This window comes from Achromobacter sp. 1011791174 (assembly GCF_059760925.1).
Window position 1 is genome coordinate 1 of the sequence record NZ_JCBANH010000034.1, and the last position, 57671, is coordinate 57671.

The 57671-nt window shown below is 70.2% G+C and carries 43 protein-coding genes (1 of these 43 running past the window's edge); 11 read left to right on the top strand and 32 right to left on the bottom strand.

Annotation, left to right across the window (positions count from 1 at the left end; genetic code table 11):
* A partial coding sequence (locus AC6LJ5_RS13985; RefSeq protein ID WP_498140768.1) for a YeeE/YedE family protein occupies window positions 1-1100 on the bottom strand: 1100 nt, incomplete at its 3' end.
* Window positions 1100-2026, bottom strand: coding sequence for a sulfurtransferase (locus AC6LJ5_RS13990; RefSeq protein WP_498140769.1), 927 nt, complete (start codon window positions 2024-2026; stop codon window positions 1100-1102). The genes AC6LJ5_RS13985 and AC6LJ5_RS13990, both read right to left, overlap by 1 nt.
* A gap of 250 nt (window positions 2027-2276) precedes the next feature.
* On the opposite strand from AC6LJ5_RS13990, the gene AC6LJ5_RS13995 reads away from it, so the two are divergent.
* Window positions 2277-3242 carry a bifunctional helix-turn-helix transcriptional regulator/GNAT family N-acetyltransferase gene (locus AC6LJ5_RS13995; protein WP_103274316.1) on the top strand — a complete coding sequence of 322 codons (966 nt, stop codon included), beginning with the start codon at window positions 2277-2279 and terminating at the stop codon, window positions 3240-3242.
* 106 nt (window positions 3243-3348) lie between these two features.
* Window positions 3349-5445, top strand: coding sequence for a PhoX family protein (locus AC6LJ5_RS14000; RefSeq protein ID WP_103274315.1), 2097 nt, complete (start codon window positions 3349-3351; stop codon window positions 5443-5445).
* A 102-nt stretch (window positions 5446-5547) separates the two neighbouring features.
* Here the strand turns inward: AC6LJ5_RS14000 and AC6LJ5_RS14005 are convergent, their stop codons facing one another.
* Window positions 5548-6441: an alpha/beta fold hydrolase gene (locus AC6LJ5_RS14005; RefSeq protein ID WP_103274314.1), complete on the bottom strand. Its 894-nt coding sequence runs from the start codon at window positions 6439-6441 to the stop codon at window positions 5548-5550.
* Window positions 6442-6452: 11 nt separating this feature from the next.
* On the bottom strand, window positions 6453-7100 hold the full coding sequence (gene pcp / locus AC6LJ5_RS14010) for a pyroglutamyl-peptidase I (protein WP_498140770.1): 648 nt from the start codon (window positions 7098-7100) through the stop codon (window positions 6453-6455).
* 138 nt (window positions 7101-7238) lie between these two features.
* On the opposite strand from pcp, the gene AC6LJ5_RS14015 reads away from it, so the two are divergent.
* Window positions 7239-8165: a LysR family transcriptional regulator gene (locus AC6LJ5_RS14015; protein ID WP_103274312.1), complete on the top strand. Its 927-nt coding sequence runs from the start codon at window positions 7239-7241 to the stop codon at window positions 8163-8165.
* Window positions 8166-8187: 22 nt separating this feature from the next.
* On the opposite strand, the gene AC6LJ5_RS14020 is transcribed toward AC6LJ5_RS14015, so the two are convergent.
* Window positions 8188-9066 (bottom strand): PA3715 family protein, encoded by an 879-nt coding sequence (locus tag AC6LJ5_RS14020; RefSeq protein ID WP_498140771.1) that lies wholly within the window; start codon window positions 9064-9066, stop codon window positions 8188-8190.
* A 60-nt stretch (window positions 9067-9126) separates the two neighbouring features.
* The gene (locus AC6LJ5_RS14025; protein WP_498140772.1) at window positions 9127-9975 is read right to left on the bottom strand and encodes a PA3715 family protein; all 849 of its coding nucleotides are present in this window, start codon (window positions 9973-9975) and stop codon (window positions 9127-9129) included.
* Window positions 9976-10123: 148 nt separating this feature from the next.
* Here AC6LJ5_RS14025 and AC6LJ5_RS14030 point away from each other — a divergent pair, with 148 nt between their 5' ends.
* Window positions 10124-10537, top strand: a complete 414-nt coding sequence (locus AC6LJ5_RS14030) for a hypothetical protein (protein WP_103274309.1) — start codon at window positions 10124-10126, stop codon at window positions 10535-10537.
* A gap of 27 nt (window positions 10538-10564) precedes the next feature.
* On the opposite strand, the gene AC6LJ5_RS14035 is transcribed toward AC6LJ5_RS14030, so the two are convergent.
* From AC6LJ5_RS14035 to AC6LJ5_RS14070, 8 genes are all read right to left on the bottom strand, one after another.
* On the bottom strand, window positions 10565-11344 hold the full coding sequence (locus tag AC6LJ5_RS14035; protein WP_498140773.1) for an SRPBCC family protein: 780 nt from the start codon (window positions 11342-11344) through the stop codon (window positions 10565-10567).
* On the bottom strand, window positions 11344-13713 hold the full coding sequence (locus AC6LJ5_RS14040) for a xanthine dehydrogenase family protein molybdopterin-binding subunit (protein WP_498140774.1): 2370 nt from the start codon (window positions 13711-13713) through the stop codon (window positions 11344-11346). Before AC6LJ5_RS14040 ends, AC6LJ5_RS14035 begins: the two co-directional genes overlap by 1 nt.
* Window positions 13710-14213 (bottom strand): (2Fe-2S)-binding protein, encoded by a 504-nt coding sequence (locus AC6LJ5_RS14045; RefSeq protein ID WP_103274308.1) that lies wholly within the window; start codon window positions 14211-14213, stop codon window positions 13710-13712. Before AC6LJ5_RS14045 ends, AC6LJ5_RS14040 begins: the two co-directional genes overlap by 4 nt.
* The gene (locus AC6LJ5_RS14050; RefSeq protein ID WP_498140775.1) at window positions 14210-15091 is read right to left on the bottom strand and encodes an FAD binding domain-containing protein; all 882 of its coding nucleotides are present in this window, start codon (window positions 15089-15091) and stop codon (window positions 14210-14212) included. The genes AC6LJ5_RS14045 and AC6LJ5_RS14050 overlap by 4 nt, the downstream gene beginning before the upstream one ends.
* A 6-nt stretch (window positions 15092-15097) precedes the next feature.
* On the bottom strand, window positions 15098-16093 hold the full coding sequence (locus AC6LJ5_RS14055) for a substrate-binding domain-containing protein (RefSeq protein WP_498140776.1): 996 nt from the start codon (window positions 16091-16093) through the stop codon (window positions 15098-15100).
* Window positions 16094-16207: 114 nt separating this feature from the next.
* Window positions 16208-17536 carry an MFS transporter gene (locus tag AC6LJ5_RS14060; RefSeq protein ID WP_103274305.1) on the bottom strand — a complete coding sequence of 443 codons (1329 nt, stop codon included), beginning with the start codon at window positions 17534-17536 and terminating at the stop codon, window positions 16208-16210.
* Window positions 17537-17629: 93 nt separating this feature from the next.
* Window positions 17630-18193 (bottom strand): aromatic-ring-hydroxylating dioxygenase subunit beta, encoded by a 564-nt coding sequence (locus AC6LJ5_RS14065; protein WP_103274304.1) that lies wholly within the window; start codon window positions 18191-18193, stop codon window positions 17630-17632.
* The gene (locus AC6LJ5_RS14070) at window positions 18178-19521 is read right to left on the bottom strand and encodes an aromatic ring-hydroxylating oxygenase subunit alpha (RefSeq protein WP_498140777.1); all 1344 of its coding nucleotides are present in this window, start codon (window positions 19519-19521) and stop codon (window positions 18178-18180) included. The genes AC6LJ5_RS14065 and AC6LJ5_RS14070 overlap by 16 nt, the downstream gene beginning before the upstream one ends.
* A 324-nt stretch (window positions 19522-19845) precedes the next feature.
* Between AC6LJ5_RS14070 and AC6LJ5_RS14075 the strand changes: the two genes are divergently transcribed.
* From AC6LJ5_RS14075 to AC6LJ5_RS14085, 3 genes are read left to right on the top strand one after another with little or no spacing between them, the layout of a single operon-like run.
* A complete protein-coding gene (locus tag AC6LJ5_RS14075; RefSeq protein WP_498140778.1) occupies window positions 19846-20799 on the top strand; it encodes a PDR/VanB family oxidoreductase in 954 nt (317 codons plus the stop codon).
* Between the two features lie 39 nt (window positions 20800-20838).
* Window positions 20839-21729, top strand: coding sequence for an alpha/beta fold hydrolase (locus AC6LJ5_RS14080; RefSeq protein ID WP_498140779.1), 891 nt, complete (start codon window positions 20839-20841; stop codon window positions 21727-21729).
* Window positions 21730-21743: 14 nt separating this feature from the next.
* Window positions 21744-22739, top strand: a complete 996-nt coding sequence (locus AC6LJ5_RS14085) for a VOC family protein (protein ID WP_103274300.1) — start codon at window positions 21744-21746, stop codon at window positions 22737-22739.
* Window positions 22740-22787: 48 nt separating this feature from the next.
* Here the strand turns inward: AC6LJ5_RS14085 and hcaB are convergent, their stop codons facing one another.
* From hcaB to AC6LJ5_RS14105, 4 genes are all read right to left on the bottom strand, one after another.
* Complete coding sequence (gene hcaB / locus AC6LJ5_RS14090) at window positions 22788-23612, bottom strand: 3-(cis-5,6-dihydroxycyclohexa-1,3-dien-1-yl)propanoate dehydrogenase (RefSeq protein WP_498140780.1); 825 nt, start codon at window positions 23610-23612, stop codon at window positions 22788-22790.
* 172 nt (window positions 23613-23784) lie between these two features.
* Window positions 23785-24699, bottom strand: a complete 915-nt coding sequence (locus AC6LJ5_RS14095; RefSeq protein WP_103274299.1) for a LysR family transcriptional regulator — start codon at window positions 24697-24699, stop codon at window positions 23785-23787.
* 145 nt (window positions 24700-24844) lie between these two features.
* On the bottom strand, window positions 24845-25657 hold the full coding sequence (locus AC6LJ5_RS14100) for a 2-keto-4-pentenoate hydratase (RefSeq protein ID WP_392409296.1): 813 nt from the start codon (window positions 25655-25657) through the stop codon (window positions 24845-24847).
* A gap of 150 nt (window positions 25658-25807) precedes the next feature.
* The gene (locus AC6LJ5_RS14105) at window positions 25808-27907 is read right to left on the bottom strand and encodes a TonB-dependent siderophore receptor (RefSeq protein WP_498140781.1); all 2100 of its coding nucleotides are present in this window, start codon (window positions 27905-27907) and stop codon (window positions 25808-25810) included.
* A gap of 431 nt (window positions 27908-28338) precedes the next feature.
* Between AC6LJ5_RS14105 and AC6LJ5_RS14110 the strand changes: the two genes are divergently transcribed.
* Entirely contained in the window at window positions 28339-29514 is a 1176-nt protein-coding gene (locus AC6LJ5_RS14110) for a TGL-type protein-glutamine gamma-glutamyltransferase (protein ID WP_498140782.1), read from the top strand.
* Between the two features lie 111 nt (window positions 29515-29625).
* Here the strand turns inward: AC6LJ5_RS14110 and AC6LJ5_RS14115 are convergent, their stop codons facing one another.
* The 7 genes from AC6LJ5_RS14115 to AC6LJ5_RS14145 form a co-directional block, all read right to left on the bottom strand.
* A complete protein-coding gene (locus AC6LJ5_RS14115; protein WP_498140783.1) occupies window positions 29626-30324 on the bottom strand; it encodes a class I SAM-dependent methyltransferase in 699 nt (232 codons plus the stop codon).
* A gap of 558 nt (window positions 30325-30882) precedes the next feature.
* Window positions 30883-39609: a filamentous hemagglutinin family protein gene (locus tag AC6LJ5_RS14120; RefSeq protein ID WP_498140794.1), complete on the bottom strand. Its 8727-nt coding sequence runs from the start codon at window positions 39607-39609 to the stop codon at window positions 30883-30885.
* 32 nt (window positions 39610-39641) lie between these two features.
* Window positions 39642-43307, bottom strand: a complete 3666-nt coding sequence (locus tag AC6LJ5_RS14125) for a two-partner secretion domain-containing protein (RefSeq protein WP_498140784.1) — start codon at window positions 43305-43307, stop codon at window positions 39642-39644.
* A 209-nt stretch (window positions 43308-43516) separates the two neighbouring features.
* A complete protein-coding gene (locus tag AC6LJ5_RS14130; RefSeq protein WP_498140785.1) occupies window positions 43517-44467 on the bottom strand; it encodes a FecR family protein in 951 nt (316 codons plus the stop codon).
* A 2-nt stretch (window positions 44468-44469) separates the two neighbouring features.
* Entirely contained in the window at window positions 44470-44964 is a 495-nt protein-coding gene (locus AC6LJ5_RS14135; protein WP_498140786.1) for an RNA polymerase sigma factor, read from the bottom strand.
* A gap of 46 nt (window positions 44965-45010) precedes the next feature.
* On the bottom strand, window positions 45011-45658 hold the full coding sequence (locus tag AC6LJ5_RS14140) for an STN domain-containing protein (RefSeq protein ID WP_498140787.1): 648 nt from the start codon (window positions 45656-45658) through the stop codon (window positions 45011-45013).
* Between the two features lie 169 nt (window positions 45659-45827).
* The gene (locus AC6LJ5_RS14145) at window positions 45828-47231 is read right to left on the bottom strand and encodes a hypothetical protein (RefSeq protein ID WP_392409302.1); all 1404 of its coding nucleotides are present in this window, start codon (window positions 47229-47231) and stop codon (window positions 45828-45830) included.
* A gap of 181 nt (window positions 47232-47412) precedes the next feature.
* Between AC6LJ5_RS14145 and AC6LJ5_RS14150 the strand changes: the two genes are divergently transcribed.
* Entirely contained in the window at window positions 47413-47889 is a 477-nt protein-coding gene (locus AC6LJ5_RS14150) for a DUF2946 family protein (RefSeq protein WP_498140788.1), read from the top strand.
* A 135-nt stretch (window positions 47890-48024) separates the two neighbouring features.
* Window positions 48025-50082 carry a TonB-dependent copper receptor gene (locus AC6LJ5_RS14155; protein WP_498140789.1) on the top strand — a complete coding sequence of 686 codons (2058 nt, stop codon included), beginning with the start codon at window positions 48025-48027 and terminating at the stop codon, window positions 50080-50082.
* 196 nt (window positions 50083-50278) lie between these two features.
* On the opposite strand, the gene AC6LJ5_RS14160 is transcribed toward AC6LJ5_RS14155, so the two are convergent.
* The 6 genes from AC6LJ5_RS14160 to AC6LJ5_RS14185 form a co-directional block, all read right to left on the bottom strand.
* Window positions 50279-51808: a hypothetical protein gene (locus AC6LJ5_RS14160; RefSeq protein ID WP_498140790.1), complete on the bottom strand. Its 1530-nt coding sequence runs from the start codon at window positions 51806-51808 to the stop codon at window positions 50279-50281.
* A gap of 108 nt (window positions 51809-51916) precedes the next feature.
* The gene (locus AC6LJ5_RS14165) at window positions 51917-52765 is read right to left on the bottom strand and encodes an ABC transporter permease (RefSeq protein WP_199770854.1); all 849 of its coding nucleotides are present in this window, start codon (window positions 52763-52765) and stop codon (window positions 51917-51919) included.
* Entirely contained in the window at window positions 52762-53952 is a 1191-nt protein-coding gene (locus AC6LJ5_RS14170) for an ABC transporter substrate-binding protein (RefSeq protein ID WP_498140791.1), read from the bottom strand. The genes AC6LJ5_RS14165 and AC6LJ5_RS14170 overlap by 4 nt, the downstream gene beginning before the upstream one ends.
* Window positions 53953-53986: 34 nt before the next feature.
* Window positions 53987-54802 (bottom strand): ABC transporter ATP-binding protein, encoded by an 816-nt coding sequence (locus AC6LJ5_RS14175; RefSeq protein WP_233772423.1) that lies wholly within the window; start codon window positions 54800-54802, stop codon window positions 53987-53989.
* Window positions 54799-55929 (bottom strand): acyl-CoA dehydrogenase family protein, encoded by a 1131-nt coding sequence (locus AC6LJ5_RS14180; RefSeq protein WP_103274284.1) that lies wholly within the window; start codon window positions 55927-55929, stop codon window positions 54799-54801. Before AC6LJ5_RS14180 ends, AC6LJ5_RS14175 begins: the two co-directional genes overlap by 4 nt.
* Window positions 55926-56483 (bottom strand): carboxymuconolactone decarboxylase family protein, encoded by a 558-nt coding sequence (locus AC6LJ5_RS14185; RefSeq protein ID WP_103274283.1) that lies wholly within the window; start codon window positions 56481-56483, stop codon window positions 55926-55928. Before AC6LJ5_RS14185 ends, AC6LJ5_RS14180 begins: the two co-directional genes overlap by 4 nt.
* A gap of 198 nt (window positions 56484-56681) precedes the next feature.
* Between AC6LJ5_RS14185 and AC6LJ5_RS14190 the strand changes: the two genes are divergently transcribed.
* The gene (locus tag AC6LJ5_RS14190) at window positions 56682-57590 is read left to right on the top strand and encodes a cupin domain-containing protein (protein ID WP_498140792.1); all 909 of its coding nucleotides are present in this window, start codon (window positions 56682-56684) and stop codon (window positions 57588-57590) included.
* Window positions 57591-57614: 24 nt separating this feature from the next.
* On the opposite strand, the gene AC6LJ5_RS14195 is transcribed toward AC6LJ5_RS14190, so the two are convergent.
* Window positions 57615-57671 carry part of the coding region annotated (locus AC6LJ5_RS14195; RefSeq protein ID WP_498140793.1) for an alpha/beta fold hydrolase on the bottom strand (this coding region is incomplete at its 5' end). The annotated region continues 701 nt past the right edge of the window, so 57 of the 758 annotated nt are shown.

Genomic DNA, 57671 nt, shown 5'->3' on the forward strand with positions numbered 1-57671 from the left:
CACCCCGACAAGGCCCCCGCCATCACGCCCGACAGCAGCGTCCCCACGGTGCAGCCCAGCGCGGTCATGCCGCCCCAGCCCATCAGCACGCCGCCGGCGAAGTTTCGGCCGATCTGCGCCGCCGACGGCAGCCTGGGCTTGAACGCCCCCGCCGCCAGCGCGGCGGCCCAGGCGCCCGCCACCAGCGACAGCACGAACACGCCGTTGTTCGACAGCAGCGCCTGCTTGACCACCGTGGCGCAACCGGCGAAACCATCCAACCCCGCCAGCCGCGCCGGCAGCCAGCCGGCATCGAAGGCCGCCGTGCGCGCCAGGCTGCCCAGCTCGGCGGTCACGCCCAGCGGCGCGACGCGCAGATAGGCGATCACGGCGATGAAGGCCACGGCCAGCCCGCCTGCGGCGGCGGGCCAGCGCAGCCGCAGCGCGACCTGCCACGCATCGGCCGTGGCGTCGCCGGCATCGCGCGCGGCGACGTCCGGCCGCGACAGGCGCGCGACCCCCCACGCCAGCGCCGCCAGCGCCGCGCATTGCAGCAGCGCCGAGCCGCCATAGCCCAGATGACGCGGCAGCCAGATCACCGGCGCCTGCTGGATCAGCGACAGGTACAGCGTGTTCCAGGAGGCAAAGCCCAGCGCGAAGCCGACCGCCGCCCCCAGCAGCGCGAAGGGCGAGCCCGGCGCGCCCTCGCCGATGCGGTAGAAGTGCGCGCTGATGCAGGATCCCGAGATCCGCATGCCCAGTCCGAACACAAACGCCCCGACCGCCAGCGCCACGCTCACCGGCCCGATATGCGCGCCCGGCGGGAGGCGATCGGCGCCCGGCACCGGCAGAAAGGCGCCGAACACCGCGTGATAGCCCAGCGTGCCGGCGGCCAGCGCGATCAGCACCGCGTACAGCCCCGAGGCCTCGCGCCGCTGGATGAAGTCGCGCGCGATGCAATAGAAGCAGAAGCGCGAGCGCTGCAAGACCACGCCGAAGGCCGCGCCCATCAGCGCCGACAGGGACAGCGCCCGCCCGACCTCGGGCAGGCCCGACAGCCAGCCTGCCCACAACAAGACGGCCGCCAGCACGCCGGCGGCCGCCGTCAGGCCTGCGCGCATCAGGTCTTGCCCCAGACCGTGCCGGCCGGGTTGCTGATGGGCGAGCCCACGCTGTTGCCATACTCGGTCCACGAGCCGTCATAGTTGCGCGTCTCATAGCCCAGCAGCTTGCTCAGCGCGAACCAGGAATGGCTGGAGCGCTCGCCAATGCGGCAGTAGGTGATGACCGGCTTGCTGCCGTCCACCCCGGCGGCCTGGTAGATGGCCTTCAGTTCCTCGGCGGACTTGAAGGTGCCGTCCTCGGCCACCAGCTTGCTCCAGGTCACGTTGACCGCGCCCGGCACATGGCCGGCGCGCACCGCCAGCTCGGGCACGCCGTTGGGCGCGAAGATCTTGCCGTTGTATTCGTCGGCCGAGCGGATATCGACCAGCACGCCGGGCTTTTCCTTGCGCGCCACGGCCAGCACGTCCTGCAGCCGCGCGCGCAGCGCCGGGTTGGCGTCCTTGACGCGGGCGTTGCCCGGCGCGTGCACGGTGGCGCTGTTGGCCAGCGGCCGGCCCTCGGCCTCCCATTTCTTGCGGCCGCCGTCCAGCAGCTTCACGTTCTGGATGCCGTAGATGTCGAACACCCAGGCTCCCCAGGCCGCGAACCAGTTGTTGTTGTCGCCGTACAGGATCGTGGTGGTATCGGCGTCGATGCCGGCGCGCGCCAGCAGCGCCTGGAACTGCGCGGGCGGCGCGATGTCGCGGCTGACGGTGTCGACCAGGTCGGTATGCCAGCTGACGTTGGCCGCGCCCGGGATATGGCCGCGCTCGTACAGGCCGGGATTCACGCTGACCTCGACCACGCGCACCTTGGGGTTCTTCAGGTTCTGTTCCAGCCAGTCGGTGCTGACCAGGAACTTGGCGTGTTGCGCCGTCGCGGACGCGGCGGCCAGCAAGGCCAGCGCCGCGAACGCGCCGGCCAGCAGATTGCGTAGGGACATCGGGTTCTCCTTGTCATGTCGGGAAGGCTTCCCTCTCGAACCGCGACGATATCGGCGGCGCGGGCGCGCGCGAACGACAGAGTTTTCATATCCTGATTACCTGTTCAGCAGGTTGTCAGCAAGCTCATGACGGGCGCGCCGCTGCGTCACGCACCGCGCGTGCGATCTCCCATCCGCTATTTCCATGGACAGCTTTTCCAATTAGTTGTACGATACAACCAAATTGCAGCCGGCCGGAGGAGCCAACGCCATGAGCACCGACCCATCCCTCGTCGAAGACATCCGCGCCGCGTCCCGCAGCATGGTCCGCGAACTCGGCTTCATGCAGTCCACGCTGGCGGCCAGCGGCCATTCCGCCTCGGCGGTGCACACGCTGCTGGAGATCGACGCGCGCGGCGCCATGACGGCGGCGCAGCTCGCGCCCTTCCTGGGCCTGGACAAGTCCAGCATCAGCCGCATGCTGGCCAAGCTGATCGAGGCCGGCGAGCTGGAGGAAGCCGTGGCCGGCGACGACGCCCGCGTCAAGCAGCTGTCGCTGACCCGGGCCGGCAAGCGCAAGGTGGACCAGATCCACGCCTATGGCCGGATGCAGGTCAACACCGCGATGGCGCGGCTCAATCCCTCGCAGCGCCAGGCCGTGGCCCAGGGTCTGGGCGCCTATGCCCAGGCCTTGCAGGCCTGCCGCGAAAACGACGAGGCGTTCCGGCCCGGCGCATCCAATCCGATCACGATCCACGCCGGCTACCAGCCCGGCATGATCGGCCGCATCACCGAGATGCACGCCGCGTTCTACGCGCGCCACGCGGGCTTCGGCCAGTTCTTCGAAAGCCAGGTCGCGACCGGCGTGGCCGAATTCGCCGGCCGGCTCAACCAGACCGGCAACCATGTCTGGCTGGCGCTGCTGAACGACCGCATCGTCGGCTCGGTCGCCATCGACGGCCAGGACCTGGGCAACAACCACGCGCACCTGCGCTGGTTCATCCTGGACGACGGCTGTCGCGGCAGCGGCGTGGGCCGCCAGCTGTTGGCCGAGGCCGTGGCCTACTGCGACCGGCTCGGCTTCGCCGCCACCCGGCTCTGGACCTTCAAGGGACTCGATGCGGCCCGCAAGCTGTATGAATCGGTCGGCTTCCAGCTGGTGCGCGAGGAAGCCGGAGAGCAATGGGGTTCGACGGTCACAGAACAGCAGTTCATCCGCCCGGCCCCGCTGTCCTAACGCTTTCAGTTTGCTGTCATTCCCGGGCAATGTTCCCGAACGATGATGCTCGCAGGCAGCGCCGAGGTGGCGTCTGTCACACGAATGACACATCACGGGAACACTGATGAGCACTCCGGATCTGGACGACATCCCGTCCAACGCGTCCACCGCACCCCATTTCAACGACGTGGTGAGCCGCGTGCTGTCGCGCCGCGGCTTCCTGAAGGCCGGTCTGGGCGCCGGCGCGGTCGGCTTCATGGGCGCGGGCCTGACCGCCTGTGGCAGCGATGACGATGATGATTCTCCCGCCAAGCCCACGACGCCGGGCAAGCCCACGCCGGAGCAGCCCAAGCCGGTCGACCTGAACTTCAAGGCCGTGCCCGTGAGCACGGCCGACACCGTCGTGGTGCCCGAGGGCTACCAGTACGCCGTGCTCAACCGCTGGGGCGATCCGCTGTTCGCCGGCGCGCCCGCCTTCAAGGCCGACGCCAGCAACGGCGGCGCCGATCAGGCGCGCCAGATCGGCTACAACCATGACGGCATGCACTTCTTCCCCATCGACGGCACCGACAGCGCCACGGGCAGCAGCGTCGAAGGCCTGATGGTCACCAACCACGAATACACCACGCCGGAGTACTTCTACCCCGTGGGCGTGGTGCCGGGCAACGCCCAGTGGAACCTGGACTGGGTCCGCAAGTCGCAGCACGCGCATGGCGTGTCCGTGCTGCACATCCGCCTGAACAACGGCAAGTGGGAGCCGGTGCTGGATTCGCCGTTCAACCGCAGCGTCAACGCCAATGTCGCCATGCAACTGGTCGGCCCGGCCGCCGGCAGCCGCCTGGTCAAGACCAACGCGGACCCGTCCGGCACGCGCTGCTTCGGCACCTTCGGCAACTGCGGCAATGGCTACACGCTGTGGAACACCTACCTCACCTGTGAAGAGAACTTCACCGACTACTTCGGCATCAGCAACGCCGCGCCCGCCTCGGTGAACTACCCCGACACCGAGTACCAGCGCCACATGGAGCGCTACAAGGGCACGGGCAAGACCTCCAGCAGCTCGTACCGCTGGGACTACTTCGACGACCGCTTCAACTGGTCGATCGAGCCCAACGAATACAACCGCTGCGGCTGGATCGTGGAGATCGACCCGTTCGATCCGAACTCCACGCCCAAGAAGCTGACCGCGCTGGGCCGCTTCAAGCACGAAAACGCCGCCATGACGCTGGCCGATGACAAGCGCGTCGTGGTCTACATGGGCGACGACCAGGCCAGCGAGTACATCTACAAGTTCGTCTCCGACGGCAAGTACGACCCGGCCCGCCCGGCGCTGAACCGCCTGCTGCTGGACAAGGGCACGCTGTACGTGGCGCGCTTCCTGGACGGCGCCGCGCAGGGTGACGCCATGGGCGTGGGCGAATGGATCCCGCTCAAGCTGGACACTCCGGCGCTGGCCGGCGGCACGCTGGGCGCGCTGTTCAACCAGGACATGGGCGAACTGCTGGTCAAGACCCGCCAGGCGGCCGACGCCGTGGGCGCCACGCCGATGGACCGTCCCGAGTGGATCACCACCCACCCGGTGACGCGCGAGGCCTACGTCACGCTGACCAACAACAGCTCGCGCGGCAGCGGCAACGACCGTTACCCCGGCACCAAGCACCCCGGCCCGAACGACGCCAATCCGCGCGCCAACAACGTCTACGGCCAGATCGTGCGCTGGCGCGAAAAGAGCGGCGACCCGGCTTCGCTGAGTTTCGAATGGGACATCTTCGTGCTGGCCGGCAACCCCACGCTGTATCCGCGCACCGACCTGCGCAGCGGCTCGGCCAACGTCACCGCCGAGAACACCTTCAACAGCCCCGACGGCCTGGCTTTCGACAAGCGCGGCCTGCTGTGGATCGAGACCGACGGCAACTACTCCAACACCGGCGCCTACGCCGGCCAGGGCAACAACCAGATGCTCGTCGCCAACACGGGCAGCAAGGAAATCCGCCGCTTCATGACCGGCCCGGTCGGCTGCGAAGTGACGGGCCTGACCTGGACGCCGGACCTGAAGTACCTGTTCATCAACATCCAGCACCCAGGCGAAGGCCCGAGCGTGACGGATGCGCAGAACAATCCGCTGATCGCCTCGAAATGGCCGGACGGCGCCAGCGCCACCCGGCCGCGCCCGGCCACGGTGGTGATCTGGAAGCAGGACGGCACGGCGGTGGGCAGCTGAGCCTGGATCGCGGTTGATCAAGCGGGAACGCCGGAGCGCAGGCTCCGGCGTTTTTGTTGGCGCGTTCCGCCTGGCGCCGATCGCATCGCCCCGGTCGCCGCGCTATCCCCGCAGGAACGCCAGCATCCTGCGCGCCAGCTCGCGCGGCTGTTCTTCCGGTATGTAATGGCCGCAGTCGCTCAACACCCCGCCCTGCAGGTCGCGCGCCAGCGGTTTCAACGCCTCGTACAGATTGGGCGCGCTGCCCCGGTCGCCGCCCAGCGCCAGCACCGGCACCGTCAATGGCGCGTCGCGCAGCTCGCGGTTCTGCAAGGCGTCCTGGTGCGCCGCGCGGTAGTAGCCCAGCATGCCGCGCAGGCCGCCCAGCGTCTGGTAGACGCGTTCGTACTCGTCGATGTCGGCGGCGCTGAACACGCCGGGCTTGTTGGCCGTCTTGCGGCTGAAGAACCACTCGATCAGGATGCGCTCGCGCCCCTGCAGCAGCGCCTCGGGCAGATCCGGCACCGAGTTGAACAGGAAGTGCCAGCTCTTCCAGTTGTCCGGCCCCAGCTCGATGGCGGGCTTGAGCGTCACGCCGGGAATGTTGGCGTCCAGCAGCACCACCCGCTCCACCTCGTCGGCATGGCGCGCGGCATACGGATAGGCGATCCAGGCGCCGATATCGTGGCCGGCGAGCGCATAGCGCGTCAGTCCCAGCGTGTGGAACAAGGCGCGCAGCCGCTCGCCGGCGGTGCGCGTGTCATAGCCGTCCAGCGGCTTGTCGGAATCGCCCTGGCCCGGCAGGTCCACCGCGTACACGCGGAAGTGCGGCGCCAGCAGCGGCATCACCCGCCGCCACGCGTACCAGCTCTGCGGAAAACCGGCCAGCAGGATCAGCGCCGGACCCTCGCCGCCCTCCACCACGTGATAGCCCAGCCCGTCCACCTCGACCCGCGCATGACGGAACGGCGCGCCGTCCAGCTCGAACGCGGCCGCGTCCGCATATCCCTTGCTCATCGCGCCCCCTTTCAGTTGACCGCGCCGCCAACGACGCGGATGTCGGTGCGCACCTCCAGCGCGGTGGCGATCAGCAGCCGCACGCCGGCCACCAGCGTATCCAGCGCCATGCTGGGCTGACCGGGATGCGCGGCCGCCATTTCCGGCAGGTACGGCACGTGCACGAAGCCGCCGCGCAGCTCGGGCCGCCGGGTGGCGATGTAGTGCGACAGGCCGTAGAAGATGGCGTTGCAGTTGTAGGTGCCCGCCGTCAGCGAGGCCGATGCCGGCACGCCGCCCTGGCGCAGCGCACGCACGATGGCCTTGACCGGCAGCGTCGAGAAATACGCGCCCGGGCCGCCGGCGATCACCGGCTCGTCGATGGGCTGGCGGCCGGCGTTGTCGGGAATGCGCGCGTCCACCAGGTTGATGGCCACCCGCTCGACCGACACGTCGGACCGGCCGCTGGCCTGGCCCAGGCACACCACCAGGTCCGGCCGCGTCTCTTCCAGCGCGCCGTGCAGCCGGTCCAACACCTCGCTCAACACGCAGGGCAGCTGGCGCGCCGCCACCGTGGCGCCGCCGATGACGGCGCCGTCGAGCCGGCGCGCCGCCTCCCAGGAAGGGTTGATGGTTTCCCCGTCGAAGGGTTCGATACCGGTGAGCAGCACGGTGGGCATGGCGTGGTCCTGAAAGCGGATGAGAAAGAAGGCAGTGCCGCGCCGATCCGGCCAACAATCCGGCGCGCAGCCATGTCATCCTATGCCGGGCCTGCCAAATTGTTGAAATCGATATTCAGTATTCGTAATATTGATGGCATGAATCTCGCTGCCATAGACCTGAACCTGCTGGTCGCCTTCGAGGCCCTGTACGACACCCGCAACGTCACGCTGGCCGGCCAGCGCATCCATCGCGCCCAGCCTTCCGTGAGCAGCGCGCTGGGGCGGCTGCGGCGGCTGTTCCAGGACGAGCTGTTCCTGCGCACGGCCGAGGGCATGCAGCCCACGCCCAAGGCCGACGCGCTGATGCCCGCCGTCAGCGCGGCGCTGGACCAGATCCGGCAGGCGCTGGCGCAGGGCGCGCCCTTCGATCCGGGCTCGGCGCAGGGCCGTCGCTTCACCATTGCCGCCAGCGATTACGCCGATGTGGTCATCGTGCCGCACATCGTCGCCGCGCTGCGGCGCGACGCGCCCGGGGCGGACCTGCGCGTGGCGCGGCTGGACCGCGCCCAGCTCTATGAACAATTGGACAATGGCAGCGTGGACCTGGCCATCGGCGGCCATCTGGCGCCGCCCAAGCGCATGCTGTCCGAACGCCTGTACGACGAGAGCTTCGTTTGCATCGCCGACCAGCGCCATCCGGCGCTGCGCGGCCGCAAGCTGGACCTGGAACGCTATCTGGCCCTGCCCCACGCCCTGTTCACGCCCAGCGACGACGGCTCGGCGCGCGGCGTGGTCGACGCCAGCCTGGCGCGCCTGGGCCGCAAGCGGCGCGTGGCCTGCACCTTCGCGCACATCGTGGCGCTGCCGCACGCGGTGCGGGGCACCGACCTGATCGCCACGCTGGCGCGCCGCGCCGCCGCGCGGCTGGCCGGCGACGGGCTCACGCTGCGGCCGCTGCCGGCCGAGGTGGACCCCGGTCCCTTCTCCATCGACATGGTGTGCAGCCGGCGCGCGCCCGGCGACGCCGCGCTGGCCTGGCTGCAACAGCGGGTCCGCGACGCCGCGCTGCGCTTGCGGGACTAGCGCCCGCCACCCGCAGCCCGCCCTAGGGCTGCCCGCTCCCTTCGACGAAGGCGCGGTCCATGGACCACAGCGCCTCGGGTATCACATAGCCCTTGCCCTCGAACCTGAGCGTGTGCCGGATCTGGTCCTTGCCGACGGTGCGCTCGCCGCAATCATCGCCCTGGGTTTCGAACAGGCGCCGCTCGCGCGCCTCGGTCAGCGACAGGTCGCGGTAGCCCTGGCTGCTGCCGCTGCCCAGGCCCACCGTCACCTTGCGCTCCTCGACATCGCCGGCGCAGCGGGTGTCCCAGTCGCCTCGGGTCCCGCTGACCACCATGCCGTCCAGCACCATCTCCAGTTCCCGCTCGCCCATCACGAACAGCCGCAGGCTGGATTCTCCATACAGACTGACGCGCGAGCCGGCCGCGCGCGCGATCCGGATGCCGAAGGCGCGCCGGTCCGGCATCAGGTCATAGCGGGCGGTATCGAACGTCAGGCTGGTCAGAGCCACCGCGTCGTCCATCATCAGCCCCTTCAGCCGGCGCTGGCGCAGCGGCTTGAGCGTGGCGCGCTCCAGCACCAGCACGTCCAGGTCGCCCTCGTGGCCGTCGGCGGCCTCGGCCTCCGACTGGTCGCGCATCAGCGGCACCGCCACCAGCAGCAGGTCCGGATTGGCCGGCCAGGCCTTGCAGGTCAGCCCGAAGGGATCGCCCGCCGCCACGTTGGCGACCAGGATGACGGCGTCCGTGCCGGGCACATGCACGCGGCCGCGCGCATCGGGCGCCTGAACGCCGGGATAGAGGGCGCGGACGATGTCCGCGTCGTCCGGGCAGGCGTCGGGCGCGGCTTGCGCGGCGCCGGCAAACAGGGTCGAGAGCGCGCCAAGACAAAGCGCGGCGGCCAGGGGACGCGCAAGGCTCATGGCCGAGCCGAAACAGGCCACGGCACAACGCGGGAAGAGGCGGCCTGCGTGGAACACGGTTCAGTTACCCGGGCGCCGGTCCGGCGCGCGCAGCGACTCGGGAATCGAATAGGTCTTGCCGTCGAAGGCCAGCCTGTGGCGCGTCGTGGTCTTGTCCGTCACCCGATCCACGCACTTGGCGCCCTGCGGCGCGTAGACCCGCGATACGCGCGTGTCGGTGGCGACCAGATTCTGATAGCCCGCGCTCTTGGCCTCGTCGACGGACAGCGTCACGTCGCGTTTTTCCTCGCGGCTGTCGCACTCGTTCTCCCAAGCGCCTTGCAGCCGGCTGACGAGCAGGCCGTCCAGTACCACATGCAGCTCATGCTCGCTCATCACGAACAGCCGCAGGCTGGTCTCTCCCTGCATGCTGCCGGTGGACGAGGCGCTGCGCGTGACGCGTATGCCGAACGCCCGCTCGTCCTGCGACAGATCGTAGCGCGCCGTGTCGAACACGACGCCGGTCAGGCGCACCGCGTCATCCTTCATCAGGCCGGGCAGCCGGCGCTTGCGCAAGGGCTGCAAGGTGGCGCGCTCGAGCACCAGCACGTCCAGGTCGCCGTCGTGGCCGTCGGCCGCCTTCGCGCCGGAGAGATCGCGCATCACCGGCACGGCGGCCAGCAGCAGCTCGGGCTTGGCCGGCCAGGCCTTGCAGGTGACCGCGAAAGGATTGTGGCGATTCCCGCTCTGCAAGGCGATGACGTCGCCGCTGCCGCTCAGGCGGATGCGGCCCAGCTTGTCCGGCGCCGAGGCGTCCTGGTAAGCCGCGGCCACGATGCCGGCGGCCTCGGGGCAATCCGCGGGCGCGGCATGCGCGGTGCCCGCCGTCAGCAGAGCGGACAGGGCAATGTAGGACAAGCAGCGAGACATGGTGATCATGATCTGAGGTCAGTGGCTGAACGAGCAGCCAGTGTACCGTCAGCGTCGTCGCCGTTCATCCTGTGCGAGCGACAGGCGTCAGCCGCGACCAGGCTCCAGGCTTACACTGGCCAGGTTGCATCTCCCGCTCCCGCCAGCCATGTCCAGCCGCACGCCTCTTTTCGCCCCGCCCAGGAAGCAGCGCGCCCCGCGCCCCAACTCGCTGCTGTGGGTCTTCGACCCGCTGGAGCGTGATCCCGGCTACCTGCTCAAGAAGATGTTCGGCTGTGACGCCGCCTACCTCGACGGCCGGCTCTGCCTGGTGGCGGCCGATCGCGATGCGCCCTGGGACGGGCTGCTGGTCGGAACGTCCCAGGCGCATCATGCGTCGCTGACCGGCGACATTCCAAACCTGCAACCCCATGCCGTGCTCGGGAAATGGCTGTACATCCCGCAGCAGGACGAATCGTTCGAAGCCGTCGCGCAACAGCTGGTCTCGCTGACGCTGGCGCGCGACCCGCGCATCGGCGTGGCGCCGTCGCCCCGGCCGTCGCGACGGACGCGTCCCGGCTGATCCCGACCGCGTCCATCGCTCGCCGGCTCATCGCCCCCTGCCAAACAGCCGGGAAATTCCATATCCGATCCGCGCCCACACGGCCCGCAGGCCGATGCTGAGCATGTTCAGTTCGGCGGACGGCCTGGGCTCTCGCCCCGGCCGGCTGGCGATCCCCCTGGACTGGACCTGCGCCAGCACCGCCTGGGCCTGGGCCAGCACCGCCTGCGCCTGGAACAACAGCGCCTGCGGCGATCCGTGGCCGGCGTCAAACCCTGGCGCCGTGGCCTCGCGCGGCGACGCCCCTCCCGCATCCGCCGCCGCGCCGCCCGGCCGCTCGTCGCCAGCCATTGTGACGACCGCCGCGCCGCCAGCCCCCTGTGTCAGCATGACGCTCAGATTGCGCTCGAACTCCGCCAGGATCCGCGCGGCGACCTCGGTGATCATGCCGCTGCCCCGGCCGTACTGCGCCACCGAGCCGGACAGTTCCAGCCGGGTCGTCACCGCGACAGCGGTGCCGCCCGCCGCCGGCTCGAGCGCGAAGCTGAACTCCGAGCTGACCGCGCCGCGCCCCTTGGGATCGCTCCCCGAACCGCGCAGCCAGGCGATGTGCGCGGCGTCGTCCTGGCGCAACAGCTCGGCCTGGCCGTCGAAGGCGAGCTTGATCGGTCCCAGCCGCAGCGTCACGGAACCGCTGTACTTGCCGTCGCCCGAGTCCCCGGTCAGCCGCGCGCCCGGCAGGCAGGGCAGGATGCGCGGCACGTCCAGCATGAGCGCCCATGCGTCCTCCAGCGGCAAGGGCACATGAAACCGATTCGTGAACTCCATCAGCAATCTCCAGGGATTGAACCGCGCCCCTGGTCGATCAAGGCCAGAAGACGCATCGGCGTCAGCGGAAACTCCGCGATCCGCACGCCATGGGCGCGCAGGGCATCCTCGACCGCGCCGATCACGGCGGCGGCCACCGGCACCGTGGCGCATTCGCCTATGCCCTTCACGCCCAGGGGATTGAGCGTGGTGGGCGACGGCTGGAACAGCACGTCGATGCGGGGCAGCTCCGGCGCCGTCGGCAACAGGTACTCGGCGAAGGTCGTGGTGATGGGCTGCGCTCCCGCGTCATAGCCCATCCACTCGAACAGGGCGTTGCCAATGCCATGCGCCACGCCGCCGTGGACCTGCCCGCCGGCCAGCACGGGATTGATGATGCGGCCGCTGTCGTGCACGGCCACATAGCGCAGCAGATGCACCGCCCCGGTGCCGGGATCGACCTCGACCTCGCAGGCATGCGAGGCGCCGGCGTAGGATTGGGCGTCGCAATGGAAATGCGCGGTCTCGTCCAGCCCGGGATCGTCGCGCCCCGGCAGCGCGTATCCCGGCACGCCCTTCCACAAGGTGGCCAGCCGCGCCAGCGAGACCGCCCGGCCGTCCGGCGTCTTGATCTCGCCATCGGCCAGCCGCAGGCAGTCCTCCTCGACGCCCAGCAGCGCGGCGGCGCTGCGTATGGCCTTGGCGCGCACCCGGCCCGCCGCCAGCGTCACCGCCGATCCCGCCATCATGGCCTGGCGGCTGGCGAATCCGCCCATACCATGGCTGACGAACGCGGTGTCACCGGCCCGCACCTGGACGGCCTGCGCCGCCACGCCGAAATGCGCTGCGCATAGCTGCGCCAGGGTCGTCGCGATGCCCTGCCCCATGGCCAGCGCGCCGGTATAGACCGAAATCTGTCCTGACGGCGCGATACGGACCCGCGCGGACTCGAACGGCCCGCGCCCCGTCGGCTTGACGCCATTGGCCAGGCCGATGCCACGGCACAGGCCGCGCGCGGCCGCCTCGCGCCGGCGCGCATCGAATTCCGCATAGCCGATCTCGGCCAGCGCGCGCGCCTGCAGGGCCGGAAAATCGCCGCTGTCGATCGTGAGCGGCACCCCGGCCCTGGACTTCAGCGGCTTGACATAGGGGATCTGGTCCGCCGGAATCAGGTTGCGCCGGCGGCATTCCGCGCGGTCGATGCCCACGCCCTGCGCGATCCGGTCCAGCACGCGTTCCATCACGAATGCCGCCTGCGGATAGCCCGCGCCGCGCACGGTGGCCACGGGCACCTTGTTGGTATGGACCACGCTCACCTGCAGCCGACAGGCCGGCACCAGGTAAGGACCGGACAGGGACGATGCCGAGTTATACGGCACGTTTGTTCCCTGCGGCGTATAGGCGCCGTGGTCATGCACCATCTCGCCGCGCACGCCCAGGATCTGGCCGCGCGCGTCGGCGGCGAACTCCACACTCCAATACTGATCGCGCTCCTGGATCGCGCTGAGGAAATGCTCGCGCCGGTCCTCCACCCATTTGACCGCCCTGCCCAGCTTGCGCGCGACGGCGGGCACGACGATCTCCTCCGGATAGATCATGAACTTCGCGCCGAAGCCGCCGCCCACCTCGGGCGCGATCACGCGCAGCTGGTCCTCGGGCTGGCCCAGCATCAGCGCGATGGCGTAGTGCAGCTCATGGGCCATCTGCGTCGAGGACCAGACGGTCAGCGCATCGCCGGCCGCGTCCGGCGCCGCCAGCACGCCGCGCCCTTCCATCGGATGCGCGGCGCCTCGATGCGTCCAGAAGCGCTCGGCGAACACCCAGGCCGCCCCGGCGAACGCGGCCTCGCAATCCCCGTGTTCCAGCGTATAGCGCTGCAGCAGGTTCGATTCCAGCTCGCTGCGCACGCGCGGCGATCCCTCCTCGAGCGCGGCTCGGCAATCGGCCACGGCCGCCAGCGCCTCATACTCCACCCGGGCGACCGCCGCCGCGTCCTCGGCCTGGCGCCGGCTGTCGGCCAGCACCACCGCCACGGCCTCGCCGGCGAACGCCACTTCCGACCCGGCCAGCACGAACGGCGTCGTGTTGGCCGGCAGGTCGGCCAGCGCGAATCCCAGCGGCATGCGCCATTCCGTCAGCTCGCCATAGAGATCCGCCGCTGCGTAGGCGGCCGCCACGCCCGGCATGGCTCGCGCGGCGGACAGGTCGATCGACACGATACGGGCGTGCGCGTGCGGGCTGCGCACGAAGCAGGCGTGCAATGGCGTCGCCACCGGAATGTCGTCCAGGAAGCGCGCCTCGCCCCGCAGCAGGGCCGCATCCTCGATCCGGGGCGTGCCTTCCCCCATCCCGCCTGCCGCGCCGGGTTCGACCGGACCGTGGCCGCTCATGCGCCACCCCCGCGCATCCGCCGCGCCGCCAGCAGCACCGCGTCCACGATGTTCTGGTAGCCGGTGCAACGGCACAAGTGACCGGACAACACGTCACGGATCCGCGCCTCGTCCGGATCCGGTTCATGGGCCAGCAACTCCGCCACCGACATCAGGATCCCCGGCGTGCAGAAGCCGCACTGCAGGCCGTGCAATTCATGGAAGGCCTGCTGGATCGGATGCAGGGAACCGTCGGGCCGCGCCAATCCTTCCACCGTGCCGATCTCGCGCCCCCCGGCCTGCACCGCCAGCATCAGGCAGCCGCGCGCCGAACAGCCGTCCACCAGCACGGTGCAGGCGCCGCACACGCCATGCTCGCAGCCCACGTGGGTGCCGGTCATGCCCAGCTCGCCGCGCAGGAAATCCGCCAGATTCATCCTCGGCTCGGCGCGTCCCTGCCGGGATGCGCCATTGACGCGCAGCCGGATGGGCAGCGCCTGTGCCTCATCGTGCCTGCTCATGGCGGCCCCTCTTCGTGAGCGCAGGCGCGCGCCAAGGCCAGCGCCAATGCGCGGCGCGCCAGCACCGAGGCCAGGCGCTGGCGATACCAGGCGGGCACCTGGCTGTCGCCCGTCGCGACGACCTCGCCGCACAACCGCGCCGCCTGGTCCAGATCGTCCCCTACGCCGTGGCTGCCCGTCAGCGCCGCTTCGACCGCAGGCATGCGCAGCGGCGCGGCGGCCACACCGCCCAGCGTCAGCGAAACGCGCGCCAATCGTCCCGACGCATCGAGCGCGACCAGCGCCGCGACCGAAACGATGGCGAAGTCCCCGCAACGGCGGGCGAATTCGAGGAAGGCATGGCCATGTCCGGCGGGCCAGGGCTGGACGCGGATGCTCGTCAGGATCTCATCGGCTTCCAGCGCCGGCGTCATGTAGCCCGCGAAGAAATCCGCCATCCGCAGCCGCCGCTCGCCGCGCACGCTGGCCGCCGTCAGCTCGGCGTCCATCGCCAGCGCCACGGTCGGCAGTTCGGCGGAAGGATCCAGCTGGCACAGGCTGCCGCCCACGGTGCCCCGGTTGCGGGTCTGGCGATGCCCGACCTGCAGGATGGCTTCGCGCCACAGCGGCAGGCGCCGGGCAACCAACGGCGAGAACTCCACATCGCGCTGCCGCGTCATGGCGCCGATCTCGATGCCGCCGTCCGATTCGCGCAGGTAGGCCAGTTCCGCCACCCGGTTGATGTCGATGAGGCAATCGGGAAAGGCGAAGCGCATGTTCAGCATGGCCACGAGCGACTGTCCGCCCGCCAGGACGCGGGCGTTCTGCTCCCGGGCCAGCAGCCGCAGCGCTTCGGCCAGCGTGTCGGGCGCCAGGTAGCGGAAGGCGGGCGCTTTCATGATCGCTCAGATCTTCGACAGGTCCAGCGCAGATGGCGCGAACAGTTCCTCGGGCGCCACGCGCCGCTTGGACAGGCCCTGTTCGAAGTGATAGCGCGAGAACGTGTCGATGGCGTGGCGGTTGGCCTCCAGGCCATAGGGCCAGAAGTCCTGTCCCATCAGCGCCCTCGCCTCGTCCAGGTGATGCACCATCCAGGGCAGCGTCGCGGCCAGATGGCAGATCTCGCCGAGATCGCGCACGGCCAGCTCCTTCGCCTTGATGAAGGCCTTGTAGACGCTGACCGGCAGCCAGGGATGCGCGGCCGCGAGTGATTTCCGGATGCCCACCATGTGCATGATCGGAAAGATCCCGCTGCGGCGGAAATAGGCTTTCTCGGCCTCGATGTAGTCGTCGCCGTACAACCTGCCCACGTTGGGCGCGCCCCGCAGGAAGCAGGATGGCGCGCGCGCGCCGATATAGCCGTCGATCTCCCCGTGCTCCAGCATGCCCGACAGCGTCTTGTCGTCGGGAATCTGCCGCAGGTCGATTCCAGGCCCCAGATCGATGGGCGCGCGCTCGCCGCGTCCGGGCTCCTCGACGCCGCCCCGGCGCCAGCCGATCTCCTCGGGCCGGACGCCATGCTCGTCCTGCAGGATCCCTCGGATCCAGACGTTGGCCGTGATCTGGTACTCCGGCACGCCGATGATCCGGCCGCGCAGGTCCTGGGGCGTGGCGATGCCCCGGTCGGTGCGCACGTAGATGCCCGACTGGCGGAACACGCGCGAGATGAACGCCGGTATGGCGACATAGTCGTTGTCGCCCCGCGCCGTCGTCATCATGTGGCTGCTCATCGAGATCTCGGTCACGTCGAACTCGCGATAGCGGAAGGCGCGGTGGAACGCCTCTTCCGGTTCGAGGGCGACGGCGGCGACCTCGCAGCCCTCGATGGGCGCCCGCCCATCGAACAGGGCGCGGGTACGGTCATAGTTGCCGCAGGCGAGACTGATACGCAAGGTGTTCATGTGAATGCTCCGCTGGGCCTTCCGGCCGCTCCGTTCCTGTCTGTCAGATCGAATGTCCCGGGCCGCCGTCGACCCGGATGTCCTGTCCCATGATGTCGCCGGCCTCTTGCCGGCTCAGTCCAGCGGCTTGCCTCGCAGATCGCGCAGGCCGAACGCCGCCAGCCCGCTCAGCGCGCAGAGCACGGCGATGTAGCCGTTGAACAGATCCGGCCAGCCCTTGCTGGCGAACCATGAGCCCAGATACGGCGCCGTGCCCCCGAACACCGCGATGGAGATGTTGTACGGCGCGCCCCAGCCTATCGCCCTGACCCGGGTCGGGAACTGCTCGGCGAAGCCGGCCGCGACCGCGCCGCTGCCCAGGCCGATCAGGGCCATGGCGGCGCAGGTCACCCAGGGCAGCGATCCGGCATCGGCCATCACGTAGCGCATCATCGGCGCGAGCAGCGCCGCGAAGACCAGCCACGACACGCCCAGCACCAGGCGGCGGCCGATCCGGTCGGACAGCGCGCCGCTGATGGGCATGCACAGCGTGTAGACGATCAGGCCCAGCGTGCTCGCCGAGAAGGTGGTGGCCGCGGACACAAGGCCCTTGGCGCGCAGGATGTTCGGCACATAGCCGACCCAGATATAGAGCGCCATGGTCGGACCGATGGCCACCAGGAACAGCCTGAGCATGCTGGGCCAGTATTCGGCCGCGACCACGCGCAGGCTGCCGCGATCCTTCTTCCGCGTGGTCTTGGCGACCTGCAGGAACAGCTCGGATTCCGCGGCCGAACGCCGCATGTACAGTCCGAACAGACCCAGCGCCGCGCCCAGCACGAACACCAGCCGCCAGCCGACGCTCTCCATTTGCGCCGGCGTCAGCAGCTGCGTCAGCAAGGAACCCGCCAGCGAGGCCGACAGCGTTCCCAGGCCGACGCTGATGTAGAAGAAGCTGCCGCTGAAGCCGCGATGCCGCGCGGGCGAGGCTTCGACGATATAGCTGCCGCCCGCCGAGGTCTCCCCGCCCATGGCCAGCCCCTGCAGCAGGCGCGCGGCGATCAGCATCGCCGGAGACAGCCAGCCCGCCTGCGCGAACGTGGGCACGACGGCGATCATCAGGCTGCCAGCCGCCATCAGGAAAATCGTCGCGGCCAGCGCGTTCTTGCGTCCGTGGCGATCGGTATAGATGCCGAAGATGAAGCTCCCCACCGGACGGACGAAGAAGCCGACGGCGAAGATCGCGAAGGTCGACAACAGCCCCGCCAGCGGATCGCCCGCCGGGAACACCTGGCGCGAGATATAGCTCGCGAACAGCGCATAGGCGAACCAGTCGAAGCACTCGACGAAGTTCCCCACCGCACCGACCATCACGGAATGATTGAGCGTTGACGGCCGACGCTCGCCGTCGCCCGGCTCTTGCACGGCCCGGTCCGCCCCCGCCGCAGTCGCGGTATTGTCCATGTCCCTCCCCCCTTGCACTGAAACAACGCTTGAATGCTTATCGATGCCCGCGGCGATGCCGGCCCGCGACAATCGGGCCGGCGAACCGTCCTGTCAGAAAAAGACGCTCAGGTTCGGACTGCCGATCACGGTGTGGTCCAGGTAGATTTCCCGGCGCGCCACCTGAAACCCATCGGAGGTCTGCCGCAGAACATCCTTGCGGCAGCCGAACCAGAGATCCTGCATGCTCTCGAGCCGTGAACGGTGCAGCACGAAATTGCTTTCGACGCGCAGTCCGCCATCGCCCAGCCTTCCGACGACACGCACATTGCTGACGACGTGCCGGGTCCGGGAATGCGGCTCCTCCGCCCAGGCAAAGCCGGTGCGCAGCTTGCGCACGCGGACGATCATCAAGGCCTTGGTTTCGTCGAACAGGGCGCCCTCGCCCGGACGGCTGAACTCCCCGGCCTCCTGCCCGGCCGCCCGCGTCTCGCGCACCGGCATCCAGTAGCTCAGGTCATCGGCCAGCAGTTCGAGCCAGTCCTCGAAGCGCCGCTCGTCCAGCAGGGCCGCCTCGCGGTGGTAGAACTGCTCGACCTCGTGTTGCAGCAACAGGGCCTGTATCCCCGCCATCAGCCCCGGCTGCGCGGCGCAGGCCGCGTTCAGGTCGTCGCGCATCGAAAGTGATCCGTGGGTTGGGTGTGGGCGGCGCGCAGCTCGGGCCAGGACGCCGCATCCATGAATTCGGCCCAGCAGTGATACAGCCACAGCTGCGCGTGCTCGTTGACCAGATCCTCGATCAGGGGAGGACTGTCGCCCAAGCGCGTCAGGCGGGCCCGTCCGAGTTTCATCGCGTAGTGCAGGTCGCGGTCCCGCGCGGCCAGGCTGCGCGCGCCGTGCGTGCTCTGGTCCCAGTTTTCCCCGTCATCCTGCTCGAACATCCCGGCGGGGCCGAAATGCCGGTTGGAGGAACGGATCTGCATGCGCCGCGTCTCTTCCGACGCATTGCGATCGACCAGGACCGTCTTGCGGACCTCCATCCTTCCGGGCCCCCTGGGATGCCGGACCATCAGATCGCGCGACCCGCTGTTGACGAAGAGATTCGGGAACACGTTCATGTTCGAGCGCTGCACCCGGGAACGCACCGGCCCGAGCCGCGCCTGGACGGCGGGATCGAGCCGCCAGGCCGCCAGCGGCGAGCCCAGGTCCACCTCATCGGCCTCGGCGAAGTCGGCGTTGAGCCCGTGCCCATAGGCCGCCAGCAAGGTGATGCCCTTCTGCTCGCGCGTCGGCGCATACTGCGCCAGCGACTGGGCGCCATTGCCGCCCAGATGCCCCGCCAGCATGGCCGAGCGATGAGTCCAGGCGGCGTGGTACATATCGCCGATCGCGTTGTCGGCGGCGAACTTCCAGTTGCCCTCGATATTCCAGCGCACCACGCCCGGCGCCGCGACCAGATCGCCCTGGTCCAGCAGCAGGTCCAGCCCCCAGCGCATGTCGCCCAGGAATTCCTCGAGCGATGGCGCTTCCGGGTCGAAAGTGCCGAACACCAGGCCCTTGTAGCTGTCGATCCGCGCCACGCGCACCAGGCCCAGCGAGGGCTGGTCGATGTCATCCTTGTACAGTTCCGTCTTGCCCGGAACGCCGATCAGGTTGCCCTTGGTGTTGTATGCCCAACCGTGATACGAACAGACGAAGCTCCGGGCATTGCCCCGATCCACCCGACAGACGCGGTTGCCACGGTGCCTGCAGGAATTGACGAGTCCATAGAGCTGGCCATCGCGGTCGCGGCACAGGATCACGGCCTCCTCGCCCATGTAGACGTGAACGAAATCGCCGGGATCGGGAACCTCGCTTTCGTGCGCCAGATATAGCCAGGCCCGCTTGAAGATGCGGTCCAGCTCCGCCCGGTAGATCTCTTCGTCGTGGAAGATCCGCCGCGACACCAGCCCCGCCTCGGGCCTGACGTACTGGCGGTATTTTTCCCTGCTCGCAATGGCATCCATATGCTGGTCCACACCCGTCCGATTGCGGCCTCATGCAAGCTGGACGCCGCCGGCCGATACTCGCGACGTCCCGGCATCTAAGCTAATGGCCGGGCGCGGCTCCTGTCCAAGACAGAATATTGACCGCAGGCATGCCGCAATGCGCTCGCGCCCCGTCGTGCGGCGCAGCAAGACAGATCGGATCGTTCCAGAACATCAAGGTCTGGCAGGCATCGCGCAAATGTATTCGACCTGCCCGCGAGCCCCTGCCTAAGATGCCTACGCTCCATGCCGGCATCCACGAGCGCCGGCGCGGCCCTTTCACGGCACCATGAGATCAGCACCATGACCCACGCCGCTCCCGAGCGCCTGCCGCTGCGCGTCCATGCCTTGCGGCGGATCGCCGAGACCATCATCGAACTGGACCTGCGCGGCGAAGGCCGGGCGCCAGCGCCCATCGAGGCCGGCGCGCACCTGGATCTGCATCTTCCGGGCGGCCTGACCCGCAGCTACTCGCTGACCAATCCCGGCGACGCCAGCGGCCGGTACGTGCTGGCGGTGGCGCTGGATGCCGCCAGCCGGGGCGGCTCCGCCTACATCCATGCCCGGCTCCGCCCCGGCGACACGCTGCAGGCCAGCGGCCCGCGTAATCATTTCCCGCTGGCGTCCGGCGCGGCCCCCAACCTCCTCATCGCCGGCGGCATCGGCATCACGCCGATCTGGGCCATGATCCAGCGCCTGGCAGCCGAGCAACGCGACTGGCGGCTGCTCTATGCCGTGCGCTCGCGCGCCCGCGCCGCCTACCTGGATATCCTGCTGCAACGCTATCCGGACCGGCTGAGCCTGCACGTCGACGAGGAAGCCGGCGGCGCGGCCGATCTGGCGGGATTCCTGCGGACCGCGCCGGCGGACGCGCAGCTGTATTGCTGCGGGCCGGCGCCGATGCTGGATGCGTTCGAATCCGCGACGGCGGGCCGGCAGCCGTCCCAGGTCCATCTCGAACGCTTCAAGGGCAGCGGCGATGTCGCCGCCGGTGGATTCACCGTGATCGCCGCGGCATCCGGCGGCAGCCATTTCGTGGCCGAGGGCAGCACCATCCTGGACACGCTGCTGGACGCCGGACTGGATATTCCGCACTCCTGCGCCGATGGCATCTGCGGCACCTGCGCGACCCGCGTCATCGAAGGCATCCCGGACCATCGCGACGCCTTGCTCAGCGCCGCAGAGCGCGAGGCGAACAAAAAAATGCTGATCTGCGTTTCCGGCTGCAAGGGCAGCCGGCTGGTGCTCGATCTGTAGTCCCGGGCCAATGCGGCCCGACACACCAAGGAGAGAATGATGTCCCTATGGCTGAACGCGCTGGGCGCCAGCGTGCGTTTTCATGACGTCAACGGCGTGCGCACCCGTTGCCTGGAGGCCGGCGAAGGCCAGGCCGTGCTGCTGCTGCACGGCATAGGCGGCCATGTCGAGGCGTTCGCCAAGAACGTGGTTCCCCTGGCGCAGCGCTATCGCGTCATCGCCGTGGACATGCTGGGCCACGGCATGACGGACAAGCCGGACGGCGACTACATGCCGCCGGACTACGCCGCCCACATCCTGGCCCTGATGGACACGCTGGGCATCGCCCGCGCCCACATCGTCGGCGAATCGCTGGGTTCCTGGGTCGCGTACTGGATGATCCAGGCCGCGCCGTCGCGCGTGCTGTCCTGGACCTGCTGCGTGGGTGCCGGCCTGCAGGTGGACGGCTTCGACAACCTGCGCTCGCCCGGCGTGGCGGAACTGCGCAAGCGTTCCAGCCAGGCATCGGCGGCGCCGACGCGCGACAGCATCCGCGCGCGCCTGGAGTGGCTGTTCCACGAACCCGGGCGCTTCGTCAGCGACGAACTGGTGGAGACGCGGCTGCGGTTCTGGTCCAACCCGGACATGCTGCGGATACAGCCGATGATCGCCGGCATCATGGATCCGGAACGCGGGGGGCAGTTCTACATCACCGCCGAACGGCTCGAGCGCGTCGCCACGCCGACGTACTTCCTCTGGACCGAATTCAATCCCACCACGCCCTGGCAGGCGGCCGAGACGGCCAGCCGGCATGTCCGGGGATCGCGCCTGGACATCATGCCGAACTGCGGACACTGGCCGCAGTACGAGGATCCGGACGGCTTCCACCAGCGCCTGCTCGGCTTCCTGGACTCGGTCGCCGTGGGCGCCGATTGCACGCCGGCTTCTTGAACGAAAGGCCGATCATGCTACTGCAAAGCCTGGGCTATGTCGGGGTGGAAACCACCCGCCTCGACGAATGGCGCGTCTTCGGCCCGCGCATCATGGGTCTGGAGGTGGCGGACGCCACCGCCTCGTCGCTGGCCTTCCGCATGGACGACCGCAAGCAGCGCATCCTGGTGGACCAGGGCAGCGCCGACGGCGCCGTCTTCTACGGCTGGGAGGTCGCCGACGGCGACGCGCTGGAACGGCTCGCCGCCAGGCTGGACCGGGCCGGCGTCCGGGTGGAGGCCATGTCGCGGGCGGCCGCCGACCGGCGCCAGGTGGGGCGCGGCCTGTGCTTCCTCGATCCGTCGGGCAACCGCCATGAAGCCTTTTGCGATCCCGCGCTGGCGGATCGCGCATTCCGGCCCGGCCGCGCCATGTCGGGCTTTCGCACCGGTCCGCTGGGCATGGGCCATGTCGTGCTCATGGCGCAACGCATCGAAGACCTGCTCCCCTTCTATGTCGACGTGCTCGAATTCCGCCTGAGCGATTACATGCTGCATCCCTTCAAGGCCTATTTCTTCCACACCAACGCGCGGCACCATAGCCTGGCGCTGGCCGAGACGGGGATCAGCCGCAGGCTGCATCACCTGATGGTGGAGACCTACAGCCTGGACGATGTCGGCCAGGGCCTGGACCTGGCCGACGCCGACGACTGCGTCAGCGTCAGCCTGGGACGCCACAGCAACGACCTGATGACCTCGTTCTATGCGCGTACCCCGTCCGGCTTCATGGTGGAGTACGGCTGGGGCGGCCGCGACATCGCTCCCGACGCCTGGCAGCCGGTCGAACTGCGCGACGGTCCCAGCCTCTGGGGCCATGAGCGCGCCTGGCTGCCGCCCGAGGGGCGCGCGCAGGCGCTGGCCATGCGCCTGGACGCCGCGGCGCGGGGCGTGCGCGGCCCGGTCCAGGTTCTGCCCGGCAATCACCACGTCATGGAAGGCGCCTGTCCCTGGTGGGATGCGCTGCGCCGCTGAGTCGCCCAGGATGGCCGGGCGGGAACCCCGCCCGGCGCCCGTTCGGCGCTAGGCCGGCGCCACGCCCGAGGCGGGACGGATGCCGCGAATGTCGATGCCGCCATCGCACGCGATGATGCTGCCCGTGCAGACGCGGGCGGCGGTCCGGGACGCCAGGTACAGGTAGGCCCCCACATAGTCCTCGGCGACAGGATAGAAGTTCAGCGGCAGCATCGCCGCGATCTCGGCCTCCCGGCTCGCGGGATCGACCGGACGATCCCGCGCCGGCTGCCGCGACAGGGAATCCGGGCTGCGCAGATCGGAAGCCATTGCCGTCGGGGCCACGCCGTTGACGCGTATCGCCGGCGCCAGTTCGTAGGCCAGCTGGCGCAGCAGGCCGACAGCGGCGTGCTTGGACGCCGTGTACAGGGGACCGCCGCCGCCGGTGTGAAAGCTGGCGTTGGACAGCGTGAAGATCATGCTGCCCCGGCTTCGCAGCAAGGCCTGCGCCGCCGCGCGCGCGCCCAGGACCAGCGAACGGACGTTCACCGAAAAGACTTCGTCAAAAGCCTGGCCGATCCGCTCGGGCTCCAGCTGCAGCAGGCCGGTACGGTTGTCCCAGACGCCCGCATTGCCGATGAAGACGTCCAGCCTGCCGTACCGCGCCAGCGTCTCGTCCACGGCCCGCTGATTGGGATCCAGACGGGAACAGTCGCCTTCGACCACCACGATGTCGGGATGCGATTCACGCAGCGCGCCGGCCTTGGACGGGGATTTTTCCAATACCGCGATCCGCGCGCCTTCCGCATGAAAGCGTTCCACGATCGCGCGTCCCAGGCCCGATCCCCCGCCTGTGATCAAGACGACTTCACCTCGAATATCCATCTGCGTCATGTCCCGTGTCGCGCAAGGCGGACCGCCACCGGGGTCCGCCAGGCATGCCGCCGGCGCCGCGCCGCGCGGCCCATGCGGCAATGCAGGAACACCTTAATGCGCGCCCCGCGCGCCGGTCCAGAAGTCTCTCGGCTCGCCTGCCATGCCGAAATGATCTGGCGCGCGCGGGCCGCTAAGCGCCGGCGCGCGACTTGCGCGCTTCCTCGCCGACCTCGCTCACGAGCTTGATGACGGCCTGCGTCGCGCTGGACAGATCGCCGCCCAGCGGCCAGACCAGCCGCAGCGTACAGGACCAGTCCGGCTGGAAGATCGGCCGGATCGCCAGTTCCCCGCGCTGGACCCGGCTGCTGACCACGCTCGCCGGCAGGATGGAATATCCCAGTTTCTGCGCGATCAGATCGCTCATGATCGAACCGGATTCCACCTCGAAGCGCACATGGACCTGCTCGCCAAGCTCGCGCGCCTTGTCTTCCAGCAGCGCGCGCAGCCGGTGCGGCGCCGCCGGCACCACCAGCGGCTGGCGCAGCGCCTCGGCCAGCGTGATCGGGCCGTCCTCGGGCCGCAGCGCATCGGCATTGCCGACGAAGACGAAGGGCTCTTCGTACAGCACCTGTCCGGGCCTGCCCGTGGTCTCGTCGCTGCCGTCGAACACGCAGGCCAGATTCAGCCGGCCGTCGTCCAGCCATTCCTCCAGCGTATGGGACAGGCCTTCGACCATGTTCAGGTTGACGTCCGGGAGTTCCTGGATCGCGCGCCGGGCGATGATGCCCGTGATCCCTTCCATGACATTCGGCGGCACGCCCATGACCACCCGGCCATGCGGCGGACAGCTGAAGTCGCGCATGACCTGCTTCAGGGCCGAGGCCTGCGCGAGCAGCGCCCGCGCCTGCGGCAGCAGGAATTTTCCGGCGTCGGTCATCATGACGCCGCGCGAATGCCGCACGAACAGCTGCTGTTCAAGATCCTCTTCCAGCTTGCGGATCTTCAGGCCCAGCGCCGGTTGGGCGATGTGCAGCAGCTCGGCCGCCTTGGTGAAATTCTTCAGCTCGGCGATGGCGACGAACGCCTGTAATCGTCTCAGGTCCATTTCCGGCCCTGCCTCCCCCCACAACGCGGCTGTCGACGCGACGGCTTCGCAGACCTTTTTTCAACAGCCTAGGCCGGATCCCGCCCGTCAGCAAGACAGGGGTATCACCAAGGCCCCTGCCCCGTCCCGGCGCCCGGCGCCGCCCTCAGGATCCGGCCCCGCCCAGCTCGAAGCCCACGGTTCCCAGCCCGGCAATCCGCGCCATGACCCGGTCGCCCGGCCGTATCGCGCACATCGGTCCGAGCGCGCCGGTCATCACGATATCGCCGGCCCGCAACGGCGTGCCCAATTGCCGCATGCGCCGCGCCAGCCAGACGGCGGCATTCAGCGGACTGCCCATGCACGCACGCCCGTCACCCCGGGAAGCCGGCGCATCGTTGATCGTCATCTCCATGACGCACCCGGCGAAATCGAAGCCGTCCGCCCGGATCGCCGGCGTGCCCAGCACGAAGCGGGCGCTGGACGCGTTGTCCGCGATGGTGTCGACCAGGGAGATCTTCCAGTCCCTGATCCGGCTGTCGACGATTTCGATGGCCGGCAGCACGAAGGCGACGGCGCGCAATACATCCGCGACATTGGGCTCGTCCAGGTCCAGGTCGCTGCCCAGCACCAGCGCCACCTCGGCCTCGACCTTCGGTTGCAGCAGGCCCTCGGGCGGCAGGGTTGCGCCGTCGCCCACGATCATGTCCGACAGCAAGGCGCCATAGTCCGGCTGGGACACGCCCAGCTGGCGCTGCACCGCCATGGAGGTCAGGCCGATCTTGCGGCCGATGAGCCGCTGCCCACGCGCGATGCGACGCTCCACGTTCAATTGCTGCACGGCATACGCGGCCTCGATATCCTGTCCGGACAGCAGGCTGGAAACCGGCTCGCACTGCGCGCCGGTCATCTTCGCGTCGCGCAGCCTGCGCGCGGCCTCTTCGATGGCGAAGGCCGGATCGATGGCATGTTCTGTCACTCGGGTTCCCCTTTTCGATGGCTGACATCGGGAAGCCGAATATCGATGCTTCCGATGTCCACCCCGCCAAGGTAAACCTGATCCGGGCGCGCTGTGCGTGCTTATGTGGACTGGTGAAATAGCGAATCGGTATGGCGCGGGCCGGACGGATCAGAAGCGATAGGTCACGCTGCCCACCACCGTGCGCCGCGTGCCGTAGAAGCAGTCGCCGCGCGCGATGCAGGTGCCCACGTATTCCTTGTCGAACAGGTTGGTCACGTTCAGCGCCACGCGGAACGGGCCTCGGTCATAGGCCAGCACCGCGTCGTACAGCGTCACGCCCTCGACGCGGTTGTTGCCCACGCCGTCGAAACTGTGGCCGTTGTAGCGCACGCCCGCGCCCGCCAGGAAGCCCGGCACGCCGAAGGCGCTGAAGCGGTAGTTGGCCCACAGCGACGCCATGTTCGACGGAATGCTGGCCAGCCGCTGGCCCTGGTCGGCGGCCGTGCCCTTGGTGATCTTGGGGTTCAGGTAGGTGTAGGTGGCCACCAGGTCCATCCGGCCCAGCGAGGCCATGGCCTCCAGTTCCAGGCCGCGCGTGCGCGCCTCGCCGACCTGCACGGTGTCGGCCTGGCCATTGACCACGCCGGCGACCTGGCGATTCTTCTCGATCATGTCGAAGACGCTGGCCGTGACCGTCAGGTTCTCGCCCGGCGGCTGGTACTTGACGCCCGCCTCCCACTGCTTGCCGCGCAACGGCTTGTAGGCTTCGTTGGCCTTGTTGAAGCCGGCCACGCCCTGGAACGACTCCGCGTAACTGATGTACGGATTCAGGCCCATGGCCGAGCGGTACATCAGGCCGAAGCGCTTGCTCAGCTCGCTGTCGTCGCGACTGCCGGACGGCGTGCCGTCCACGGACGACCTGGAACTGTCGTGGCGCAGGCCCAGCATCAGCAGCCATTGGTTCCACTCCATCTGGTCCTGCAGGTACAGGCCGGTCTGGTTGGCGTGCGAGTCGGGCACGCGCACGGTGGACGTCGGCGGCGTGTAATTGCCGTAGACCGGGTTGTACACGTCGATGGGCGCGGCCGAGCCGCCCACGCCACGGCGGGCGGCAAGCTTGGATCGCTGGTAGTCGATGCCCGCCAGCAGCGTATGCCGCAGCGCGCCGGTGGCGAACTTGAACTGGCCCTGCGTGTCGACCACGAACTGGTCGAGCGTGGGCTGGTTCAGATAGATCGTGCGGCGCAGCAGCGTGTCGCTGCCCGGCACCCAGCCATGGCCGGCGCCATTGAAGCCGGCGGTGTAGACGCTGCGGTAATCGACCTTGCTGTGCGTGTAGCGCAGGTTCTGGCGCACCGTGACGGTATCGTTGAAGGCGTGCTCGAACTGATAGCCCAGCGAGCGCTGCTCGGCGGTGTACTTGTCGAAGCCCGGCTCGCCGACGAAGAAGTCCTGCGGGATGCGCCCGCCCGGCTTGCCGTACAGCGTACCGCGCCAGGGCAGGAAGCCCAGCATGGTGCCGCTGTCGTCCTTCTGGAAATTCGCCAGCAGCGTCAGCGAGGTGCTGGCGCTGGGGCGGTACGTCAGCGATGGCGCGATGAAATAGCGGTCGTCCTTGACGTGCTTGATCGAGGCGTTGCTGTCGCGCCCCAGCGCCACCACGCGGTACAGCCATTTGCCTTCTTCGTCGATGGGGCCGGTCAGGTCGGCCTGGATCTGCTTGCGCTGGTAGTTGCCGTAGCTGATGCCGATCTCGCGCGCGGCCTCGGCCTGCGGACGCTTGCTGACCTGGTTCAGGATGCCGCCCACGGCGCCCTGGCCGTACAGCATGCCGGACGGCCCCTTCAGCACCTCGATGCGCTCCAGCGCATAGGGATCGGGACGGGTGTTGTTGTAGAAGCCGACGGAATTGAGCAGGCCATCCAGGTACTGGGTGGAATCGGCGCCACGGATCTTGACCGAATCGCCGCGGTTGTCCACGCCGAAGGCGGCGGCGGTGACGCCAGCGGTATAACCCACCGCCTGCTGCACCGATTGCGCGCCCTGCAGTTCCATGCGGTCGCGCGTGATCACCGTGATCGACTGCGGCGTTTCCATCAGCGGCGTGTCGGTCTTGGTGGCGGTGACGGCGCGCCTGGCCACGAAGCCCTGCACCGGGCCGGTCGGGGATTCATTCACCTCGGTCGCCGTCACGGTGACGGCGGGCAATTCCACCTGTTGCTGCGGCTGCTGGGCCAGCGCCGGGGCGACCGCCCCCGCTCCCATCATCAACATCGCCGCGCCCACGGATTGGGCGCGCCTGGGGCTAGGGCCGGGCCTGGTGCCAGTCGCCATCGTTGTTCCTTTCTTGATCTTTAACAGATAAATACAAATGCAAGGCATTCGCATTTGCGACTGAATTGTGTAATAAAGCTTTCATTCCGCGCAAGCGCAAAATCCAATCCGGACTTCCCCGCGTTGCGGCAACGACACAAACCGGCCGCTACAGACCGTCAAATGACACGCGCGCGTCAGGCGCCATGACTACAATCCGCCCCGCTGCGATCGGGGCCTGGCTGCGCGAGGGGGGTATTAACCCTGTATTACCCGCTACTACCGCGCCAGCCCCGGATCTGCAATCATCAACTGTCCCGCCGACCGCCGCGCCACTGGCCGCCGTCGGCGATTCCCGGGTTCAACGCTGCATTCCAGAGCCTCACATGTCTCACGTTCAGCACTCCCCCAGCCGCCCGGACCTGGGCGGCATCCATCTCATTCCCACGGACGCCGCCCAGACCGGCGCGGCCCGCCAGCAACTCCAGGACTTCCTGGCGCGCTCCCGCCTGCGGGACATCACGATCTGCACGGACCTGGACGGCGCCGCGCCCGGCTGCCGGGCCAGCCTGGCGCCCGCCTTCGCGGCGCAACACCTGCCCGATCACGACACCACCGGCCTGGCGCAATCGCTGGGCCTGGACAGCGGCGCCGACGAAGGCGCGCTGGAGCGCGAGATCCTGCTGGCCATGCTGGGCAGCCCGGTCCCTTTCCCCTTCCCGTCCGTGCCCGAGCTGGAGTCCGCCGTCCGCATCCGCCGCCGCATCGTCCAGGCCGCGCGCAAGACCGCCCTGGCCTTCGACACCGAGCACGCCGAGCGCCCCGAGGGCTATTGGACCTACGACGAAGAACGCGGCTTCACCATCCTGCCCGGCCGCTCGCTCATCGAAGGCCTGCGCCGCGCCACCCAGCCCGAGGCCTCGGGCCAGCTCTACGCCTTCTCCTGCTACCGCGCGACCGAATACGTCACCGTGCTGGGCATCGCCCAGGAGCTTGAAGAGGCCAATCCCGCGCTGGCGCGCGACCTGCAGCGCCAGTGGGAAACGCGCGCGGTGATGTCCGGGCGCTTTCACGACACCTTCCTGCACGAATACGGCTCGCTGGCCGAGCCGCTGCCGCAGCGCTTCTACGTGCCGGGCGACCGGCTCTGGTTCCGCAATCCGGACTCCGCTTCGTCCGACGTGGAAGGCTATGAAGGCTCCTGGGTGTTCTACCTGGGCGGCGGCCTGTTCAATAATTTCTGGGAACGCGACCAGCCCTTCACGCTGACCTCCAAGTGCGTGGAGATCCATCACTGGCAGCATGCCTTGCGCGCCGACGCCCGGGGCAAGGGCTATATCGACGAAGACCGCGTCAAGACGCTGGTGCGCCAGACGCTGGCCGATCCCGACGCCACCGCCGCCGTGCTGGCGCGCATGATGCGCATCCGCGATCCGCAGGGCGTGTACGAGGAAGGCGGCTGCATCGACGCCACCCGCGAACGCGTGCGCTGGGTCACGCCCGGACATAGCGATATCTCGCTGCCGGACTTTCCCGCTTCGGCGCGGGCCCGCGCGGCCTGAGGCGGCACGCCGCCGGCTACGCGACGGCCTGCGCCAGCGGCGAACTCAACGCGCACGACAGCGCCGTCGCAACGAAAAAGCCAGGCTCATCGGATAGCCACGGCGCTCCATTCACGACATCGCGAGGGGAGCAAGCTCCAGAGGAGCATCCCACCCTTGCACCGCAGGCCGGCTCCCGGCCGCCGGCCTGTCGTGAGCGGTCTTTCCAGCGAAGACATACAGGTGCTTGTAGGCGTCGTCCACCATGTGCCGCGACTCACGGACGCCTTCGATCGGCGGCGCGAACTCGTCGAACATATCCTCATCCAGCGTCACCGGGAACGGCACGATATCGGCGCGCGCATTGAAGCCCAGCACGAACAATCCACCGGGCTTGAGCACCCTGTGGCACTGCGCCAACAAGATTTGCAGAGCATGCGGCGTATTCACGCCAAAGCCCAACAAGCCATTGGCAACGACGATATCGAACGTCTCCTCGCCGTAGTGTCTCGCCATGTCCATCACATCGCCGACGATGTGCCGCCCCGGAGGACCATATTTGGCGCGTTCCGGTCTGATATCAATCGAATGAAAATCCACGGCATGCAGCAATCTGGGATAGTGCCAGTTGTACCGGTCCATCCCTAGAAAAAGCAGCCGGTGTCTCTGGTTCGCCGCGCGAGCCAGGCGGTTCACATAACTGAAAATCTCGTTTTCCATGAACGCCCGGCTCGGCGTCTCCAGTTTGAAATCGATATTGCATCGCTCGGCCAGCACTGGCGACAGCCTGAAGATAACCTTGTTCAATTTATGCCTGAGTCTGCTGCGCATGGCCTTTCTCCACATTTCACGAATCCGGAGTGGCAAGAACGCGGCACACACAAACCGGCGCGGTCCGCCGGCACGATCATGATTCGCTCGGGAAAACCATCGCAGATCCGCCGCCACGCCACTCCCACGTCGTCGTCGCAAGACCAATTCAATCGGTCAGTGCGCGAACAAGCCGGATTCTCGTGAACACGGTCGCTGGCAGCAAATTACATTTCTGACGGTATCGCAGCGCGTTCAAGCAGCGATTTTCGGCTTCTGAGGCGAATATCCGCCTAAACGCCTTCAATCGCCCTCAAGCCGCTGACAACCCTTGATCTCGGGTCCGGAAGGAGGCGGATGCCGGCGATACGGAAATTAATCTGGCTGCAATCTTGTCGTAATTTCCAAGGCATCGGTTTCGGAAAACACGCAAGGCAAGCGCCCTGCCCGAATGCCTGCGAAGCCGATGGCTGCGGCCTGCGGCCCATCAGCGCCACAGAAGCGCTATTCAATGCCGAAGCCAAGACAAACAGGGCGGCCCGCAAGGGCCGCCCTGTCTGCCATTCAAGCCGGGCCGGTTCAGCCCCCTTCGGCCGTCAATCTGGCCAGGTTGCGCTGCTCGGTCTCCGTCAGCCGGCCCAGCTCTGCCTGTCCCAGGTCCACCTGCCCCAGCACCTGCACCGGTGCGTCCGGCGCATAATGCGCCGCGTCGGCGCGCGTGGCGCCCAGCGCGGCCGCGCCAGCCGATCCGCCGGCGGGCGCCTGCGTCGCGCCCTCGGCGCCCTCATTGCCGAAGCCCAGAATCTGCACCGAGATGATCGACGGCTGCGACTGGCGCGCCGCATTGCGCGAGCGGCTCGCCTCGCTCTCGGCCGAGGCCGCCGCCGCGCCCGACGCAGCGCTGGCCGAACTGAGCGCCGAGGTGTTGACCGCCGCCGTCACCGGCACCCCGCTGCTGTTGCCCTGGGCCTGGATGTTGGCCGCGTTGACCACGTGCAGCGCCGCCACGTTGACGTTGCCCGAGCTGCGCACGCCGGCCTCGCCCGGATCGATCGTGCCCAGCGGCGCGATCAGGTCCACGTCGCCGCGCGGCACTTCCGGAATCGGATTCAGCGTGGCGATGCCCGCGCCCGCCGCCGGCGTCTGCGGCGCCATCACCACATTGCCCAAGGCATCGTAGTCGCGGCGCGGCGGGGTGTAGACCACCGTGGTCTTCGAACCCCGGCCGGCGTTGATGTCGCCCTCGGCCGACCAGGCCAGGATGTCGCCGCCGAAGGTCGTCATCACGCGCGACAATCCCAGCAGCAGGCTGCCCTTGGAATAGACCTGGATGTCGCCCTGGCCCTGCGTGATCAGGCCCGCGCTGCCCGGCGGCGCCACGCCCTGCACGCCCACCACGATCTGGCCGCCGGGCGCCAGCAGCTGGATCGAGCCGCCGCCGACGCTACGCACGCCGGACGGTCCGAACATCGAGATGCCGCCCTCGCGCACCGCGCCTTCCGGGAACAGCGCCGCGATGGCCTGGCGGCCGCGCAGGTACGAACCCGGACGCGGCCCTTGCGCGTCGTTGTACTCGCGGCCGCCGGCCCGCAGCTCGGCGAAATACACCGAACGCAGGAAGGCCTGGCGCAGGGCCAGCGGCAGGGTCTCGAAGCGCGCCAGCACGTCCTGGTCGCTGCCGGTGAAACCGTCGCGGGCGCGCAGCCAGTCGGCCAGCTCGCGCTCATAGGTATGCACCACCTTGCCGGGCTGGCTCGTCAGGGTCTGGCCGGCCACGGCGCGATTGGCCGGGTCCAGGTAGCGCTTGCCCAGCGCGTCGTAGTCGGGTCCGGCCGAGCCGGCGCCCGCCGTGATCGCGATATCCGCGCCCGGCCGCTTATCGCCGCGCAGCGCCGGGCCGACGCTGACGATGCTGGCGCGGTCTTCCTGCACCAGATTGCGCCCGGCCACCACGTCCAGCAGGCCGGGGCCCGCCACCTTGACGTCGGCATACCAGATGTCGCGGCCTGCATGCAGCAGCGAGACATCCGACGGGCCGTTGTGCAGGAACACGCCGCCCAGGCCGGCGATGTCGCGCCCCGCCAGCGCCTGGACCGGCGCCGCCGCGCGCAGCCAGTTGAGGATGCTGCGGTTGGTCTGCGGCACGTACTGCACGGACATGCCCGAGCTGAGCCCGACCAGGTCGCCCTGCACCGCATAGAAGCGGATCGGTTCCGATCCTTCCGCGCGCGGGGATCGGGCGCCCGGCGTGTCCGGCCCGAAAGCGAACAGCGGATGCGCGTCCTTGGTCGGCGCGACGGGCCCGTCCGCGCGCGGCACCGGCGCACCGTCGATGCTGTTGTTGTGCGATCCGCGCTGCAGGCCGCCCGCCAGGTCATAACCGGCATAGGCCGGCATGAACGGCGTGGGCAGCGGCGTGTCCGAACCGGACATGCTGACCGGCGTGCCGCCGCCATAGATGGACTGCTGCGCCAGGAAGCTCAGCTCGCCGCTGGCCGAGGGCGCCAGCAGCAGGCCGCCGGCGGGCGTGCTGCCGGGCGAACCGCTCTTGGCGGAACGGCCGTAGTAGATATTGCCGGAGGCCGCCGTCACGCGCAGGATCGATGGATACACGGTCACGTCGTCCCCCCGGATCACGGCAGCCGAGCCGGCGGCCTCGTGGCTCAGCGAGGTATCCGGCGTGACATTGCCGCCCGCGCTCAACAGATTGATGGCGGTGGCCGGCGTCCACAAAGAGAACCAGCTCTGGCCGCCGCCCACGGACAGGCCATTGCCCGGCGTCTGGATGGAGGTATTCAGGACGCGCACGCGGCCGGCATCGGACACGCCGGACAGCACCAGGTCGCCCAGGGTCTCCAGATAGACGGCGGAGTCGCCCGGCACCAGCGTGATGCCGCCGCTGGCGCTCGACAGCGTCGGCACGAAGGGATTGATTGGCCTCGGATCCATGGCGTCGCCCGTCAGGCCGGGCTGCGCGACGGCGTCCCGGCGGAACAGCTGGCGCGAGCCGCCGATGGCGCGTGCCTCGATCTGGATGGCGCCGCGCAGGTTGGTCACCATGCCGTCCAGGTCGGGCTTCTGGCGATTGGTCCGGTACTGCGTGGCGTACTGCGAGGCGTCCAGGTCCGGGTTCAGGGCGCCGCCCAGCCGCAGCCTCAAATCGCCGCCTCCGGTCAGCACCAGGCTACCGTCGGGCGCGACGCGGCCGGTGCCGCCCACGGCCGCGACCAGGGCGCGGCTGCGCGGTTCCGGCGCGCCATAGTCTCCCAGGCCGCGCGCCGCCACGATGCCGGCGTCGCCGCCCGCGGCGATGCTGAGGTTGCCGCCGCCCAGCGTGCCGAAGCCGGTGAAGCCGACGATGTACGGATGGCTGCTGGCCCACATATTGGTGGCCATGGGCACGGCATAGGCGCCGAAGTTGATCCACCACGAGGCCGGCAAGGCGTCGGACCCTTGCCGCCACAGCCAGTTGCCGACGCTGGCGCTGGGCGTCTGCGGGCGGTTGGGCGGCGCGAACTCCGTCCAGGCGTCCCCGGACACGGAGCCGCCCACGACGATGTCCACGTTGCCGCCGCGCTCGGGATACCAGGCACGGTACGCGCCGTTGGCCGCGCTGTAGTCGTCCTGTTGCGGACCCAGCAGCGAAGCGCGCTCGGCGCCCTCGGCCGGATCGAAGATGTGCCTGCCGCGCGGCTGCGCATACGGATCGCTGCCGTCGGCGCGGCGCAACGCCGCCGATGGCGTGCCCGCCGTATAGAAGCCATAGGGCGTGTCCATGCGCAGATCGCCGGCCGCCGCCGCGCCCAGGTCGCCGGCGCCGGTGCGCACCACGCTGAACATGGGCGCCAGCAGCTCAGCGGACGCGATGTCGCGGACCGGCTCGATCGCGACGTTGCAGACACCCGGGATCATGTCGCAGAAGACAACCAGTTCTTCCTGCACCGGCGTGCCCACTTCCGTGCCGAACATGTCGGAGCCGTCTTGCGTCCAGGTGCGCTTGATGCGCTTGGGATCGGTCACGCAAAGCCCGGGGAAGAGGTCGCAATCGCTGACCCAGTCCGGGTCCACCGGCTCGCCCACGGGGTAACCGAGATCGTTGGGCGCGTACACCATTCCAACGCCGCCCGGCACGATCTTCATGCGAGTCGAGGCGTGAGAGTCGGCCAGCACCAGCGAACCGCGCGAAGCCGGATCGACGGCGCGCGGATCGGCCGAACCCAGGTCCGCGCCGGCCGTCAGCTGCAGGCTCCAGCTGGTGGCGCCCTGCGGCAGCATCGGCGCCAGCGCCCAGTTGGCGCCCTGGAACTCGCCCGTCTTCGGCCGCAGGTTGACCGGTTTGTCATCGGGCAGCTCGATCTTGGTCATGGCCGGAATCAAGGCGCCGCGCGCCAGCGCCAGCACGCCGCTGGCCGTCATCGGCGCGGGCAAGGCCACGCCCTTGGGCCAGGTCAACGCCGCCGCCAGCGTCTCGGCGCGCAGCACCGTGCCGGCGCCCAGCTTCATGCCCGGCGCGAGCGTCACGTCGGCCGTCGGCACCGTGCCGGCGCGCCAGGCCACCGAGCCGTCGCCGTGGTACACGTCCGCGCCCAGCACCACGCCCGCCGGCAGCACGTAGTTGCCGGTCAGCTCCACCGCCACCGGCAAGGCGATGCCCTTGGGCAGGGTAACGCCCTCGGCCGGCAGGTCGTAGTTCAGCACGGCGCCCTTGGGGAACACGGTGCCCTTGTCCAGCGACACGCCGTCGATGGGAATCACGATATCGCCGCCGAACGGCGTGTTGCCGCTGTTCTGCGCATTGCGCCACTCGAACAGGTACCAGCCTTGATCGTCTGGCGTGGCCGGCGGCGGGGCGAAGCCGTCGTTGATGCTGCCGTGGATGGTCAGATCGCCCGCCGCGCGGATGTTCAGCACGCCCGGTTCGCCGAAGCCGCGCCGCGCGGGATCGTTGCGGTCCGAGCCCGGGCCATAGCGCAAGCCCGACAGGTCCAGGTCACCCACCACCGTCAGGTTGCCGGCGGGATTGATCAGCGGATCGCTGACGATGTCCACGCCCGGACGCAGGCGGTGGCCGTCCAGCCCCGCGAGCCGCGCGCGCAGCGCGCCGTTGCCCAGCGCCGCGTTGATGAAATCCTGGCTGTCGCGGTCGATGCGGATCAGCATGTCCTGCGTGATCAGTTGGGGCCTGCTGCCGGACACGTCCGGCGCGCTCGCCAATTCTGCGTCGGCATACTCGCGGAACGCGTTCACCGCGATGAGGGACGCGCCCCGCACCTGCGGCCGGCCCTGCACCAGGATCGCCACATCATCGGCGCCCGCGCCGTCGCCGCGCGTGCCTGCGCCGCCCAAGCGGCGCGCGTTCAGGTCCAGCGTGCCGCGCGCGCGGCCGTCGTTGCCGGCGGCCTCGGTGCCGGCGCGCAGGTCGATGCTGGCCGACGGACCCAGCGTCAGCGTGCCCAGGCTCGACGTCAGCGAGACCTGCGCGCGGTTGGGGCTGTCGATGATCTGGCCATGGCTGTCGCGACGCAGGCCCGCGCCATGCGCGTCCAGCGTGCCCAGCAGATTCAGGTCGCCCCTGGCCGCCAGGCGGATGATGCCGGGCTGGAAGCCGCTGGCGTCGATGCGGCCGGCCACGGTCAGGCTGCCGCCGTCCACCGTGATGCTGACCTGGCGCGCGCGCACTTCGTCGCCCAAGATCAGATCGCCCTGCTTGATCTGGAAACGGCGCGCGCCATGAACCTGGCCCGCGTTCAGGCGCGTGTTCAGTCCGGCGAAGTCGGCCAGCGTCCGTGCCCGCAGCGTGATCTCGGCGGCGTCATACGGCACGCGCGTGCCGCCTGCGTCGTACAGGCCGGACGCGCCGCCCAGAATGGAACCGCGCAGGTCGATCCGACCGGCGCCGGCGCCCAGCGCCGTCGCGGCCAGCGTGCCGCCGCGCTGCTTGCGCGCCGACAGGTCGATGACCGAGCCGACCTCCTGGTCGATATTGCCCGACGCGCTATCCAGCGTCAGGTCGCCGCCCCAGGTGTAGCGCGTCTGGTCGTAGAACACGACTTCGCGGCCAGCCAGGTCCAGGCGCGATTGCGCGCCCAGGCGCAGGTCGCGCTCGGCCTCGATCTTCAGCTTGCCCGAGGCCAGCGCGATCGCGCCGTCCAGGTCCACCGAACCGCCCGCCAGCGTCAACTGCGCGCCCAGCGCGCCGGCTTGCCCGGGCAGCGCCGCCGCGCCCTGCGGCCGACGCAGCGTCAGGCTGCCGCCCGCCGTGTAGGCCATGGACGCACTGGCCTCGCCCGTCAGCAGCGGCGTCACGATGTTCAGGTCGCCGCCGCTGTAGGCATACCCCTTGCCCGCCTGGTACGCGCCCTGGCGGTGATAGGCCTTGAGCGTGCCCTGACCATTGGCGGTCACGCGCTCGCCGGCCAGCAGGTCGACGCCGGCGAAGCCCAGCGCCAGGCGTTGGGCCGACAGCCAGTTCACGGGCTGGGTGTCCGGGCCGTAGCCGAACACGATGCGCTCGGCGGCCAATCGCAGCCGGCCGTCGCCCAGCCGGTCCGCGATGGCCGCTCCCGGTATCGCGGGATCGTACTGGCCCGAAAGATCGGAGGGACGCGCGGACACGCCGGTCCACACCAGTTCGCGCGAGCGGATCGTCGCGGTGTCGGCGGCGCCGCCATAACCGTAGATGGCCGGCGCGCCCAGCACCAGCCGGCCCACGCCCTTGCCCTGCGTGGCGTCCAGCGTCACCGAGCCAAACACATTGACCGAATCGCGCGCGTTCAGGATCAGGGTTTCGACGGCGGGAATGCCGGGGCCGGCATTGCCCTTGAGCAGCCTGTCGAGCACGCGCTGGTTCAGCATCAGCCCGTTCGGCAAGGCGCCGGCGGCGGCGGCCCGCGCCAGCGCGGCGTCGTCGCCCAGATTCAGCGTGGACATCGCCAGCAGCAGGTTGCGCGCACCATAGCGCGCATTGTCGGCCAGCGTGAAGGCGCGGTCGGTGGCGACCAGCAAGGTGCCTTCGGCGGCCAGCGTGGTGGCCGCGCCCGTGCAAGCGCCGCCGCAGGCCCCGATATTGATGTAGCCCGGTCCCTGCGCCATCTCCGGCGTGGCCGGCAGCAGGTTGATCGTGCCGTTGCTCAAGCCCAGCACGCCGGTCCGGCCGGCGGCGTACACCAAGCCCGTGCTGGAATCGTAGGCCGGCTTGCCACGGCCGATGGTCGAGATGGCGGCGCCCTCTTCCACCGTGATGCCGCCCCAGGTGGCGCCGCTGATCAGGAACACCTCGGCGGCGCTGAGCGCGGCCCCCCCGCGCACGGTCACATTGTTGGTGCTGGACACGAAGGTCGCGTAGTTGTCGCCCGGCTTCAGATCCAGCCGGCCGCCGACCATCATGCGCACGGGATTGAAACGGTTCAGCGCGGATGCCGACAGCGAAGCGCCCGTGTAGCCCGCCGTCCGGCCGGCGCCATCGGCCAGCAGTTCCACGTCGTTGGCCAGGACCTCCAGCGTACCGTCCACCCCGCCCTTGGCGGCCGCGAAACGCGCCACGCCGTCGAAGCCGAGCATGGGCTTGCCTTCCTGCGGCAAGACGCGCTCATAGTTCAGGCGCAGGGTGCGGGCGTCGGCCGTGATCTGGCCGCGCAGGCCGCCCTTGCGCGCCGCGTCCGCCGCCACGAAGGCGTCATGGCTCATCTCGTTGTAGTTCGAATGCGAACGCACCCGTTCACCCGGCGTCAGCAGCAGCTGGCGCGGCAGCGCGCCGCGCAGGCCGGTGTTGGAGACGCCCAGGTAGCCCGACGCCGCCAGCGAGCCCTGCGGCGTCGGCGCCGCGCCGGGCAGCAAGGTCTCCGAGCCCAGCTCGACGCGGTAGGCGCCCGGCATCAGCGCATAGGCCGCCGGCATCAACGTGTAGACGCCGGCCTTCAACCCGCCCGCGTCCTGCGTCAACGTCAGCGTCTGGCCCACGACGGGTTCGCTGCCCGCCGTGTCGGGCGCGACCGGCGCGTAGCCGCCGGCATGGCCCGGCACGATGGCGTAGATCGCATTGCCGGCCGCGCTATTGGTGAATGTCGGATTGGCGTTGACCAGCGGCGTGCGCAGGATGTCCACCGAACCGCCGCGCCCGGCCACGAAGGCGGCGCCGCGCAGCTCGCCGCCGCCGCTCAGGTCCAGCACCGCGCCCTGGCGGCCCGTCAGCGTATGGCCGGAGAACGCAATGCCGCCGGCATTCTGCTCGCGCGGTTTCAGCGGCGCGCCGGCATAGGTGTACGTCAGGCCATCCGCCGTGCCGCCATAAGGCACCATGACGCCGGCGCCGCTGACAGAAGTCAGGCTGCCGGGCATCAGCTCGACCGAGCGCGCGCGCCAGCTGTCGCTGCCACGGGCATCCTGGCCCAGGCTGATCGAGCCCATGGGCGCGCGCACGGTGCCCGCCTGGATCACCGTGTCCGCGCCCAGGCTCAGCGAGCCGAACACCGACAGCGGCGGCGCCACCGACTCCGTGCCGGGCTGGCGCAGGATTTCCAGGCGGCGGCCGGTCTCATAGCCGCCCCAGATGGTCGCGCTGGCGCCGGTGGCCGGATAGAGCTGCGCGCTGGTGATGCGCAGGTCCCCGTTGGTGCCCAACTCGGTGGTGGCGTCGCCGGACAGGCCACGGCCGGCCTGTCCGCCCAGCAGGCGCACGTCGCCACGGCTGTTGAGGCTGACCTGATCGAAGCCGCGCCGATCCACTGTCACCGGCGCGCCGGCCAGCAACGGCACCGCGCCGCGCGCGCCGAAGCCGACGCGGTCGCGGATATCGATCAGGTCCGCGTCGGCGGTGAAGCTGCCCACGCCGGGCCGCGCGGACGCACCGTCGCGCCACGTCACCGTCGGCGTGACGCCGTCGCCCCGGGCGCGCGCCGCGCCGGCCAGCCGTAGATGCGGCGCGGACAGGCTGACGGCCGTGCCTGCCATCGCGCGGTCGGTCACGGCATAACTGCCGGCATAGAAGCGCAGGCTTTGCGAGGCCGACAGGGCCACGTCGCCGTCGAAACTGAGAATCCCGTTGACCAGCAGCGACAGGTTGCCGAAGCCGCCGGCCTCGAACTGCCGCGCCGACAGGCGCGCCGCGCCATGATGCAGCGCCGGATCGAGCTGCCCCGGCTTGAGATCCGATGCCAGGCCGCTGGCCTGCGTGCCCTGCGACAGGATCAGTTCGCGCGGCCGGCGCACGCCGTCCTCGGCGTTGACCGACAGCGGGAACGTGGGCGTTTCCAGCGTCAGCGCCAGCGTGCCGCCGGCCGCGCCCGCGCCGCCCGCCCGGGCGCGCATGTCGCCATCCAGGAACAGGCCATAGCTGGACTTCAGCACGATCTGGCCGCCGTCGCCGGCCAGGTCCAGCGTCCCCAGGCGGCTGCCGCGTGGCGCGTCGATGGCCAGGCGCGAGCCCGAGGCGTCCAGCACGGCGCCCGGGCGCACCACGATGGCGATATCACGGGCGCTCTCGGCGATGCCGGTCGCGTCCCAGTCCAGCGCGCCGCCCAGCAGGATGCTGCCGCCCGCCTGCGCCTGGCCGTAGCGGCGGCCGTCGATGTCCACGCCGCCGGCGCGCGCAGCGCGCCGTCCACGGTGATACGGCTGTTGCCGCCGCCCAGCAGGCGGATCGTGCGGCCCGGATCGACCGACACCAGCGCGCCCGCGCCGATATCGATGTCCGCGCCACCCTCGATGCGCTGCGAGCGCAGCGTCAGGTCCGCGCCGGCGCGCTGCGTCAGCGCGCCCTTGAGCGGGTTCTCCTGGTATACCGGCGCCAGCAGCAGCGCCGGCGCCGGCCGCTGGCCCGTGGCCTCGTTGCCCGGCTCGTATCGGTACACCGGCATCGCCACGTCCAGCGTCGCGCCCTCGGCCACCCGCAGGCCGTCACGGCCGTTGATGTCGTATTTCGCGAAGCCCGCGCCCAGCAGCGACGGATCGAGCAGCAAGGGCTGGGGCTGTTGCGCGCCGACCTGCGTATGGGTCTGCCTGTAGGCCAGCGCATCGGCCGCGCCGATCACCACCTTCCCATCCGTCTCCAGCGTCAGCGTGCCGCCGCCGGCCATGCCATGGCCGCGCAGCTGCCCCGCCAGCGCCAGCGCGCCCGTGGCGCCCTCCACTTCCGGCGCGCCCGCCCGCAGCGTGACGTCGCCGCCCTTGCCCGCGCGCGTCTCGCCCCTGTGCAGCACCGCACCGCCCGAAGACACATCGATCAGCGAGCCCGCCGCCACCGCGATGCCATGCGGCGAGTCCAGCGTCACGCGGCCGCCGTCGAGCCGGCCCAGCCACGGCGAGGCCACGCCCTTGCCTTGCAGGTCCGCCCAGCGGCCGCTCACGTCCAGCGCCGCGCCCTCGCGTAGCACGATGGCCGGCGCCTCGCCCGCCTTGGACAGCGCGCGCGCCTTGACGCTCGCGTCTGGCGACACGAAGGTGTTGCTCAGCGTGATGGCCCCGCCCCGCGCCGTGATGCCAGCCTGTGCATCGATCCGGCCCGCCGTCAGCGCCGCGTGTCCGCCGTCGGCCAGCGCCACCACCTGGGCCACCGTCAGCGCGCCGCCGGTCGCCAGATCCAGTACGCCCAGGCCCATGTCGGACAGCCGCGCGCTGTCCAGCCACACGGTGCCGACGCGCTCGGCCGCCAGCGCGTCGCCCGCCGCCATCGCCAAGGTGATATCGGCGTAGCGGCCGAGCCTGACGTCGGTATTGAAGACGTTGACCCGGCCCAGCGCGCCGTAGTTGCCCAGCGCCAGCCCGCCGGCGCGCGCCACCGCCAACTGGCTCTGGCCGTAGCCGTCGGTCCCGGCCGCCCGCGCCTGCGTCTGGCGCGCGCCGTCATACACCGTGGCGACGATCTCGCTTTCCACCACGGCGGTGGGCGCCGACAGCACCAGCCGACCCGCGTCCCGGCCCACCGTGTAGCCGGCCTCGCGCCGCGTGCTTGGCGCCAGCACCGGGTTCAGGAAACGCCGCGTGGCCTTCTCGCCCCAGCGGCCGTGCAGGTCCTCGTAGCCCCGGTACAGGCCGGCGTAGACCCGGTCCGCCGGCGCGCTGGAGGCTTCGTACAAACGTCCGTCCGCGCCGCGCAGCCAGCTCAGGTTGATCACGCCCTCGGCCACGTCCAGCGTGCCGCCGGCCAGGTTCATCCGCGAGCCCGCCTGCGCCACCACTTCCTTGCCGCCCAGCGTCACCGTGCCGCCCTGCGCCGCCCATTCCCCGATGCCGTGGCCCAGGTTGGCCAGGTAGCCGCCCACCTCCAGCAGGCCGCCGGCCGTGTACCAGCGCTCGCCCTCGTAGCCGCCCACGCCCGCCGCCACCGGGATCAGGCTGCGCCGGTCCACCCACAGTTCGCCGTTGAACAGCTTGGCCGCGTCGCGGTTGTTGGGCGCGTCGCGCAGCTCGTTGCCCTGCACGTTGATCTTGACGCTGTTGGACGCCATCGCGATCCGCACGCCCACCGCGCCGGCCACGTCCAGCTCGGCGCCCTGCGCCACGAAGCCGCGCCGCGCCGCCGTGGCCGCGATCTGCCCGCCCGTGGCCAGCGCCAGCGAGCCGCCCTGGAACTGGATGTCGCCGCCGCTGACGATCTCGATGCGCGACTGGTCGCGCCGGTCCGACAGGCGTGACAGGTTGTCGAACGCGCCCGGCGCCTGGCGGTGGCGCAGCAGGTCCTGCTCGGCCGACTCCTTGATCAGCGCGTTGCGCTGGCTATCCAGCGCCGTGCTGCCGTCGTCATCGATCAGCACCGCCGTGACCGATTCCGGCGCCAGCACGATGCTGCCCTTGGCGTCGGAGGCCGAATTCAGCAGGTGGATGGTGCCGCGCGTGCGCGTGGTGGTCGTGGCCAGCGCCACGCCTTCCTGGCGCACCTGGCGTCCGGCCAGCGTCACGTCGCCCTCGGCCGCCACGATCAGGCCGGTGTTGCGTACCAGACCGCCATCCTGGTTCGCCGCCAGGCGCGGCGCGATCTCGTTGCCCCGCGTGGTCGACAGGGTGTTCTCGCTGGTGCCCACGCCGCGCCGGATGATGAAGCTGTCGCCGGCGGCAAGCTGCGCCTGCCCGCGCGGCGCGCTGATCGCGCCGGCGTTGTGCACCTCGCCGCCCAGCAGCAGCACATAGCCGCCGCCCTGCGTGACGCTGCCCGGCGCGTGCGTATCGATGCGCGCGCCCGGCCTGACCTCGACCTTGCCCAGCGCGTCGGTGAAGCTGGGTTCCGAGCCTTGCGCGCCATACAGCCCGCGCTCGCGGAACTGCTCGTCGCTGATCCTGCCAGCGGCGGCCACCAGGTTGCGCACGTTGACCTGGCTGGCGCCGTCGAACACCACGCCATTGCGGTTGACGATCAGCACCGTGCCCGGCGCCTTGATCTGCCCCTGGATCTGGCTGGGACGGCCGGCCGGGTCGTTGACCCGGTTCAGCACCGCCCACTCGGCCTGCTGGCGGAAGTCCACCGTGGTGTCGCGGCCGACGTTGAATGTCTGCCAGTTAAGAATGGCGCGGTCGGCGGTCTGGTTGATGGTGACGGTGCTGCGGCCGTTCTCGGTGCTGGACTTGGGCGCCTCGGCATGGGTCCAACCACGCGTGAGCGCCTGCGTGTCGATCTGCAACCCGCCGGCGACCAGCCCGTCCGGCACGGCCGGGGCGGCATTGCCCGCGGCCTGGCGCGCGGCGGCCTGCGCCGCCTGCTGCGCGGCGATGGCCGCCGCCGTGCGGTTCAGGTTGCCGAGCGACTGCTGCAATTGCTGGCGCGACTGCGTCTGCTGCCGCGCCGCCGTCGGAATGCCCGCCACGCTGCCGTCGGGCAACCGGCCGCTGGCCTGCGTCTGCGCCTGCGCCGCGCCCTTGGCGGCGAACCAGCCGGGGCTGAAGGCGGCCGGCGCGGCCTGGACGCCGCCGGCCGCCAGCATCAGCGCTAGCGCCTGCGCCAGCGGCGCCAGCGGCACGGCCGCTTGCCTGACGCCCGCATTCAAAGTAATCCTGCCTTGCCCGCGCTTGCTCATCGCCACCCATCTCCAAAGAACGCCGCATGCGGATCTCGCCCGCGCATGCCGCGATTGCGAGCGCCGGCGTCCCATGCCAGCGCCCTCCTTGTCTACCTAGACGGATCGACGCGGGAAAAGCAGACGGTTTTTTTGTGGTCGGACCACATTGAGAAAGATGCGCCCCTTGCGGATGGCAGGCTCTCGCCAGCGGGCGCGGCGCGGGCGAATCAACCCAGCAGCAGCACGCCGCCGGGCAAGGCGGTGGCGTCGAGCTGGAAGTTCTCGCGAATCTGCGCGATGGCCGTGTCCAGCCGCGCCAGCTCCACCCGCACGCTGACGGGCCTGGCGGCCAGCGATTGCGCCATCAGGATGACGCGGCCGGAGCGATAGCGGTTGATCTCGTCCAGCACCTGGGCCAAGGGCGCCTGCCGGAAGCGCAGGAAACCCTCGCGCCAGGCCGGCAGATCGTCGGCATCCAGCGTGCGCGCGGGCTGCAGGCCCGCCGCGTCATAGACCAGCCGCTGCGCCGCCGCCAAAGTCGCGCCGCCGCTCGCCAGCGCCACCTCGACCGCGCCGGACAGGCAGGTCACGCAGACGCTGCCGTCGGTGTGCCGAAGCTCGAAGACCGCGTCCCGCGCCATGATGCGGCCGTCGGCCGCGCTGACGGTGAACGGACTGCTCGCGCCGGCCAGCGAGATCGCGGCCTCGCCGCTGATCAGCTCGACGCCGGCGCCGCGCAGCGCGACGCTGGTGCGCGTGTTCAGATCCAGCACGGCGGTCCCCGGCAGTACGATCCGACGCTGCTCGCCCTTGGCGGTGCGATAGTCGGCGCCCAATTCGCGCCAGGACGGCCACAGGCCGAATGGCGGCGCGACCACGGCCACGCCCGCCGCCGTCGCGGCGCACGCCAGGCCCGCGCCAAGAAAGGCGCGACGCGCCGGACGCGACAGACGCCGCTCGCGGCCGCGCGCCTCGCTCAGCGCCGCCGCCGGCGCCATGGCCTGCCACAACCGATGCGCCTCGGCGAAGGCCGCGCCATGCCTGGGGTCAGCCTGGCACCACTGGCGCAAGGCATCGGCCTGCGCCGCCGTCATCTGCCGCAGCGCGACGCGCTGCACCCACTCCCGCGCGATGCGATCGATCTCCGAGCCCGGCCGGGCGCCAAACAGGTCGCGCATGCTCAACGCCCCATCCGCGCCGCGCAGAAATCGTGCGCGGCCTTCAGTTCGCGGCTGACCACGCGCGGCGAAATGCCGAAATGCCGGGCCGCGTCCTGCAGGGGCATCTCGTGCACGCGCACGGCGATCAGGATCTCGCGCCGCCGCGCGGGCATGGCGTCGATCACGCCGGACAGAGCCTCCAGCTCGGCCCGGCCCATCGCCTGGCGCGCCGGGCCGGGATTCTGGTCCACCAGTTCGTCGACCAGCAGATCCAGCTCCGCGCCACTCAAATGGCGATGCTCCGAACGGATACGATCCACGGCGGCGTTCGACGCCATCCGCATCACATAGGCCAGCGGCGTCTTCACCGCCTGCGCCTGCGTCCCGTCGGGCTGCGACTGTTCAAGGCGCAGCCAGGTATCGTGCAGCGCCTCGCCCGCCAGATCGGCCGAGCCGAGCCGGTGCGTGAGGCGGCGCTTGAGGTCGTCATAGCGCTGCACGATCAGGTCGCGCAACGCGGAGAATCCTGGAGCGCTCATTCGCGCTCCGTAGCGGAGCAAGCTAGGGCGCGCTGGCGCAGTCCGCCGGCTTGCGACTCTCGCGCGGCAACACCAGCACCACGTAGGCCTTGCCCGGATCGCCGGACGGCTCGCCCACCGGCAAGCCCTGCAAGGCCGCGCGTATCGCCGCGTCGCGCGCCGCGCTGCCCGTGGAATCCAGCAGGCGCACCGAGCCGATCTGCCCTTGCCGGTCGACCCGCAGCGCCAGCGCCGCGCGGTAGACGCCCGGCGCGCTGGCCGGCTGCCGGCACAGGGCGTCCAGCACGCGCTGCTGCAGCTGCGCCTCGAAGGCCCGGCGATGCCGCGCCTGCGCCGACACCGCGCCGCCGGATGGCGCGCTGGGCGTGGACCGCAGCACGAAAGCCTTGTCGCCGACCGCCTGCGCGATCAGGCCCGTGCCCTCCAGCAACAGACGCAGCGCCGCGTCCGGCGCATAACGCCCACGCAACGCCGACGACCGGCGTCCAGCGGCCAGGTCCGATCCATACAGCACCGAAATGCCCGTCGCGGTGTCGAAGGCTTCCAGCGCCGCGCGCAGATCCTGGGCGGGAATGTCGAACCCCTGCCGCGCATCCGAGGGCGCGACGGCCCGTGCCGCCGACGACGCCGCCAACGCGCCAGTCAGCGCCAACGGCAAGGCCAGCGCCATCGCCCGCGATATCCTCAACGCGCCGGACATAACCAGACCGCGACCCAAGCATGCCGTTCCTTGTCGACCTTGCCCGAAGCAAGGCGGAATTGAAAACTGGCGCATGGTAGGTCGAGCAGATGACCCCGGCGTGACAGCGAACGCGGACAGCCGATAGAGGCCGTCACACTCAATCCAGCGGATAGCGCAGGATCGCCGTCCGGCCCTCGCGCAGCGCGAGCGTCAGCACGCCCTCGCCGGCTTCGTCAAGGCCGAGCAATCCCTCTTCCTGGCCGGGCGACAGCTGGAACGGCCGCCAGTTGCGACCCTGGTCACGGGTATGGAAATAGGCGCAGGTGCCGCCCTCGGGCGAGAACAGCAGCTCGGCGCAGGCCAGCACCATCCAGCCCTCGCGCCCGAACCAGGCCCGGCCGATACGGCTGGGCGTGCCCCGCAGCAGGGGCGCGGCGGCCACGCCATGCCATTCCCGGGACGCCGGGTCCAGCTGATAGATCTGGCCGCCCGACGCCTGGCGCAGCGCGCCGCCGGCGTCAGCACGGGATGCGCCTGACGCGTCCTGGAACGGCGCCGGCGCCGCCGCCTGCTGGATGCGGAAGGCCGGAGGCGCTCCGTCCTGGAAGGCGATCTCGAAACGGCGCGTCTCGATGAGCTGCGGCGCTTGCGCGCCGGTCTGCACGCGCACGCGCCAGCTCCAGCCGACGGCCTGCGTTTCGCCCAGCGAATACAGCGACCAGCGATATTCCAGCCGGTCCGCCTGCCCCAGTCCACGCGTCCTTTCGGCCTGCGCGTCGAAGGCCTTGCCGTAGGCGCCGGCATCCGGCCACACCTGTTCCATGATGGTCGCCGCCTGCCAGCGCCGGGCGCCATCCTCGGTATAGAGCAGCCGCTCTCCGCCGTCGCGCGATTCCAGCGCCACCGCCCGCGTCTCGCTGAGGAACAGCGCGCGCCGTTCGGGCGCGCCCAGCGCGACCTGGGCATCGTAGGACCAGCGCAGCCCCTGGTCCTCGGAACGAAAGACCCCGCCGGCGGCCTGGGGCTGATCCGAGCCGGACCGATGCAGCGCCTCGGTCACCAGGAACAACGTGCGGCCTTGCGGCGTGCTGACCAGCCCGGCGCCGGCGTCGGCGGCGATCGAGGCGCGCAGCGTGAAGACCCCGGTGCCATCGCCGCTGTAGACCAGGCTGCGCGCCCCGCTGGCCGCGAAGGCGGACACGGCCGGATCCGGCGCATCGGCCTGGGCCTGCCCGCCGTCGACCGCGCCTGTCTGCGCCATCGCGGCGCGCTGCCCGCGCGCGAGCGCCTGCAAACCCGGCTCATCGGCGTCCAGCACCTGCGCGCGCGCCAGTCCGGCCGGATCCCAGCTCGCCTTGCTCATCGTGCCGACCAGCAGCTGGCGCTCGCCGTAGCGGTACAGGTCGGCGCGCGCATGCGCCGCCAGCGGCGGGCCGTCCAGCTCGCCGATCACTTCGCTGCGCGTCAGCGCCGGCCCTTGCGGCAGCAGCTGATAGCCGCCATAGGCCAGCACGGCGGCGGCCGCGATGGCGGCCGCGCCGGCCAGCAATCTGATGTTCATTGCGCGTGGGATCCCCGTCTGTATGCGGCGGGACGTCCGGCAGGCCGGACGCCCCGCGCGTTTGCGTGACTATAGCGCGCGGCGCGCCGGCGCGCGTGCGCCATGACGCAGCGCAAGCGCGGCCTGCGCGGCTGCGCCGCCCACGCGCGTCTCAGAGCGTGTATCAGATAGAATGCGACGCATGTCCAATCCGCCGTCACGCCTCGCCACGGGATCGCACGCACGCTTCCTGCTGTGCCTGCTCGCCTTGGCGACCGTGCTGCGCGCACTGGTGCCGGTCGGCTACATGCCGGACGCCGCCGCGCTGCGCCAGGGCCGCCTGCAAATCAGCTTCTGCTCGGCCGCCGGCGGTCCGCCCAGCGTGATGACGGCGCTGATGGACGCGCGCGCGCCATCCCCGGCCATGTCCGACATGTCCGCGATGTCCGATCCGCGCGACGGCGGACACGCCGGCCAGGCCGATGACACCGCCCAGGAATGCCCGTTCTGGATGGTGGCGCACCAGACCCTGGACCTGCCGCCGCTGCCCTATCTGCCGGCCTTGCCCGCCGCCGCCGTGGCCTCGGTCGCGCCGCCGGTGCCGCTGTCCCTGCCGCCGCTGCCCGCGGCCGGCCCGCCGCTGGGGCCGCGCGCCCCGCCTGTCCCGTCCCTGGCCTGATCGCACGATCCGCGCGCGCCCGCGCGCTTTTCCGGCCGCCGTACCCTCCGCCTGCCTTTCGCCGCCTTGCGCCGCATTCACGGTCCACGACGCCGCGCGCGGCCGTCCGACATGCAAAGACAGAGACGCACCGTCATGCAGAACCCGAGTTTCGAATTTCCCCGCGCCCTGGCGCTGGCCACGGCCCTGGCCGCCATCTTCCCCGCCGCCCGCGCCCAGCAGGCGCCCGCCTTCGACATGGATCCGGTGGTCATCACCGCCGTCGCGCCCGATTCGCCGCTGACCTTCAGCACCAATCCCAAGACGCCGCGCCAGCCGCTGCCGGCCAGCGACGGCACCGACTACCTGAAGACCATTCCCGGCTTCTCGGCCATCCGCAATGGCGGCACCAACGGCGATCCGGTGCTGCGCGGCATGTTCGGTTCGCGCCTGAACATCCTGACCAACGGCAGCGCCATGCCCGGCGCCTGCCCGGCGCGCATGGACGCGCCCAGCTCCTACATTTCGCCCGAGACCTTCGACCAGCTCACCGTCATCAAGGGACCGCAGACCGTGCTGTGGGGTCCCGGCGCCTCGGCCGGCACCGTGCGCTTCGACCGCGACACGCCGCGCTTCACCGAGGCCGGCGTGCGCTTCGACGGCAGCCTGACTGGCGGCTCGTTCGGCCGCAATGACCAGACCGCCGACTTCACCGCCGGCAACGAAAGCGTCTACGTGCGCGTCACCGGCAACCACTCGCACTCGCAGGACTACAAGGACGGCAACGGCCTGCGCGTGCCCTCGCGCTGGGACAAGTGGAACACCGACCTGGCCCTGGGCTTCACGCCGGACGCCGACACGCTGTTCGAGCTGACCGCCGGCACCGGCGACGGCGAGGCGCGTTACGCCGGCCGGGGCATGGACGGCTCGAAGTTCAAGCGCGAGAGCTTCGGGCTGCGCTTCGAGAAGCGCAACCTCGGCGCCACGCTGGAAAAGATCGAGGCCCAGCTCTACTACAACTACGCCGACCATGTGATGGACAACTACACGCTGCGCCGGCCCGATCCGAACGGTCCCATGCCGATGGCCATGGCCGCCGACGTGGACCGCGCCACCTGGGGCGGCCGCGTCGCCGCCACGCTCAAGCTGGCCGATGCGCTGTCCATGACCGGCGGTCTGGACTTCCAGCAGAGCCGCCACCGTGGCCGCAGCGGCACCGACACGAACTCGTATCGCAACCAGTCGTGGGAAAAGGACGCCGAATTCAGCAACGTCGGCCTGTTCTCGGAACTGACCTGGCACGCCTCCGAACGTGGCCGCCTGATCGGCGGCGCGCGCGTGGACCGGGCTTCGGCCAAGGACTTCCGTCCCACATCAGGCCACATGATGATGATGCCCAATCCCACCGCCGGCCAGCGCCGCGACAGCACGCTGCCCAGCGGCTTCCTGCGCTACGAGCAGGACCTGGAGAACCTGCCGGCCACCTGGTATGTGGGCCTGGGCCATGTGCAGCGCTTCCCCGACTATTGGGAGCTGTTCTCGCCCGGCAGGGGTCCGGCCGGCTCGGTCAACGCCTTCGACGCGATCAAGCCCGAAAAGACCACGCAGCTGGATGTGGGCATGCAGTACCGCGGCGACAAGGTCGACGCCTGGGTGTCCGGCTATGCCGGCTACGTGCGGGACTTCATCCTGTTCGACTACCGCCCGGGCGGCATGATGGGACCGACCTCGCAGGCTTCGAACGTGAACGCGCGCATCGCCGGCGGCGAGCTGGGCGCGTCGTGGAAGGTCGCGCCGTCGTGGACCCTGGGCGCCACCCTGGCCTATGCCTGGGGCGAGAACCGCAGCGACGGCCGCGCCCTGCCCCAGATCCCGCCGCTGGAAGCCAAGCTCAGCGCCGCTTACGACGACGGCGTCTGGTCCGCCGGCGCGCTCTGGCGCCTGGTCGCGCCGCAGAAGCGCTACGCGCTCAACAGCGGCAACGTGGTCGGCCAGGACTTCGGCCCCAGCGCGGGCTTCGGCGTGTTCTCGCTGAACGCGGGCTATGCCATCAGCAAGCAGGTCAAGCTGTCGCTGGGCGTGGACAACCTGTTCGACAAGGCCTATGCCGAGCACCTGAACCTGGCCGGCGACGCCGGCTTCGGCTTCCCCGGCCACTCGCGGGTCAATGAACCCGGCCGCAGCGTGTGGGCGCGGGTCAGCGTCAAGTACTGAGACGCCGGCGCGCGCTCCCCTTTCGTCGCCTGAACGGGCATATTCCCGCAACGACGAAAACCCTGGTTGATCCGGCCTCACCGGACAGAGCGGTCCTTCCTGCCGAGGACCGCTCCGTTCCGGAAGCGCAAGCCTGCCCCGGATTGAGCGGCCATACAGGAGTGCCGCCCCGTGAACGACATGGAAGAATGATCGCCTATCCCGCCACGGACCCGGAACACGTCACCCTGTACACCTGCCAGTCAATCAGGCTGTACAGCACATGCAGCCTGAAGCCGGGAAGATTCCACAGGAAGTAGCCGGTGTCCTCGGCCACGCCGTGCGCGTCCGGATCCCTGCCGACGCGCGGGATGATGTCCTCGAGCCGGGTGGAGAACGCCAGGCCGAAGGGCAGCGGCCCCGGGTATCCCGCGCTGTCCATGTCGCCGGCCCGGTTCACGCGATAGCCGGCAAGAACGGTCGTGCCCACGTCCGCGCCATCGCGGAAATACAGGCTCAGACCGTGGGACTTCAGGTAGCGAAAGACCTCATCGCCGCGCCCGGCCTCGTCCCGTGCGTCCTGGTTCCACGCCAGCGGCGCCAGGGCCGCCTGCAGTTTGGCGTCATCCACGGCCAGGCCGATGGCCGCATTCAACTTTTCCAGGTCGGGCGCGTTCCGGGATGCTTCCGATGAAGCGGCGCCGATCATCTCCAGATCGTAGCGATTCGGCCTGCGCACATGCACGATGGCGACGCGGCCGGCGTCCGCCGTGTAGCTGATGTTCAGATGCCAGTCCTTGTCGACCCAGAGTTCCGCCGGCAGTCCATGCAGCACGCGGCGGGCGATCGGGGCGGAGAGCTTTTCCCGAACCTGCGCCGGTCCGTCGGCGAAGCGCAAGCCGAAAGGAAGCTCGCCCTGGAATCCGGCGCGGCCGGAAACGCCCGGGCCGTAGAAGGCCGCCTGCTTGAGGACGAAGCCCTGCCCCGCAGCTTCGGCGGAAAACAGCCGGCCGTGGCTTTCCCGGCTTTCGTAGATCAACGCGACGCCGTGCCGCTCGTTCTCGTCGATCTCGCTCAGGCGCGCCTCGCGCAGCGTCTCGTCCGACGCGGCGCCATGGCCGTCAACGCCAGGGGCCGCATGCGGACGGTCGTGGATGCCATGCTGGTCCAGCCAGGCGCCAAAGGCGGCGTCGTCCGGCGATGCGCCCAGGAAGGACAGCAGTTCCGGGGCGGACAGCGGCTGCGCGGCCGCGCCCGGCGTTTCAGCGGCAGCGGCCTGAAGCTCGATGTTGAATTTCCTGGCGCTATGGACGTTGGGCCGGGTGAACCTGAATGTGTCGATCTTCCGCCCCTTCCCGCCATAGAACACGATGATCAGGAAGTCATCCCGGCGGTAGGTCTGGACCTCTGCCTTCGGGTCTTCGTCCAGGGCCCTACCCAGCGCCGCGTCCACCTGCTGCCGGTCCATGGCCAGCGACAGGCCGAAGGGCAGCTCCCCCAGGTATCCCTGGTGCACGTCGAAGGACTCCAGCGTGAACCCTCCGTCGCCCACGGGCTCCCGGACATTCCTGCCCATGTAGGACTCGGTGGGATCGAATTCCAGCGACACCAGCTTGTCCTGGGTGCGCACCCGGGTGGTCGAGTCGCCCTTGGGCATCTTCTTCATGCCCAGGCCCAGCATGCAATCCTGCAACGCGGCGCTTGCCGAGGTGTGGCCGATGAGCTGGACAAGCGTGCTGATGGTCATGGGTTCATGCCTGAAATGGGAATGCGCCGCCGGAGCGCCGCGCGGGATGGGGCCATAGCGTACAGGCTATGGCCCGAATAGCGAAACGCGCCCCGTCGCGGCCTGCCCCTAACGGCTCCAGCGCCGATACAGCGCCCGCGCCGCCGCGTCCAGCAGGAAGCCCAGCAGGCCGATCAACAGCACCATCGCCATCAACTCGGGATAGGCCAGCCGGTCGCGCGTATCCAGGATGAAATAGCCCATGCCGGCCGACACGCCCAGCATCTCGCAGGGCACCAGCACGATCCACAGGATGCCGATGGCCAGCCGCAGGCCGGTCAGGATATGGCCCAGCACGCCCGGCAGGATCACGTGGCGCAGCGTTTCCCAGCGGGTCGCGGCCACGCTCTGCGCCAGCAGCAGCCAGCGCGGATCCAGGTGATGCACGCCGGCGGCGGTGTTGAGCACGATGGGCCAGACGGCGGCGAAGGCCAGCAGGAAGTACACCGGATCATCGCCCACGCCGAAGGCCATCACGGCGATCGGCATCCAGGACAGCGGCGAGATCATGCGCAGGAACTGCATGGCGGGCGACAGCGCCGCCTCCAGCCGCCGGAAGCTGCCGATGGCCAGCCCCAGCGGCACGCCCACGGCCAGCGCCAGCCCCAGGCCCACCGCGATGCGGCGCAGGCTGACCAGGATATGGGCGGGCAGGTCCGGGCCGGTCAACAGCATGGCCAGCGCGCTCAAGGTCGGACCGGGCGCGAAACGCCGCGCCATCGCGCCTTCGGCCGGCAGCACGGCGGTGCACAGCCACCAGGCCAGCGCCACGACCGCCAGCCCCAGCACGCCCAGGCCGGCGCGGCTCGCCAGTCCCGGCGGCCGGGTGCTGGCACGGGCGCGCGCGGCAGGCGCCACGGCGCCCGACCCCGAGGCGGCCGGGGCCGCGCCCGCCGCCGTGGACGGCGTCCCGCTCACGCCTGCACCTGCTCGCTGCGGACGTAGCTCTCGGGAAAGCCGAAGCGCCCCAATCCGCCGGCGGCCTCGATGGCGCGCCTGACGTAGCGGTCGTCGACCAGCTCGGCGGCCGCGCGCGCCGGATCCAGCGTCGCCAGGAAGCCCCGGTCGGCCTCGATCAGCGTGTCGCGCAGCCGCCGCACCAGTTCCTCGGTGTAGCTCGGGAAGGGATAGGGCTGGAAGTCGATGCGTCGCTCGTCCCAGTCGCCATGGCGGATCGCGCCGCTGGCCAGGTAGCGCTCGCGGTCCTCGGGCGGCGGCGCCAGCACCTTGCTCAGGGCCGGCAGGCCGTGCGGCGTGTAGCGGTTGATGCCTTCCTTGGACAGCAGCCTGGCGGTTTCCTCGCGGTTGTCGCGGATCCAGAGCTGGGCCTGGACGATGGCGTCCACCACTTTCTGCGACCACTGCGGCCGCTGCTCCAGGTCGCGCTCGTGCATGAACACCACGCAGCAGGCGTGGTTGCGCCAGACGTCGCCGGTGAAGCGCAGCACCTTGCCCACGCCCAGCGTCTCGGCCGCCGCATTGAAGGGCTCGGCCACGATGTAGCCGGCGATGCGCTTCTGCGCCAGCGCCGGCGGCATGTCGGCCGGCGCCATCACGATCAGGTTGACCTCGCCCGCCGCCGGCGCGCCGTCCTTGCGCGACACCGGCGTCAGGCCGTTCTCGCGCAGCAGGTATTGCAGCACCACGTTATGGATGGAATACCAGAACGGGATCGCCACGGTCTTGCCGCCCAGGTCCTTGACGCTGTTGATCTCCGGCGTCACCGTCAGGCCCGAGCCGCCGACGTGGTTCCAGGCCACCACCTTGGCCGGCACCTGACTGCCGAAGCGCGCCCAGACGGTCATGGGCGACAGCAGGTGCACCACGTTGACCTGTCCCGAGATGAAGGCCTCGATCACCTGCGCCCAGCTGCGCAGCAGCGTGGGCTTCTCGGCCTTGACGCCGGCCTTGTCGAACAGGCCGTTGTTGTGCGCCACCAGCAGCGGCGCGGCGTCGGTGATCGGCAGATAGCCGATGCGCACCGGCGCGTCGGGCTCGGCCTGGGCGCGCGCATTGAAGGCGGACAGCAACGACGCCGCCCCGCCCGCGCTCAGCAGCGCCGTCAGTTTCAACCAGTCGCGACGCGACATGTGTTCCAGGCACATTCCTAGGCTCCTTGTGTCTTGCTCTGATGAGGGGTCAAACAGGTACCGCCGGTTCGGACGCCGCGCGTCCGGCCCGCAGCGCGCCGCGCAGGCGGGACAGTATTTCCAGGCGCAGCGCGCCCATTTCGGGCAGCAGGTCGGCGCGCGGCTGCGGCAGGTCCACGGCCCATTCGCCCAGCACGCCGCCGGGCGCGCCGCCCAGCAGCACGATGCGGTCGGCCAGCAGCAGCGCCTCGTCGATATCGTGGGTGATCAGCAGCGCGGCGGCGCCGACGTCGGCCACCACCTTGCGCAGCAGCGTCTGCATTTCGGCGCGCGTGACCTCGTCCAGCGCCCCGAACGGCTCGTCCAGCAGCAGCACCGCCGGCTGGCGGGCCAGGCAGCGCGCCAGCGCTGTGCGCTGCGCCATGCCGCCGGACAGCTGGGCCGGCCGCAGCTGGCGGGCGTGCGACAGGCCGACTTCCTCGATGGCCAGGTCCACGCGCCGCGCGCGCTCGCGCGCATCCAGCGCCGGCTGATGCTTGAAGTCCAGGCCGAAGGCCACGTTGCGTTCCAGCGTCAGCCAGGGCAAGAGGCCCGGATCCTGAAACGCCACGGCCACGCGCGGATGCACGCCGGCCAGCCGCTGGCCTTCCATGTCGAGCGCGCCGGCGCTGGGCGCCTGCAGCCCGGCCAGCACGCGCAGCAGGCTGGACTTGCCGGCCCCGCTGGCGCCCAGCACGGCCAGCACCTCGCCGCGCGCCAGGTCCAGGTTCACGTCCTGGAACACGGCGGCGTCGGCGCCCGGATAGCGCAGCGTCAAGCCGCGCGCGCGCAGCACCGGCACGCGGCCGCTCATGTCGCCACTCATGCCGCCGCCTCGGCGGCCAGCCGGGCGCGGCGCTTGGCCAGCTCGGTCTTCAGCTGCACCAGGCTGGGCGTGACGATGGGCAGGAAGGCGGCCTCGCGCCAGCGCCGCGCGAAGCCATCGCCGGCCGGCTTCAGGTAGGCCGCGCCGCCGCTGGCCTGCAGCTCCAGCTGCACCGCCTGCTGCGCCGCCTCGGCCAGCGCGATGCGGACCTCGAACAGCAGCCAGGGCTCGGCCACGTAGCGGCCCTCGCGCACGCCGGCGATGAGCTGGTCCGACAGGTATTCGACCTGGGCCTGCAACTGCGCCAGCGGCTCGGCCAGGATGCCGCGCGCGCCCTGCCCCTGCCCCGCCGTCGCGGCCTGGCGCAGCGCGCGCCGGGCCAGGCCGATGGACAGGCCGCATTGCAGCCCGGCGAAGGCCGGCCGCGCCTGCGGCAGGTACTGGCGGGCATCGGCGTGGATCAGCCAGCGCGGGCTGATGCGCACGCCCTTCACTTCCAGCGCCGCCGTGTTGCTCGATTGCAGGCCCAGCAGGCGCAGGTCGGCGCTGCGCGTCAGGCCGGCGATGCCCTGCGGCAGCGCCACCACGGCCGGCGTGCCGTCCGGCGCGGTCACGGCCGCCGCCACCAGGAAGCCGTCCGGGCGCAGATTGGTGACCCAGGGCATGCGGCCGTCCAGCACCCAGTCGTCGCCGTCCTGGCGCGCCGAGATCTGCAGCGACTCGATGCCGCTGAGGAATTTCATGGCGTTGGACAGCGCCGTGGCGCCGGCCAGCTCGCCGCGCAGCAGCGGGCCGGTCCAGTCGCGCGCCAGCGCCTGGTTCGGACTGTGCAGCAGGTATTCGATGAAGACGCGCTGGCCCCAGGCCACGAAGGCCGCCGCCACGGAATGCTCGGCCAGCTGCGACACCGCCTCGATGGCGTCGCCGGCATCGCTGCCTTCCAGGCCGCCCTGGCTGGCGGGCACGCCCAGCCGGAACACGCCGGCCTCGGCCAGCCTGGGCAGGACCGAGGCGGGATCCTCGGCGCCTTCGTCCAGCGCCTGGGCATGCGCGTCCAGCCAGTCGCGCAGCTCGGCCGGCAGCCAGGAACGGGCGCCGGTATCGGTAAGCGCCTGCGTCGCCGTCATTGCTTGGGGCTCCAGGCGTAGTCGGCCAGTTGCGTGTTGAGCGGCGTCTGCGCCAGGTTGTTGCCGAAATTGCAGATGGTGGCCAGGCCCACGCCGACGATCACTTCCAGCGCGTTGCCGTCGGTGTAGCCGGCCTCGCGCAGCGCCTGCAGCTCGGCGTCGCTGACGCGGCCGCGCGTGTTGATGACGGCCTCGGTGAAGGCGGCCAGCGCCTGCAGCCGCGCGTCGGGCAGCGTGCCCTGGGCGCGCAGCGCCTCGACCACCTCGGGCGAGAGCTTGGCCTTGTTGCGGGCCAGCGCCGTATGGCCGGCCACGCAGAAGGTGCAACCGTGGCGCGTGCCGGCCACCAGTTGCACCACTTCGCGCTCCTGCAGCGTCAGCCCGGCGCGGGCGTTGATCTGCGACAGCGTCTGGTAGGCCTCCAGGGCCGCCGGCGCATTGGCCAGCACGCCCAGCAGGTTCGACAGGTAGCCGGCGCCCTGTTCGGCGGCGCTCAGGGCGGGACGGACGGCTTCGGGCGCGCTTTGCGCGGTATGGATGGTCAGACGGGCCATGGGGATCTCCAGGTGCGGATGGCAAAACCGTATTGTGCGTATGCCCGGCGGCGGGCGACAATGCCCGCTGATCGCAACTTGATGCTCGAACTTATCGACTTTCAGCTATGCGCTTATAACCCGGGCGCATGGCGCATCATCCTCTCAAACTGCTATTGCGCCGCGACCATATCAGATGGTCCGGCGGTCCACAACGCCTTGTCCCAACCCGCCCACGACCGATCCGCCGCCGACGCGCTACTGCTGTCCAGCCTGGACGTGCGCTCCAGCCTCTATCACCTGGGCCAGTATTGCGGCGCCTGGAACGCCAGCACCAGCGGCCGCGCGCGCGCCAGCTTCCACCTGATCCTGCACGGCGATTGCCGCGTGGACCTGGCAACCGAAAGCCTGGCGCTGGCCGCCGGCGACGGCATCTTCTTCCTGCGCGACCTGCCGCACACGCTGATGCCCGCCGGCGCCCCGCCCGCCACCCCGTCCCGGGGCATGCAGCCGCTGGAACCGCGCCAGCCCGATGGCACCGGCCTGGCCTGCGGCTTCTTCGAATTCCGTTCCGGGCTGGACGGCCTGCTGGCCGACGCCCTGCCCGATTATCTGCTATTGCGCGCCAGCGACGCGCGCTATGCCGCCGCGCGCGGCGTGTTCCAGCTGATCCTGGACGAGACCGCCGATCCGGCCGCCTCGCCGCTGGTGCTGGAACGGCTGACGGACCTGCTCATCTTCTTCATGCTGCGCCATCTGGCGGCGCGCGATCCGCAAGCGCACGGCCTGCTGGTGCTGGCGCGCGACCCGGCCATGGCCGGGCTGCTGCAGGCCATCCTGGCCGAGCCGGCGCTGCCCTGGAGCCTGCAGGACATGGCCGACCGGCTGCACATGTCCAAGGCCACCTTCCACCGCCGTTTCACGCTGCACAGCGGCACCACGCCCGCCCAGCTGCTGCAGGCACTGCGCATGCGCGCCGCCCGCAGGCTGCTGGAACAAGGCGCGGGCATCCAGGAAGCCGCCGAGCGCGTGGGCTACCAGTCGCAGGCGGCCTTCAGCCGCGCCTTCCAGCGCGCCGAGGGCATGGCGCCCTCGGCCTGCCGCAAGCGCCAGGCCGGCGCCGTCTGAGCGGACGGGCCGGCCCTTCCCGCCTCAGGACAGGCCCAGCAGCAGGGCCGAGAACTGATCCGGATGCGTGATGTGCGCCTC

Excerpts from the sequence above, each read along its gene's own strand:
- AC6LJ5_RS13990 (WP_498140769.1), bottom strand. The coding sequence starts at position 2,026 with ATGTCCCTACGCAATCTGCTGGCCGGCGCGTTCGCGGCGCTGGCCTTG.
- AC6LJ5_RS13995 (WP_103274316.1), top strand. The coding sequence starts at position 2,277 with ATGAGCACCGACCCATCCCTCGTCGAAGACATCCGCGCCGCGTCCCGC.
- AC6LJ5_RS14000 (WP_103274315.1), top strand. The coding sequence starts at position 3,349 with ATGAGCACTCCGGATCTGGACGACATCCCGTCCAACGCGTCCACCGCA.
- AC6LJ5_RS14005 (WP_103274314.1), bottom strand. The coding sequence starts at position 6,441 with ATGAGCAAGGGATATGCGGACGCGGCCGCGTTCGAGCTGGACGGCGCG.
- pcp (WP_498140770.1), bottom strand. The coding sequence starts at position 7,100 with ATGCCCACCGTGCTGCTCACCGGTATCGAACCCTTCGACGGGGAAACC.
- AC6LJ5_RS14015 (WP_103274312.1), top strand. The coding sequence starts at position 7,239 with ATGAATCTCGCTGCCATAGACCTGAACCTGCTGGTCGCCTTCGAGGCC.
- AC6LJ5_RS14020 (WP_498140771.1), bottom strand. The coding sequence starts at position 9,066 with ATGAGCCTTGCGCGTCCCCTGGCCGCCGCGCTTTGTCTTGGCGCGCTC.
- AC6LJ5_RS14025 (WP_498140772.1), bottom strand. The coding sequence starts at position 9,975 with ATGTCTCGCTGCTTGTCCTACATTGCCCTGTCCGCTCTGCTGACGGCG.
- AC6LJ5_RS14030 (WP_103274309.1), top strand. The coding sequence starts at position 10,124 with ATGTCCAGCCGCACGCCTCTTTTCGCCCCGCCCAGGAAGCAGCGCGCC.
- AC6LJ5_RS14035 (WP_498140773.1), bottom strand. The coding sequence starts at position 11,344 with ATGGAGTTCACGAATCGGTTTCATGTGCCCTTGCCGCTGGAGGACGCA.
- AC6LJ5_RS14040 (WP_498140774.1), bottom strand. The coding sequence starts at position 13,713 with ATGAGCGGCCACGGTCCGGTCGAACCCGGCGCGGCAGGCGGGATGGGG.
- AC6LJ5_RS14045 (WP_103274308.1), bottom strand. The coding sequence starts at position 14,213 with ATGAGCAGGCACGATGAGGCACAGGCGCTGCCCATCCGGCTGCGCGTC.
- AC6LJ5_RS14050 (WP_498140775.1), bottom strand. The coding sequence starts at position 15,091 with ATGAAAGCGCCCGCCTTCCGCTACCTGGCGCCCGACACGCTGGCCGAA.
- AC6LJ5_RS14055 (WP_498140776.1), bottom strand. The coding sequence starts at position 16,093 with ATGAACACCTTGCGTATCAGTCTCGCCTGCGGCAACTATGACCGTACC.
- AC6LJ5_RS14060 (WP_103274305.1), bottom strand. The coding sequence starts at position 17,536 with ATGGACAATACCGCGACTGCGGCGGGGGCGGACCGGGCCGTGCAAGAG.
- AC6LJ5_RS14065 (WP_103274304.1), bottom strand. The coding sequence starts at position 18,193 with ATGCGCGACGACCTGAACGCGGCCTGCGCCGCGCAGCCGGGGCTGATG.
- AC6LJ5_RS14070 (WP_498140777.1), bottom strand. The coding sequence starts at position 19,521 with ATGGATGCCATTGCGAGCAGGGAAAAATACCGCCAGTACGTCAGGCCC.
- AC6LJ5_RS14075 (WP_498140778.1), top strand. The coding sequence starts at position 19,846 with ATGACCCACGCCGCTCCCGAGCGCCTGCCGCTGCGCGTCCATGCCTTG.
- AC6LJ5_RS14080 (WP_498140779.1), top strand. The coding sequence starts at position 20,839 with ATGTCCCTATGGCTGAACGCGCTGGGCGCCAGCGTGCGTTTTCATGAC.
- AC6LJ5_RS14085 (WP_103274300.1), top strand. The coding sequence starts at position 21,744 with ATGCTACTGCAAAGCCTGGGCTATGTCGGGGTGGAAACCACCCGCCTC.
- hcaB (WP_498140780.1), bottom strand. The coding sequence starts at position 23,612 with ATGACGCAGATGGATATTCGAGGTGAAGTCGTCTTGATCACAGGCGGG.
- AC6LJ5_RS14095 (WP_103274299.1), bottom strand. The coding sequence starts at position 24,699 with ATGGACCTGAGACGATTACAGGCGTTCGTCGCCATCGCCGAGCTGAAG.
- AC6LJ5_RS14105 (WP_498140781.1), bottom strand. The coding sequence starts at position 27,907 with ATGATGGGAGCGGGGGCGGTCGCCCCGGCGCTGGCCCAGCAGCCGCAG.
- AC6LJ5_RS14110 (WP_498140782.1), top strand. The coding sequence starts at position 28,339 with ATGTCTCACGTTCAGCACTCCCCCAGCCGCCCGGACCTGGGCGGCATC.
- AC6LJ5_RS14115 (WP_498140783.1), bottom strand. The coding sequence starts at position 30,324 with ATGCGCAGCAGACTCAGGCATAAATTGAACAAGGTTATCTTCAGGCTG.
- AC6LJ5_RS14120 (WP_498140794.1), bottom strand. The coding sequence starts at position 39,609 with ATGCGCGCCCGGGCGGGCGGCGCGGGCGCGGCCGGCGGCACGCTGGCG.
- AC6LJ5_RS14125 (WP_498140784.1), bottom strand. The coding sequence starts at position 43,307 with ATGAGCAAGCGCGGGCAAGGCAGGATTACTTTGAATGCGGGCGTCAGG.
- AC6LJ5_RS14130 (WP_498140785.1), bottom strand. The coding sequence starts at position 44,467 with ATGCGCGACCTGTTTGGCGCCCGGCCGGGCTCGGAGATCGATCGCATC.
- AC6LJ5_RS14140 (WP_498140787.1), bottom strand. The coding sequence starts at position 45,658 with ATGGCGCTGGCCTTGCCGTTGGCGCTGACTGGCGCGTTGGCGGCGTCG.
- AC6LJ5_RS14145 (WP_392409302.1), bottom strand. The coding sequence starts at position 47,231 with ATGAACATCAGATTGCTGGCCGGCGCGGCCGCCATCGCGGCCGCCGCC.
- AC6LJ5_RS14150 (WP_498140788.1), top strand. The coding sequence starts at position 47,413 with ATGTCCAATCCGCCGTCACGCCTCGCCACGGGATCGCACGCACGCTTC.
- AC6LJ5_RS14155 (WP_498140789.1), top strand. The coding sequence starts at position 48,025 with ATGCAGAACCCGAGTTTCGAATTTCCCCGCGCCCTGGCGCTGGCCACG.
- AC6LJ5_RS14160 (WP_498140790.1), bottom strand. The coding sequence starts at position 51,808 with ATGACCATCAGCACGCTTGTCCAGCTCATCGGCCACACCTCGGCAAGC.
- AC6LJ5_RS14170 (WP_498140791.1), bottom strand. The coding sequence starts at position 53,952 with ATGTGCCTGGAACACATGTCGCGTCGCGACTGGTTGAAACTGACGGCG.
- AC6LJ5_RS14175 (WP_233772423.1), bottom strand. The coding sequence starts at position 54,802 with ATGAGTGGCGACATGAGCGGCCGCGTGCCGGTGCTGCGCGCGCGCGGC.
- AC6LJ5_RS14180 (WP_103274284.1), bottom strand. The coding sequence starts at position 55,929 with ATGACGGCGACGCAGGCGCTTACCGATACCGGCGCCCGTTCCTGGCTG.
- AC6LJ5_RS14185 (WP_103274283.1), bottom strand. The coding sequence starts at position 56,483 with ATGGCCCGTCTGACCATCCATACCGCGCAAAGCGCGCCCGAAGCCGTC.